Source organism: Lysobacter sp. Soil_C_15, from assembly GCF_057657315.1.
The window spans coordinates 707,772-748,576 of record NZ_JBDGIR010000001.1; the positions used below are offsets into that span (position 1 = coordinate 707,772).

44 protein-coding genes (1 of these 44 only partly in view) are annotated in these 40,805 nt (G+C 71.0%); 27 read left to right on the forward strand and 17 right to left on the reverse strand.

Annotated features, from left to right (window positions below; translation table 11 throughout):
- Both AC3A57_RS02970 and AC3A57_RS02975 read right to left on the reverse strand, forming a co-directional pair.
- Positions 1 to 145, reverse strand: partial view of a dipeptide ABC transporter ATP-binding protein gene (locus AC3A57_RS02970; RefSeq protein WP_487577501.1) — the 5' end (the start) only. Its footprint begins 1,412 nt before the window's first position; only the first 145 of its 1,557 coding nucleotides appear in the window; the start codon lies at positions 143 to 145; the stop codon falls past the left edge of the window.
- Positions 142 to 990, reverse strand: a complete 849-nt coding sequence (locus AC3A57_RS02975) for an ABC transporter permease (protein ID WP_487577502.1) — start codon at positions 988 to 990, stop codon at positions 142 to 144. Before AC3A57_RS02975 ends, AC3A57_RS02970 begins: the two co-directional genes overlap by 4 nt.
- Positions 991 to 1,374: 384 nt before the next feature.
- Between AC3A57_RS02975 and AC3A57_RS02980 the strand changes: the two genes are divergently transcribed.
- The 9 genes from AC3A57_RS02980 to AC3A57_RS03020 all read left to right on the forward strand — a co-directional run bounded on the left by AC3A57_RS02980 (position 1,375) and on the right by AC3A57_RS03020 (position 9,988).
- Positions 1,375 to 1,854: an RrF2 family transcriptional regulator gene (locus AC3A57_RS02980; RefSeq protein ID WP_487577503.1), complete on the forward strand. Its 480-nt coding sequence runs from the start codon at positions 1,375 to 1,377 to the stop codon at positions 1,852 to 1,854.
- Positions 1,851 to 2,087, forward strand: a complete 237-nt coding sequence (locus AC3A57_RS02985) for a hypothetical protein (RefSeq protein ID WP_487577504.1) — start codon at positions 1,851 to 1,853, stop codon at positions 2,085 to 2,087. The genes AC3A57_RS02980 and AC3A57_RS02985 overlap by 4 nt, the downstream gene beginning before the upstream one ends.
- A gap of 169 nt (positions 2,088 to 2,256) precedes the next feature.
- Positions 2,257 to 3,729 carry an OprO/OprP family phosphate-selective porin gene (locus tag AC3A57_RS02990; protein ID WP_487577505.1) on the forward strand — a complete coding sequence of 491 codons (1,473 nt, stop codon included), beginning with the start codon at positions 2,257 to 2,259 and terminating at the stop codon, positions 3,727 to 3,729.
- Positions 3,730 to 3,758: 29 nt separating this feature from the next.
- Positions 3,759 to 4,790 carry a sulfate ABC transporter substrate-binding protein gene (locus tag AC3A57_RS02995; RefSeq protein ID WP_487577506.1) on the forward strand — a complete coding sequence of 344 codons (1,032 nt, stop codon included), beginning with the start codon at positions 3,759 to 3,761 and terminating at the stop codon, positions 4,788 to 4,790.
- Positions 4,791 to 5,266: 476 nt separating this feature from the next.
- Positions 5,267 to 6,133 (forward strand): sulfate ABC transporter permease subunit CysT, encoded by an 867-nt coding sequence (gene cysT / locus AC3A57_RS03000; RefSeq protein WP_487577507.1) that lies wholly within the window; start codon positions 5,267 to 5,269, stop codon positions 6,131 to 6,133.
- Positions 6,126 to 6,986, forward strand: coding sequence for a sulfate ABC transporter permease subunit CysW (gene cysW / locus AC3A57_RS03005; protein WP_221670458.1), 861 nt, complete (start codon positions 6,126 to 6,128; stop codon positions 6,984 to 6,986). The genes cysT and cysW overlap by 8 nt, the downstream gene beginning before the upstream one ends.
- Positions 6,987 to 7,004: 18 nt before the next feature.
- A complete protein-coding gene (locus tag AC3A57_RS03010) occupies positions 7,005 to 8,048 on the forward strand; it encodes a sulfate/molybdate ABC transporter ATP-binding protein (protein WP_487577508.1) in 1,044 nt (347 codons plus the stop codon).
- Between the two features lie 138 nt (positions 8,049 to 8,186).
- On the forward strand, positions 8,187 to 9,179 hold the full coding sequence (gene hemB, locus AC3A57_RS03015; RefSeq protein ID WP_487577509.1) for a porphobilinogen synthase: 993 nt from the start codon (positions 8,187 to 8,189) through the stop codon (positions 9,177 to 9,179).
- Positions 9,180 to 9,235: 56 nt separating this feature from the next.
- Positions 9,236 to 9,988, forward strand: a complete 753-nt coding sequence (locus tag AC3A57_RS03020; RefSeq protein WP_487577510.1) for a hypothetical protein — start codon at positions 9,236 to 9,238, stop codon at positions 9,986 to 9,988.
- A gap of 49 nt (positions 9,989 to 10,037) precedes the next feature.
- On the opposite strand, the gene AC3A57_RS03025 is transcribed toward AC3A57_RS03020, so the two are convergent.
- On the reverse strand, positions 10,038 to 10,355 hold the full coding sequence (locus tag AC3A57_RS03025) for a hypothetical protein (protein WP_487577511.1): 318 nt from the start codon (positions 10,353 to 10,355) through the stop codon (positions 10,038 to 10,040).
- 438 nt (positions 10,356 to 10,793) lie between these two features.
- On the reverse strand, positions 10,794 to 11,696 hold the full coding sequence (locus AC3A57_RS03030) for a TolB-like protein (protein ID WP_487577512.1): 903 nt from the start codon (positions 11,694 to 11,696) through the stop codon (positions 10,794 to 10,796).
- A 49-nt stretch (positions 11,697 to 11,745) separates the two neighbouring features.
- On the opposite strand from AC3A57_RS03030, the gene aroE reads away from it, so the two are divergent.
- Genes aroE through AC3A57_RS03045 form a run of 3 tightly spaced genes read left to right on the forward strand, consistent with a single transcriptional unit; the run spans position 11,746 to position 13,268 of the window.
- Entirely contained in the window at positions 11,746 to 12,615 is an 870-nt protein-coding gene (gene aroE / locus AC3A57_RS03035; protein ID WP_221670464.1) for a shikimate dehydrogenase, read from the forward strand.
- Positions 12,616 to 12,619: 4 nt separating this feature from the next.
- Entirely contained in the window at positions 12,620 to 12,976 is a 357-nt protein-coding gene (locus tag AC3A57_RS03040; RefSeq protein ID WP_487577513.1) for a DUF952 domain-containing protein, read from the forward strand.
- A 28-nt stretch (positions 12,977 to 13,004) separates the two neighbouring features.
- Positions 13,005 to 13,268 carry a YkgJ family cysteine cluster protein gene (locus tag AC3A57_RS03045; protein ID WP_487577514.1) on the forward strand — a complete coding sequence of 88 codons (264 nt, stop codon included), beginning with the start codon at positions 13,005 to 13,007 and terminating at the stop codon, positions 13,266 to 13,268.
- Positions 13,269 to 13,531: 263 nt separating this feature from the next.
- Here AC3A57_RS03045 and AC3A57_RS03050 read toward each other — a convergent pair whose 3' ends face one another.
- The 8 genes from AC3A57_RS03050 to AC3A57_RS03085 all read right to left on the reverse strand — a co-directional run bounded on the left by AC3A57_RS03050 (position 13,532) and on the right by AC3A57_RS03085 (position 21,598).
- Positions 13,532 to 14,830 (reverse strand): DUF58 domain-containing protein, encoded by a 1,299-nt coding sequence (locus tag AC3A57_RS03050; RefSeq protein WP_487577713.1) that lies wholly within the window; start codon positions 14,828 to 14,830, stop codon positions 13,532 to 13,534.
- Between the two features lie 83 nt (positions 14,831 to 14,913).
- Positions 14,914 to 15,903 (reverse strand): AAA family ATPase, encoded by a 990-nt coding sequence (locus AC3A57_RS03055; protein WP_221670467.1) that lies wholly within the window; start codon positions 15,901 to 15,903, stop codon positions 14,914 to 14,916.
- The gene (locus AC3A57_RS03060; protein ID WP_487577515.1) at positions 15,900 to 17,123 is read right to left on the reverse strand and encodes a DUF4350 domain-containing protein; all 1,224 of its coding nucleotides are present in this window, start codon (positions 17,121 to 17,123) and stop codon (positions 15,900 to 15,902) included. The genes AC3A57_RS03055 and AC3A57_RS03060 overlap by 4 nt, the downstream gene beginning before the upstream one ends.
- Positions 17,120 to 18,802, reverse strand: coding sequence for a DUF4129 domain-containing protein (locus AC3A57_RS03065; protein ID WP_487577516.1), 1,683 nt, complete (start codon positions 18,800 to 18,802; stop codon positions 17,120 to 17,122). Before AC3A57_RS03065 ends, AC3A57_RS03060 begins: the two co-directional genes overlap by 4 nt.
- Entirely contained in the window at positions 18,799 to 19,812 is a 1,014-nt protein-coding gene (locus AC3A57_RS03070) for a stage II sporulation protein M (protein ID WP_487577517.1), read from the reverse strand. The genes AC3A57_RS03065 and AC3A57_RS03070 overlap by 4 nt, the downstream gene beginning before the upstream one ends.
- Entirely contained in the window at positions 19,809 to 20,492 is a 684-nt protein-coding gene (locus AC3A57_RS03075; protein ID WP_487577518.1) for an RDD family protein, read from the reverse strand. The genes AC3A57_RS03070 and AC3A57_RS03075 overlap by 4 nt, the downstream gene beginning before the upstream one ends.
- On the reverse strand, positions 20,492 to 20,989 hold the full coding sequence (locus tag AC3A57_RS03080) for an RDD family protein (RefSeq protein ID WP_487577519.1): 498 nt from the start codon (positions 20,987 to 20,989) through the stop codon (positions 20,492 to 20,494). The genes AC3A57_RS03075 and AC3A57_RS03080 overlap by 1 nt, the downstream gene beginning before the upstream one ends.
- 66 nt (positions 20,990 to 21,055) lie before the next feature.
- Entirely contained in the window at positions 21,056 to 21,598 is a 543-nt protein-coding gene (locus AC3A57_RS03085) for a gamma carbonic anhydrase family protein (RefSeq protein ID WP_487577520.1), read from the reverse strand.
- 163 nt (positions 21,599 to 21,761) lie between these two features.
- On the opposite strand from AC3A57_RS03085, the gene AC3A57_RS03090 reads away from it, so the two are divergent.
- The 4 genes from AC3A57_RS03090 (at position 21,762) to xth (ending at position 26,649) form a co-directional block, all read left to right on the forward strand.
- A complete protein-coding gene (locus AC3A57_RS03090) occupies positions 21,762 to 23,021 on the forward strand; it encodes a hypothetical protein (RefSeq protein ID WP_487577521.1) in 1,260 nt (419 codons plus the stop codon).
- 94 nt (positions 23,022 to 23,115) lie between these two features.
- Positions 23,116 to 24,543 carry a coniferyl aldehyde dehydrogenase gene (locus AC3A57_RS03095; RefSeq protein WP_487577522.1) on the forward strand — a complete coding sequence of 476 codons (1,428 nt, stop codon included), beginning with the start codon at positions 23,116 to 23,118 and terminating at the stop codon, positions 24,541 to 24,543.
- An 82-nt stretch (positions 24,544 to 24,625) separates the two neighbouring features.
- On the forward strand, positions 24,626 to 25,864 hold the full coding sequence (locus tag AC3A57_RS03100) for a hypothetical protein (RefSeq protein WP_487577523.1): 1,239 nt from the start codon (positions 24,626 to 24,628) through the stop codon (positions 25,862 to 25,864).
- 17 nt (positions 25,865 to 25,881) lie between these two features.
- Positions 25,882 to 26,649 (forward strand): exodeoxyribonuclease III, encoded by a 768-nt coding sequence (xth, locus tag AC3A57_RS03105; protein ID WP_487577524.1) that lies wholly within the window; start codon positions 25,882 to 25,884, stop codon positions 26,647 to 26,649.
- A 180-nt stretch (positions 26,650 to 26,829) separates the two neighbouring features.
- Here the strand turns inward: xth and AC3A57_RS03110 are convergent, their stop codons facing one another.
- Entirely contained in the window at positions 26,830 to 27,105 is a 276-nt protein-coding gene (locus AC3A57_RS03110) for a GlsB/YeaQ/YmgE family stress response membrane protein (protein ID WP_064746020.1), read from the reverse strand.
- Between the two features lie 452 nt (positions 27,106 to 27,557).
- Entirely contained in the window at positions 27,558 to 28,946 is a 1,389-nt protein-coding gene (locus tag AC3A57_RS03115; RefSeq protein WP_487577525.1) for an AMP-binding protein, read from the reverse strand.
- Positions 28,947 to 29,114: 168 nt separating this feature from the next.
- On the opposite strand from AC3A57_RS03115, the gene AC3A57_RS03120 reads away from it, so the two are divergent.
- The 11 genes from AC3A57_RS03120 to rpmG all read left to right on the forward strand — a co-directional run bounded on the left by AC3A57_RS03120 (position 29,115) and on the right by rpmG (position 36,737).
- Positions 29,115 to 29,711, forward strand: coding sequence for a 4'-phosphopantetheinyl transferase family protein (locus AC3A57_RS03120; RefSeq protein ID WP_487577526.1), 597 nt, complete (start codon positions 29,115 to 29,117; stop codon positions 29,709 to 29,711).
- A 51-nt stretch (positions 29,712 to 29,762) separates the two neighbouring features.
- Positions 29,763 to 30,461 (forward strand): 16S rRNA (guanine(527)-N(7))-methyltransferase RsmG, encoded by a 699-nt coding sequence (rsmG, locus tag AC3A57_RS03125; RefSeq protein WP_487577527.1) that lies wholly within the window; start codon positions 29,763 to 29,765, stop codon positions 30,459 to 30,461.
- Between the two features lie 216 nt (positions 30,462 to 30,677).
- Complete coding sequence (locus AC3A57_RS03130; RefSeq protein WP_487577528.1) at positions 30,678 to 31,496, forward strand: ParA family protein; 819 nt, start codon at positions 30,678 to 30,680, stop codon at positions 31,494 to 31,496.
- Positions 31,493 to 32,407 (forward strand): ParB/RepB/Spo0J family partition protein, encoded by a 915-nt coding sequence (locus AC3A57_RS03135; RefSeq protein ID WP_487577529.1) that lies wholly within the window; start codon positions 31,493 to 31,495, stop codon positions 32,405 to 32,407. The genes AC3A57_RS03130 and AC3A57_RS03135 overlap by 4 nt, the downstream gene beginning before the upstream one ends.
- Positions 32,408 to 32,631: 224 nt before the next feature.
- A complete protein-coding gene (locus tag AC3A57_RS03140) occupies positions 32,632 to 32,868 on the forward strand; it encodes a hypothetical protein (RefSeq protein ID WP_487577530.1) in 237 nt (78 codons plus the stop codon).
- 176 nt (positions 32,869 to 33,044) lie between these two features.
- Positions 33,045 to 33,479 (forward strand): hypothetical protein, encoded by a 435-nt coding sequence (locus AC3A57_RS03145; RefSeq protein ID WP_487577531.1) that lies wholly within the window; start codon positions 33,045 to 33,047, stop codon positions 33,477 to 33,479.
- Positions 33,480 to 33,612: 133 nt separating this feature from the next.
- Positions 33,613 to 34,578, forward strand: coding sequence for an NAD-dependent epimerase/dehydratase family protein (locus AC3A57_RS03150; protein ID WP_487577532.1), 966 nt, complete (start codon positions 33,613 to 33,615; stop codon positions 34,576 to 34,578).
- A gap of 192 nt (positions 34,579 to 34,770) precedes the next feature.
- Complete coding sequence (locus tag AC3A57_RS03155; protein WP_487577533.1) at positions 34,771 to 35,511, forward strand: glycosyltransferase family 2 protein; 741 nt, start codon at positions 34,771 to 34,773, stop codon at positions 35,509 to 35,511.
- A gap of 10 nt (positions 35,512 to 35,521) precedes the next feature.
- Positions 35,522 to 35,857 (forward strand): lipid-A-disaccharide synthase N-terminal domain-containing protein, encoded by a 336-nt coding sequence (locus tag AC3A57_RS03160; RefSeq protein WP_064746011.1) that lies wholly within the window; start codon positions 35,522 to 35,524, stop codon positions 35,855 to 35,857.
- 465 nt (positions 35,858 to 36,322) lie between these two features.
- Positions 36,323 to 36,559, forward strand: a complete 237-nt coding sequence (gene rpmB / locus AC3A57_RS03165) for a 50S ribosomal protein L28 (RefSeq protein ID WP_064746010.1) — start codon at positions 36,323 to 36,325, stop codon at positions 36,557 to 36,559.
- A 13-nt stretch (positions 36,560 to 36,572) separates the two neighbouring features.
- Complete coding sequence (gene rpmG / locus AC3A57_RS03170) at positions 36,573 to 36,737, forward strand: 50S ribosomal protein L33 (protein WP_064746009.1); 165 nt, start codon at positions 36,573 to 36,575, stop codon at positions 36,735 to 36,737.
- A 483-nt stretch (positions 36,738 to 37,220) separates the two neighbouring features.
- Here the strand turns inward: rpmG and AC3A57_RS03175 are convergent, their stop codons facing one another.
- From AC3A57_RS03175 to AC3A57_RS03185, 3 genes are all read right to left on the reverse strand, one after another.
- On the reverse strand, positions 37,221 to 38,456 hold the full coding sequence (locus AC3A57_RS03175) for a trypsin-like serine peptidase (protein WP_487577534.1): 1,236 nt from the start codon (positions 38,454 to 38,456) through the stop codon (positions 37,221 to 37,223).
- 27 nt (positions 38,457 to 38,483) lie between these two features.
- On the reverse strand, positions 38,484 to 38,768 hold the full coding sequence (locus AC3A57_RS03180; RefSeq protein ID WP_487577535.1) for a hypothetical protein: 285 nt from the start codon (positions 38,766 to 38,768) through the stop codon (positions 38,484 to 38,486).
- 106 nt (positions 38,769 to 38,874) lie between these two features.
- Positions 38,875 to 40,119: a trypsin-like serine peptidase gene (locus tag AC3A57_RS03185; protein WP_487577536.1), complete on the reverse strand. Its 1,245-nt coding sequence runs from the start codon at positions 40,117 to 40,119 to the stop codon at positions 38,875 to 38,877.
- Positions 40,120 to 40,805 lie beyond the last annotated feature (686 nt).

Sequence of the window (40,805 nt, forward strand, 5' to 3'; positions counted from 1 at the left end):
TCAGGCTCTTGCCGCTGCCGCTTTCGCCGACCACGCCCAGGCACTGGCCCGCGTGCAGCTCCAGGTCGATCGGGCCGAGCAGCCGCCGCGCGCCATCGTTCGCGGCGACGTTCAAGCCCTGCAGCGATACCCGCGGCGGACTCATGCCGCGGCCTGTTCGCTGCGCGGCGCGCTGCGCTTGACGTCGAGCCAGTCGCGCAGGCCGTCGCCGAGAAACTGGAACGCGGCCAGGGTGGCGACCAGGAAGCCGGCCGGGAACAGCAGGGTCCACGGCGCGCTGTCCAGCTCCTGCACGCCTTCGGCGAGCAGGCCGCCCCAGCTCGATGACGGCTCGTCGATCGACAGGCCGAGGAAGCCGAGAAAACTTTCGACCAGGATCGCCTGCGGCAGGATCAGGCCGAGGTAGACCAGGGCCAGCGGCAACAGGTTCGGAATCACGTGCCAGCGCAGGCGCTGGCCGAAGCCGGCCCCGGCCGCCTGCGCGGCGAGCACGAACGGCGCTTCGCGCAGGCGCGCCGCCTCGGCGCGCATCACCCGCGCCAGGTCGATCCAGACATAGCCGCCGATCGCGACCAGCAGCAGCCACAGCGAGCGCTCGAACAGGGTCAGCAGCAGGATCACCACCAGCAGGAAGGGCAAGGCCGAGAACACGTCGAGCACGCGCAGCATCGCCCGCTCGGTGCGCCCGCCGGCCAGTCCGGCGACCGCGCCGTAGCTCAGTCCGATCGCCAGCGCGACCACGCTGGCCAGCAGGCCGATGCCGAGCGACAAGCGGCCTCCGGCCAGGGTGCGCGCGAACACATCGCGGCCGATCGCATCGGTGCCGAACCAATGCCCGGCCGTGCCCGGGGGCGCCGACAGGGCGTCCCAGTCGGGCAGGATCGGCCCATAACGGCTCAGCGCCGGCGCCAGCCAACAGGCGGCGGCGAGCACGGCGAGAACCGACAGACAGGTGCGGGCGAGCGGCGGCAGCGAGGCGAGGGAACGCATTGGCGCTCATCCTAGCGGCTTGGACCGCACAGGGGTTCGCGCGATGCACGCAGCCCGTCCCGATCCCGCGGTCGATGTCGTTGCCGGCAGTTGGAGCGAGGGCAAAGGCCAATCCCCCCGCCCCCTTATTCAAAGGCGGGAAAGCAACCGCAGCTGCGAAGATCTGAAGAAGTCGTGTTAGCGGGGGGGGGGGCTCCTCGCGCCACCGCGCAACACTTCCCCCCTTTGGGGGGACCAGGGGGATTTGCTTCGGCTGTGGCTTCGGCTATGGCTTGGCCTTGGCCTAGCCCCCGCCCCACATACCGCCCCGTCATAAGCAGATGAGGCAAAACCTTTTCCCTCCGCCCCCGGGCCCGGCCACATTTCCTACATGGTGACTGGGAAATGCTGACGATGAAGGCCAAGTACGCCCTGCGCGCGATGTGCGCCTTGGCGCGCGCGCAGAGCCGGCCCTGCGCGGGTCGCGCCGAGGTGCCGCGCCTGCAGGCCCGGACCATCGCCCAGCACAGCGGCGCGCCGGGCAAGTTCCTGGAGTCGATCCTGGTCGACCTGCGCGAGGCCGGCTTCATCGACAGCCGGCGCGGGCAGAAGGGCGGGCACACCCTGGCCCGGCCGGCCGAGCAGATCATGGTCGGCGACCTGATCCGCGCCATCGACGGCCCGCTGGCCCCGGTGCTGTGCGCCAGCGTCAGCGCTTACCGGCCCTGCGCCGATTGCCGCGACCCCGACGGCTGCACTCTGCGCGCGTTGATGCGCGAGGCGCGCGACGCGATTTCCGGCGTGCTCGATCGGCGCAGCCTGGCCGAATTCGCTCGCGCCTCGTCGACGCCGACCCTGCTGACCGTGGAAGGAGAGGCGCGATGAGCCGCAGCGCGACGGGAACCGGCAAACGCGCGGCCGCGCGTGGCGCGCCCAGCTCGTGCGGCGGCGAGCCGGAGATCAACATCGTCAACCTCAGCGACACCGAATTCGCCTTGCTGCAGGCCCTGCGCGGGCTCGATGAGGGCCGGATCGAAGTGCGGGTCAGCCAGGCGCGGATCGTCGAGATCGTCCGCAGCCAGCGCCTGCCGGTGGCCGCCGCCGAATCCTGGGGCTGAGCGCCGCCGCTGATGCGCCGGGCCGGCCGCGGGGGCCGCCGATCCGCCCGCACCGCCGGTCGTCGCGCACGCCCCGGCGCGATCGCCACTGGCTGCGTTTTCCGCTTCACACGCTGCGTCCGCGCCACCCGGATCGCCTCACCGTTCCATCCGTTCGTAGGAGCACATCATGCAAACCCGGGTTCGATCTGCGCATGCGGCGCGCGCCGCGACTGTCTGGCTCGGCGCCGCGATCGCCTGCGCCCTGGCGCTGCCGGCCGCCGCGCAAACCCGACCGACCGCCGGCGAACTCACCGTGGAAGCGCTGGCCGAGCGCTTGCGCGCGCTGGAGCAGCGCCTCGGCGGCGGCGGCGCGGTCGCCGGCGCGTCCGCCGACAGCGGCAGTCTGGCCGAACTCGACCAGCGCCTGCGGATCATCGAACGCAAACTGGAACTGCAGGCCGAGGAAGCGACGGCCAAGGCGGCGAACACGCCGAGCGTGTCGCTGAGCGCGAGCAAGGGCCTGGCGATCAAATCGCCGCCGCCCGGCGATGTCGAAGTCAAGCTCAAGGCGCTGGTCCAGGCGGACGGCCGCTTCTTCATCGGCGACGAACGCCTGCCGCAGAACGACACCTTCCTGTTCCGCCGCATCCAGCCGACCCTGGAAGGGACCTGGGGCCCGCTGGTCGGCTTCCGGCTGACCCCGGAATTCGCCGGCGACAGCGCGACCATCAACGACGCCTATCTGGACCTGAAGTTCGATCCGCGCGCGACCCTGCGGATCGGCAAGTTCAAGAGCCCGGTCGGCCTGGAACGGCTGCAGTCCAGCGGCTCCAACGCCCTGATCGAGCTCGGCCTGGCTTCGGAGCTGACCCCGAACCGCGATCTCGGCGTGCAACTGCAGGGCGAGTTCGCCGGCGCCACCGTGTCCTACGCGCTGGGCGTGTTCAACGGCGCGGTCGACGGCCGCGACAGTCCGACGGTCAATCCCGACAACGAATTCGAGCTGGCCGGGCGGGTGTTCCTGGAGCCGTGGAAGAACGACGGCGGCGCGCTGTCGGGGCTGGGCATCGGCCTGGCCGGCAGCCGCGGCGACAAACGCGGCAGCGGCAACAACGCACTGCCGCGCTACCGCACGCCGGGCCAGGTGCAGTTCTTCAACTACCGCAGCGCGGTGCTGGCCGACGGCGCGCACAGCCGCTGGTCGCCGCAGGCCTGGTACTACCGCAACGCGTTCGGCGTGATCGGCGAATACGTCGCCTCCAGCCAGGAAGTGCGCAACGGCGCCTTCGCCGGCGAACTCGACCACCGCGCCTGGCAGGTCACCGCCGGCTACGTGCTGACCGGCGAGGACGCCGGCTACAAGGGCGTGGCCAGGCCTAACCAACCCTTTACGGTCGGTGGCGCAGGCTGGGGCGCATTCGAGCTGGTCGCGCGCTACGGCCGCCTGGAGATCGACGAGGCCGCGTTCCCGCGTTACGCCGACCGCAACGCGGTGGCCGCCGCCGCGCGCTCCTGGGGCCTGGGACTGAACTGGTACCTCACCGGCAACCTCAAGCTGGTCGCCAACTACACCCAGACCGCGTTCGACGGCGGCGCCGCCGCGGGCCGCGACCGCGAAGACGAAAAAGCCTTCTTCACCCGCGCCCAACTCGCTTTCTGACCTTCCGCCACTTCGCACAGGATTGAACCATGAAGACTCTCCATCGACCGGCCCTGTTCCGCGCGGGCCTGTTCCGCGCGGCCCTGCTCGGCCTGGCGCTGGCCGCCGGCAGCGCCGCGGCCAAGGACGCCGAGCTGCTCAACGTCTCCTACGACCCGACCCGCGAGTTCTACGCCGAGGTCAACCAGGTGTTCGCCGCGCAGTGGAAGCAGAAGACCGGCGAAACCCTCAACCTGCGCGCCTCGCACGGCGGCTCGGGCAAGCAGGCGCGCGCGGTGGTCGACGGCCTGGAAGCCGATGTGGTGACCCTGGCCCTGGCCGGCGACATCGACACCATCGCCAACGCCAAGCAGCTTCCGGCCAATTGGCAGAGCCGCCTGCCGCACCAGAGTTCGCCCTACACCTCGACCATCGTGTTCCTGGTGCGCAAGGGCAACCCGAAGGGGATCAAGGACTGGGGCGACCTGGTCAAGCCCGGGGTGGCGGTGATCACGCCCAACCCCAAGACCTCCGGCGGCGCGCGCTGGAACTACCTGGCCGCCTGGGCCTGGGCCTCGACCCAGTACCGCGACGGCGACAAGGTGGTCGACTACCTGAGCCGCTTGTTCAAGAACGTGCCGGTGCTCGACACCGGCGCGCGCGGCTCGACCACCACCTTCGTCGACCGCAAGATCGGCGACGTGCTGCTGGCCTGGGAAAACGAAGCCCTGCTGACCCTGCAGGAACCGGCCAGCCGCGACAAGTTCGAGATCGTCGTGCCGAGCCTGAGCATCAAGGCCGAGCCGCCGGTGGCCTGGGTCGACAAGAACGTCGACAAGCACGGCACGCGCAAGCAGGCCGAGGCCTACCTGCGTTTCCTCTACACCCCCGAGGGCCAGCGCCTGGCGGCCAAGCACGGTTATCGCCCGGCCGAGCCGGACAAGGTCCCGGCCGCGGAGCTGGCCAAGTTCCCGGCGGTCAAGCAGGTCACCATCGACAACGCCTTCGGCGGCTGGAAGAAAGCCCAGGCCGCGCATTTCTCCGACGGCGGCTTCTTCGACAAGATCTACCTGCCGAAGTGACGGCCGCGCGGTTTCGGCTTTTCCGTTCCCGCCTTTTGAAAAAGGTGAGAGCGTGCGCTCGCGAACCGCAGGTTCGCGCACGATCGAACGCCGTCCGGCCAGGCCTGCTGGCCGGACGGGCAGGGGGATTTGCTCTTGCCCTTCCCCAAGCGCCAGAAAAGCAAATCCCCCGCGCTGCAGCCAAGTTTGGACTTCGTACCGACGTCGGGCGCAGGCCCGCTTTTCCAAAGCGGGCCACGGAACCAGGCCCGGTCCACAGCCGCTGGCGACGACCGCCCTCCGGCGCGAGGTTGAGCCGCCCGGCCGCCCCGTCCGCCGGTGCCGTTCACCGCCAACGAACCCGCCACCGATCATCGTGGCCCGACCCGATATCGCCATCGCGCACTAGCTAACAACCAACGCGCATTTCCCCTGGACCGCAAACCCACGATAGCGTCACCCCCCTTCGTCCCTCCGCCACCGCCGCCCACCGCCACATGAGCGAGCACGCGTTGACCCTGCCGGCCTCCGCCTCCCGATGGCGCAGGCCGCTCCCCGGTTTCGGCCTCGGCCTGGGCCTCGGCCTGGCCTGGCTCGGGCTGGTGGTGCTGTTGCCGCTGGCCGCGCTGGTGCTGCGTTCCGGCGGCCTCGGCCTGGCCGGCTGGCTGCGCGCGATCTCCGACCCGCGCGTGGTCGCCTCGCTCAAGGTCAGCTTCGGCACCGCCTTCGCCGCCGCCCTGGTCGCGCTGGTGTTCGGCGCGGTGGTGGCCTGGGTGCTGGTGCGCTACCGCTTCCCGGGCCGGCGCCTGCTCGACGCCCTGGTCGACCTGCCCTTCGCCCTGCCGACCGCGGTCGCCGGCATCACCCTGGCGGCGATCTACGGCCAGAACGGCTGGGTCGGCGCCTGGCTGCAGCCGTTCGGCGTCCAACTGGTCAACAACCTCACCGGCATCGTCATCGCCCTGATCTTCATCGGCCTGCCGTTCGCGGTGCGCACCGTGCAGCCGGTGCTGGAGACCCTGGGCCGCGAGCAGGAGGAAGCCGCCGCCTCGCTCGGCGCCTCGCGCCTGACCACCCTGCGCCGGGTGATCCTGCCCGAGCTGCTGCCGGCCCTGCTGACCGGTTTCTCGCTCGCCTTCGCCCGCGGCCTGGGCGAGTTCGGCTCGGTGATCTTCATCGCCGGCAACCTGCCGATGAAGACCGAGATCGCGCCGCTGCTGATCACCATCCGCCTGGAAGAGGAAGGCGGGGTGACCGCGGCGATCGTGTTGGCGACCTTGCTGCTGCTGATGTCGTTCGTGTGCCTGGTGGCGATCAACGCCGGCGCGCGCTGGCTGTCGCACGGAGGCCGCCAGGATGGCTGAGGCGCGCGACCAGTTGCAGGAACCGGCCTGGGTGCGCTGGGCGCTGATCGGCGCCGCGGTGGCGATCATGCTGCTGGTGGTGGTGCTGCCGTTGCTGATGCTGCTGGGCACCGCGTTCGGCAGCGGCCTGGACGTGTGGCTGGCCGCGGTGCGCGATCCGCACACCTTGTCGGCGCTGCGCCTGACCCTGATCACCACCGCCATAGTCGTGCCGGTCAACGCGGTCTGCGGCGTGTTCATGGCCTGGGCCCTGACCCGCTTCGAGTTCCGCGGCAAGCGCACCCTGCTGGCCCTGATCGACCTGCCGTTCGCGGTCTCGCCGGTGGTCGCCGGCCTGTGCCTGGTGCTGTTGTTCAGCCCGACCCACGGTTTTTTCGCCGACCTGCTCAACCGCTACGACCTGAAGATCCTGTTCGCCACCCCGGGCATCGTCCTGGCGACCTTGTTCGTGACCTTCCCGTTCGTGGTCCGCGAGCTGATCCCGTTGATGGAACAGCAGGGCAGCGACGAGGAGCTGGCGGCGCGCTCGCTCGGCGCCAACGCCTGGAGCATGTTCTTCCGCGTCACCCTGCCCAACATCAAATGGGGCCTGCTGTACGGCGTGCTGTTGTGCAGCGCGCGGGCGATGGGCGAGTTCGGCGCGGTCACGGTGGTGTCGGGCAACGTCATGGGCAGCACCAACACCCTCTCCCTGCACGTCGAGGTGCTGTACAAGCAGCTCGGCGGCGAGGGCGCCGCGGCGTTCGCGGTCGCCTCCCTGCTCGCCGGCCTGGCCCTGGTCACCCTGGTGGTCAAGATCTGGCTCGAAGCGCGCCACGGCGACGCGCTCGCGCGTTCGCACCGCCGGCACTGATTACCGAGCACCCCATCCATGGATCTGCATCTCCACGCCATCGCCAAGCGCTACGCCAACGTCGCCGCCCTCGACGCGGTCGACCTGCAGGTCGCGTCCGGCGAACTGGTCGCCCTGCTCGGCCCGTCCGGTTCGGGCAAGACCACCCTGCTGCGGGTCATCGCCGGCCTGCTGCAGCCCGACTCGGGCCGGCTGCTGTTCGGCGAACAGGACGCGACCCGGCTGAGCCTGCGCGAACGCAACGTCGGCTTCGTGTTCCAGCACTACGCGCTGTTCAAGCACATGACCGTGGCCGAGAACATCGCCTTCGGCCTGCGCAGCCGGCCGCGCGCGCGGCGCCCGGACAAGGCGACGATCGGCAAGCGCGTGCAGGAGCTGCTCGGCCTGATCCAGTTGCCCGAGCTCGGCGCGCGCTATCCCGAACAACTGTCCGGCGGGCAGAAGCAGCGCGTCGCCCTGGCCCGCGCGCTGGCGATCGACCCGACCGTGCTGCTGCTCGACGAGCCGTTCGGCGCGCTCGACGCCAAGGTCCGGGTCGAACTGCGCCGCTGGCTGCGCCGCCTGCACGACCAGACCGGGCAGACCACCTTGTTCGTCACCCACGACCAGGAAGAAGCGCTGGAACTGGCAGACCGCGTGGTCGTGCTCAAGGACGGCCGGATCGAGCAGATCGGTACCCCGGACGAGATCTACAGCGCGCCGGCCTCGGCCTACGTGTTCGACTTCATCGGCCGCGCCAACGTGATCGAGGGCCAGACCGAGGGCGGCGAGCTGTCGGTCAACGGCCACGCCCTGCGCCTGCCGGTCGACAGCCACAGCCGCAGCCGGGCCAGGCTGTACGCGCGCCCGCACGACATGGCCCTGGTCGACGGCGACGACGGCCTGCCGGCGCGGGTGGTCTCGGCGCACCGGCTGGCCGAGCGGATCACCCTGGAACTGGCGATCGAGGGCCAGCACCGCCCGCTGGAGCTGGACCTGGCCGCGACCCCGGATGCGGTGACGCCGGCGCCCGGCAGCACCGTGCACGTGCGACCGCTGCGGTACCGGGTGTATTCCGACTGACGCCGGGCGCAGTTCTAAGCGACAGGAACGGCGTACCCTTACGGGCAGCTTGCCCGTCTTGCCCGGAACACAGCATCCCCGCCCGCCGCGACCCGCGGTCGCAGGCCGCCGCCGGGCACGGGAGTAGACTAGGCGCCCATGAGCTACCCCTACTCGCGCCCGCGGCGGATGCGCCGCGATGAATTCTCGCGCCGGCTGATGCGCGAGACCGTCCTCACCGCCGACGACCTGATCTATCCGGTGTTCGTGCACGAACTCGATGGCCGCGCGCCGGTCGGCTCGATGCCCGGCATCGAGCGGTTGTCGATCGACGAACTGCTGCGCGTCGCCGAACGCGCCAGCGAGCTGCGCGTGCCGGCGCTGGCGCTGTTCCCGGTGACCGCGCCGGAGGCCAAGTCGCTGACCGCCGAAGCCGCCTGGCAGGAGGACGGCCTGTGCCAGCGCGCGGTGCGCGCGCTCAAGCAGCGCTTTCCGGAACTGGGCGTGATCACCGACGTCGCCCTCGACCCCTACACCAGCCACGGCCAGGACGGCCTGGTCGACGACAGCGGCTACGTTCTCAACGACGAAACCGTCGAAGCCCTGGTCAAGCAGGCGCTGTCGCACGCCGCCGCCGGCGCCGACGTGGTCGCCCCCAGCGACATGATGGACGGCCGCATCGGCCGCATCCGCGAGGCGCTGGAGCAGCGCGGCCACATCCACACCCGCATCCTCGCCTACAGCGCCAAGTACGCCTCCAGCTTCTACGGCCCGTTCCGCGACGCGGTCGGCTCGGCCGGCGCGCTCGGCAAGGGCAACAAGTACACCTACCAGATGGACCCGGCCAACAGCGACGAGGCCATGCGCGAGATCGCCCTGGACCTGGACGAAGGCGCCGACATGATCATGGTCAAGCCCGGCCTGCCCTACCTGGACATCGTGCGCCGGGCCAAGGACGAGTTCGGCGCGCCGACCTTCGTCTACCAGGTCAGCGGCGAGTACGCGATGCTGCGCGCGGCGATCGGCAACGGCTGGCTGGACGAGCGCGGCTGCGTGCTGGAGTCGCTGACCTCGATCAAGCGCGCCGGCGCCGACGGGGTGCTGACCTATTTCGCATTGGATGCGGCGCAATGGATGCGCGAGGAGCGCTGATCGCACGCAGTCCGGCGCGCGTCCACGTTCTGTTGGCGCGCGCCGCGAACACCGCGATGGTGCTGCGCCGCGGGCCGAGCAAGCGGGTCTGTGCGCTCGGCTGGAATCGCGACGACGACCGCATCGCGGTAGGCCAGTGGCTCAAGGGCCGCATCTACGAACGCCGCTGCGACCTCTCGCCGGACGGCCGCCACCTGTTCTACTTCGCCTCGAACCAGGGCCGCCGGCCCTCGTCGTGGAGCGCGGTGTCGCGCGCGCCGTACTTGAAGGCATTGGACTTCTTCCCCAAAGGCGATACCTATCAGGGCGGCGGACTGTTTCTCGACCGGGACGAATACTGGTTGAACGGCAGCCATTGCGTCGAACGCACCGACTCCGGATTGCGCCATCGCAGCGAACCGCCCTCGCCGGAGCGCTACGGCAGCGAGTGCACCGGCGTGTACTACCTGCGCCTGCAACGCGACGGCTGGGCGCTGAAGCATGCCGACCCGACTTCGGGTTCGACCCTGACCAGGTTCGAGAAGTCCGCCGGCGGCCACTGGCTGCTGCGCAAGATCGCCTGCGCCGGCCTGATCGAACGCCCCGGCCGCGGCCATTACCACGACCGCCACGCCCTCTACGACCGCCGCAGCGAGCGCCTGATCGACCTGCCGGACTGGGAATGGGCCGAGTTCGACCGCGGCGAACTGCTGTGGGTCGAGCGTGGCTGCTTGTTCCGCGGCGGCATCGATGCCGGCGGCGCGCTCTCGCAACAGTTGGTGTACGACTTCAATCCGCTGCAGTGGCAAAACCTGGAAGCGCCGTACTGATCGCATCGGCGAACTGCGGAGCCGCGCACGGCGGCTCCGCAGCGGTGGATCAATACGGATAGAACGTGCAGGCTTCCGTCACCTGGACGTTGAGCTGGCTGGCGTAGCCGCCGAGCTGGGTATCGCACTCGCTCTGGCTCAGCGTGGTGATATGCACATAGGTCCACGAATAGACCACCGAGCCGGTCGGGCCATCGACCCGATGCGGTTTCAGCCAGCGCACCGTCGCCTTCCATTCGCCGAAGCGGGCCGGATCGGACGGCACCGGCGTCGCGCCGCCGGAACTGGCGGCGAGCGACGGCAGCGCGGCGGCCGACAACACGAACGCGAACAGCAGTCCCCCCAACTTACCTTTCGTGACGTTCATGAAAAATCCTTTTCATAGGCCACACAGCGTGGCCGGCGCAGGATAGCCACGCGACGGCGCGCGGCCGCTCGGCCGCAAGCCTGTTCCGATGGGCGGCGCTTCGACCGGTATCGGCGGAACCGCCTGCGCCGCCGGTCCGCGACCGAAGGCTGGCCGGTTTTTTAGGCGCTTGCGTACCAGCGGCGATCGCGGGCTTGTGAGCGTAGAAAATCCCATGGACGCCGCTCCGGTCCCGACGGCAGCGGTCCGCTTTGTGTAGGAGCGGCGTGAGCCGCGACCACCGAAGCGGTGCGATGCCACGTCTCTCGCCGTAGCCAAGAACCCGGCACATCGGAGCAGGACGCCACATGGCCGGACTTCGGCGGCGACGCTTGCGTGCATCGCTTCGGTGGTCGCGGCTCACGCCGCTCCTACAAAGGCATTAGCGCAGTCCGCGCCTCAGGCCCCGACGCAACCGTCCCGGCCGGTGACCGCCGGCGCCTTCATCCGGTAGATGTCCTGCTTGCCGGCCTTGGGCGCTTTGGCGGTGCCGTTGAGCAGCAACTCGCCGGGCTTGTTCCAGTCGATCACCGGGCCGTAGGTGTAGGCCCCGGCGGCATTGAACGACAGCGCCAGCGGCATCTCGTCGGCGTAGCGCGCGCCGTCGCACTGGGCCAGGTACAGGCGCACGTCGCCGTCGCCATCGACGTCGTTGGAACGCGCGAACACGATCGCGCGGCCGTCGCCGAGCCAGGTCGCGTCGAATTCGTCGGCGGCGGTGTTGAGACCCGGCGCCGGCTTCGGATCGGCGAAGGCGCGGCCGTTCCAACTGGCGATCCACAAGTCCTGACCGCCGGCGCCGCCGCGGCCGTCGCTGGCGAACAGCAGGTGGCGGCCGTCGCGGCTCGGCGCCGGCGCCCATTCGCGGCCGGCGGTGTTGACCCCGGCGCCGAGGTTTTCGGCCGGGCCGTAGCCGTCGGCGCGCACTGCGGCGCGGTACAGGTCCTCGGCCCCCTGACCGCCGGGACGGTCGGAGAAGAAATACAGCCAGCGGCCGTCGCCGCTGAACATCGGGTCGTAGTCCTTGTGCGGGCCGTTCAGGGCCAGCGGCTGCGGGTTCTGCCAGCGGCCGTCGATCAGCTCGGCCTGCCACAGATCGCGTCCGCCCGGGCCGCCCGGGCGATCGCTGCCCCAGACGATGCGCCGCCCGTCGGGACTCACCGTGGCTCGCACCTCGCTGTCGGAGGTGGACACCACGCCCATGCCTTCTATGCCGAATTCGGCCAAACCGGCCTGCGCCGGGACGCCCAGTACACAGGCGAGGAGTAGACTGGAGCCGAACCGGACCCTGGCGTGCCGCATCGTGCGTCTCCCAACAGGAAAGGTCTCCAGTCTAGAACGAGGCGCGTCCATGTCGATCGATTCCAGTTCGTCCAGTCCCGTCCTGCGTTACGCGGTCTTCGGCCATCCGGTCGCCCATTCGCTGTCGCCGCGCATCCACGCCGCGTTCGCGCGCCAGTTCGGCATCGCCCTGGAGTACCGCGCGATCGACGCCGCACCGGAGCAGTTCGACGTGGCCCTGGCCGAGTTCGCCGCCGAAGGCGGCCTCGGCGCCAACATCACCCTGCCGCTGAAGACGCGCGCGGCCAGCATCTGCAGCCACCTGAGCGAGCGCGCCCAGCGCGCCGGCGCGGTCAACACGCTGATCCGCAGCGCCACCGGCTGGGAAGGCGACAACACCGACGGCGTCGGCCTGGTGCGCGACCTGACCGACCGCCACGGCCTGGACCTGCGCGCGCGCCGCACCTTGCTGATCGGCGCCGGCGGCGCCGCGCGCGGCGTCGCTCCGTCCCTGCTCGACGCCGGCATCGGCGATCTGTACATCGTCAACCGCACCGGCGAGCGCGCCGACGCGCTGGCCGACTCGCTCGGCATGCCGGGCCGGGTGCACCCGCGCTACCTCGCCGACGTCGGCACGCTCGGCAACTTCGATCTGATCGTCAACGCCACTTCGGCCGCGCGCGAAGACGGCATGCCTTCGCTGCCGATGAGCCTGGCCACGCCGCGCACCGCGGCGGTCGACCTGAGCTATGGCGAGGCGGCGATTCCGTTCCTGGCCTGGGCCAAGGTCGCCGGCGCGCACGACCGCGTCGACGGCCTGGGCATGCTGGTCGAGCAGGCCGCCGAGAGCTTCGAGCGCTGGCATCGCAAGCGTCCGGACACCGACCCGGTGTACGCGATGCTGCGCGAGCGCGACGACGCGCTGGTCACGGCGGACTGAGCCCATGGCGAACGCCGGTTCCGACTGCGCGCCTGCGTTCGCCGGGCCCGCGCCCGCCATCGTCTATCACTTCGCCGCGCCGGCCGACTGGACCGCGGCGCAGGCCAGCGGCGAGTACGCGCCCGAGGGCCTGGCGCGCGAAGGCTTCCTGCACTGCGCGACCCAGGCGCAGCTGCCGGGCGTGATCGAGCGCCACCAGCGCGGCCGCGGCGCGCTGGTGCGGCTGAGCCTGGATGCGGCCGCACTGGGCGCGGCGCTGCGCTACGACTGGAGCGCGCGCAGCGGCGATCACTATCCGCACGTCTACGGACCGATCCCGCTGCATGCGGTGCGCGTGGCCGAGCCGTTCGAAGCGCCGTGAGCGGCGCCGGCCTCCGACGCGAACCGGCATGAGCGAGGCCTGTCGCGACCGCTGCGGCGCCTGCTGCATCGCGCCTTCGATCAACTCGCCGATCCCGGGCATGCCGCACGGCAAACCGGCCGGCATCCCCTGCGTTCAGCTCGACGACGAACTGCGCTGCCGCTTGTTCGGCCAACCGGAGCGCCCGGCGTTCTGCGGCTCGCTGCAGCCGAGCCGCGAGATGTGCGGGCAGGACCGCGCGCAGGCGATGCAGTGGCTGGGGTGGCTGGAGGAGCAGACTCGGCCGGGGTGAGCTTTGGGCTGAGCGACGGTGGGCAAAGCAAGAGCAAATCCCCCTATCCCCCTGGGGATCGGCAGGCGGGGTGCGCGGCCGGCGCTGCTGCGAAAGGCGCCATCGGATGCCCCCTCTACCTCGTTATCGCGGCTCGACGGCACGCGCTTTTGCCGTTGCGCCCTTTGGCAAAGGCGGCGAACGAGCGCGCAGCGGGCGTGGCGGATTTGCTGTTGCTGTTGCTGTTGCTGTTGCTGCCTCTGCCGCCGCCGCAAAGCGACGCCTCAAAGCAAGCCGTCGCGTTTGACCGCCAGATACTTCTCGACCAGCGACGCCGCCAGCTGGTCGCAGCTCACGTCCAGCACCATCACCCCGTGGTTGCGCAGCGCCTCGTGCGCGGCGGAGCGGTGTTCCAGGTACTGCGCGGCCGCGCCGGCGCGGATCGCGCCGGACAGGTCGACGACGTCTTCGGCTAGCGCCTGGTCCAACGAGCCTTCGCGCAGGCTGGCCACGCAGACCAGATGGCGGCCGCGCAACATGCGTACCGCGGCGAGCAGATCGTCCATGTCCTCGTCGCGCAGGTTGGTCACCAGCATCACCAGCGAACGCCGGCGCTGGCGCAACGACAGCTCGGTCGCCGCGGCCAGGAAGTCGGTCGCCACCGCCTGCGGCTGCAGCGCATAGCTGGCGCGCAGCAGGTTGTCGATCGCGCCGACCCCGCGCTGCGGCGGCACCCAGCGGCTTTCGCCGCCGCTGGCGAGCAGGCCGACGCCGTCGCCCTGGCGCAGGGCCAGGTAGGCCACCACCAGCGCCGCATCCAGCACGTGGTCGAAATGCGACAGCGCGCCGTCGCGCGCCATCAGCCGGCGGCCGGTGTCGAGCACCAGCACCAGCTGCTGGTTGCGTTCGTCCTGGTACTCGCGCGAGATCAACCGCCGCGCGCGCGCGGTGGCCTTCCAGTCGATCTGGCGCAGGCTGTCGCCGACCCGGTACTCGCGCATCTGATGGAAGTCGGTGCCCTCGCCGCGACGCCGCTTGACGTGCGCGCCGACCAGGCGCGAGGCCTGTTCGGCGCTGAACATCGCGAACTTGGCCAGCGGAGCGAAGTTGGGAAACACGCGCACGCGCTGGACCTCGCCGCCCAGCCGCGACTGCCACCACAACCCCCACGGCGAATGCAGCCGCAGCTGCACGCCGTCGAACTGGAAGTCGCCGCGGCGGTCGGGACGAAGCTGATACTCGAAGCTAGCGCTTTCGCCGCGGCGCAACTCGACCCGGCGCGGCAGATCGCGCATGGCCCACTCGCCCGGATGCAGGTCGAACAAGTCCAGGCGTTGGCGCCGCAAAGTCTCCACGGTCAGGGTGACCGGACGTTCGACGCCGATCGCCCAGGTGTCGTGCATCTGCCGCGCCACTTGCGGCGTCGGCGCGCCGCGCAGGCGCAGGCCGTCGACCAGCAGCAGCGCCGACAGCGCCGCGCCGCTCAGCCACCACGCCGCAGCCGGCGCCCAGCCCGCGCTCGCGGCCAGGCCCAGCAACGACCAGGCCAGCGCCAGCGCGCCGACCCGCGGCGCCGGCCGCAGCCAGCTGCGCCGCGGCAGCGCGCGCTCGCGCGGCACCGGCGGTGCGGCGGCGTGGGCCGGCAGCGGCGGCGGAACGGCACGGCTCATTGCCGCGGCGCTTCGACCTTGGCCAACAGCGCGTGCAGCACGTCGTCGGGCGACTGGCCCTCGATCTGCAGCTCCGGCGCCAACGCGATGCGATGGCGCAGCGCCGGCTTGGCGATCTCGCGCACGTCGTCGGGAGTGACGAAGTCGCGCCCGGACAGCACCGCCTGCGCGCGCGCGGCGCGGACCAGGGCCAGGCTGCCGCGCGGACCCGCGCCGAGGGCGATGCCGGCCCAGTCGCGGGTGGTGCCGACGATGCGCACCACGTAGTCGATCACCGCCTCGTCGACCCGCACCTGGGCGGTGCCTTGCTGCATCGCCACGATCTCTTCCGGGCCGAGCACGCGCCGCACCTGCGACAGATCGAAGTCGGAGGCGGCGCGGCCGAGGCTGACCGCGCTGACCATGCGCTTCTCGTCGGCGCGGCTGGGATAGCCGATCAGGATCTTGAGCAGGAAGCGGTCGAGCTGCGCTTCCGGCAACGGGTAGGTGCCTTCCTGTTCGACCGGGTTCTGGGTCGCCAGGGTCAGGAACGGCGGCGGCAGTTCGAAGCTGTGGCCTTCGATGGTGACCTGCTGTTCCTGCATCGCCTCCAGCAGCGCCGACTGGGTCTTGGCCGGGGCGCGGTTGATTTCGTCGGCCAGCAGCAGGTTGGTGAACACCGGGCCGCGGCGGATGTTGAAGCTCTCGGTCTTGGGGTCGTAGACCGCATGTCCGCTGATGTCGCTGGGCATCAGGTCGGGGGTGAACTGGATCCGCGCGTAGCCGCAGTCCAGCGCCTTGGACAGGGCGCGTACGACCAGGGTCTTGCCCAGACCGGGCACGCCCTCGAGCAGGGCGTGGCCGCCGGCGAGCAGGGCGATCAGGATCTGATCGAGCACCTCGGCCTGGCCGATGAAGGCCTTGCCGACTTCCTCGCGCACGTCGGCGGCGCGTTGCGCCAGCGCGGCGCCGGTGATCGGGACGAGCGGAGCGGCGTCGAGGTTCATAAGCGGTTTCTCATGCGGATCAAAGTGGCGATACGGGCGCGGAACGCGGCGTGTTCGCGCGCCAGCGGCGGAGTCAGCGCGTCGCGGATCTCTTCGGCGGACAACGCCGGCGCGCTTTTGAAGCGTTCGGCCAGCAGCGCCACGCGCGGCTCGCCGTCGAGTCCGGCGGCGTAGGGGTCGCGCCGGCGCAGGCGGGCCAGGAAGGCGCGGCGCGCGGCCTCGTACAGGCGCGGGCCGTAGCCGTAACGATAGACGTGCTCGCCGCTGGCGACGATGTGCTCGAGCAAAGAGCGCCGCTCCAGGGCCGGCGCCGGCCGCAACGGGCCGAAGCGCTGCATGCGCAACCACAGCCAGCCCAGCAGCCACAGCAGCAACGGCAGCCAGGCCATCCAGCTGCGCTCGATCAGGGTCTTCCACAGCGAGGGCACTTCCGCCGCGTAGATCAGGTGCACGGTGCCGGCGCGGTAGTTCGGCGCCAGCAGCTGGCGGGCCAGGGCGGCGTTGGCGGGCTGGGCGATCTTGTCGTCGGAGAAGCGCAGGCCGCGCAACAAGGGATTGCCCGAACCGGTGTCGTTGGACAGGAAGTCCAGGTCCGAGACCACGTCGACATGGCCCTGGCCATGGGCGAAACGGGCGTAGACGTAGGCGCTGTCCTCGTCGCCCCAGGCGCGCTCGGGCGCGCTGTCGCTGTTGTAGAAATAGAACCGGCGTCCGCCGCAGAACTGGCCCTGCGCATCCAGGCCGCGCTCGTAGAGGCCGACGCAGCCGTTGCGCAGTTCGTCCTCGTCGGCGGCGTCGTCGCGGTCGAGCAGGGTGACGCCGAGCTCGGTCAGCACCGGCACCGGCGACTCGCCGAGCTGCTCGTGCAGCGGCGGCGTGCGCACGATCAGATGGCCGCCGCGCTCGGCCCAGGCCAACAGCGCCTTGGCGTCGTCGCCGCCGAGCGTGCGCGGGTCGCGGAAGATCAACACGGTGTCGCGCGGCTGCAGCGGGTGCAGGCTCAACGCCAGGCGTTGGCGGGCCTGGACCCGGACCTGGTCGCGCTGCAGCGCCAGCTTGAGCACGTACAAGGGATTGCTCGCGGCCTCGCCGCTGCGCGGCGCATCGACATCTTCCTCGACCCGGGTGTAGCCGTCGCGCCACACCGCCACGCCGACCGCGATCGCGACCGCCAGCGCGATCGCGACCAGGGCAGCGACTGCCGCCTGCGCGCGGCTCATGCGGCCCACCCGAAACGTCGGCCGAGCAAGCCGACCAACTCGTCGAACTCTTCGTCGCCCGGCAGCACGTCGGCATAGGCCGCGTACTGCCAGGTGCGCACGGCGCGGGCGAAGGCCTCGCGGTCGTCGGCCAGGGCCAGCTTGCGCGAAGCGCGCAGGCACTGCGCCTCGGTCGCGCCCGGCACCAGCACCACGTCGGCGCGCTGCGCCATCGATTCGACCGCAGCGCGGTACATCAGCGCCAAAGCGTCGCGGGCCCGGCCGGCGCGCCACAGCCGGCGGATCGCGGTCGGGATGTCGTCGGGCAAGGGCTCGGGCTCGGCGGCCGCGCCGACCCGCAGCTCGCCGGGCGCGGGCTCGTCTTCCTCGCCGCCGCGGAACCAGCCCAGCCAGCGCGAGGCGCTCCACAGCAGGGCGATCGCGATCGCCGCGACCACGCCCCATAGCAGCCATTGCACCACCGCGGCGAGGTTGCCGCCGAGCCCGTCGAACATCTCCAGACTGGACGGCTTGCGCTGCTTTTCCTGGTCCTTGCGCTCGGCCTTGGGCTTCCACACCGTCTGTTTGCGCTTGGGCGACACGCTCGGGTCCTGCATCGCCTTGGCCACCGCTTCGCGCAAGCCGCGGTCGTCCTGGCGATCCTCGCCGAACACCTCGCCCAGGGTCGAAGGCAGGCGCCGGGTCTTGCGGCTGTCGTCGACATAATCGCGGATCGGCGCGTACTGCGGCGCATCTTCGCCGGCGGGCTCTTGGTCGCCGGCGGATTCCGCATCGGTCGCTTCTTCGTTGGCCGGCTCCGCTGCGGCTTCGCCCGCGGCCGGCGCCGACACCTCGGCGCCGGCCGGCGCCACGCCGTCCTGGGCGGCCGCATCGGGGGAAAAACCGATCATCGCGCACAGCACCAGCAGCACCGGCGCCGCGGCCGCAGCCAGGCGCGCGCGCAGGCGGCGGAACACGATCTCGATGTCCCAGCCCTCGATCTCGGTACGGCGGTTGAGGTACAGGCCGAATCCGGCGCCGACGTAGAACGGCTCGATCAGCGAGGTCGCCAGCCAGGCCACGCCGTTGAGGGTGGCGTCGAACCATTGCGGCTGCGCCGCGACCGCTTCGAGCAGGGCCTTGAAGGTGTCGGGCAGATAGTCGAACGGCACGAACATCAGCGCGCCGAGCAGCGTGCCGAGCAGGATCACGATCTCGAAATGGACGCAGGTCAGGGTCAGCAACGCGCCGACCCCGTACACCGGCGCGCCGAGCGCGCCGCGGCGCTGGCGCGCTTCGCTGCCGCTGCCGCCTTCGAGCAGGTCGACCGGCAGGTACAGCGAACGCGCCGGGCCGAGCCGGCGCCAGGTCAGGTACGGCAGCCACCAGCGTCCGCCCCAGCGCAGCGCCGCGCGCACGGTCCGGCGCGCGTCGGGGGTTTCGCCGAACACCGCCCGCGACAGCACGAACAGCGGGATGCGGTCGAACCAGGGCTTGAGCCACCACATCAGCAGGCCGGCCAGCCACAACAGGTCGAAGGCCCAGCCCAGCGCGTTGAGCGCGATCAGCAGCGGCAGCGAGGTCAGCAGCCACGGCTTCCAGATCGCCCCGGCATGGCGGCGGACCAGGGCCATGCCGAGCTCGGCGGCCTCCCAGGCGCTGCGCGGGCGCAGCGCGACGGTGAGCGCTTCCAGCCTCATGCGGCGTCTTCGTCGTCGCGGTAGGCGGCGTTGCGGCCGCCGCGCCACAGCCACAGTCCGACCAGCAGCCACAGCGCGGCGCCGACCGTGTACTTGACCGGCGCCGGCACGCTGGCGATCGACGACCAGAACGCCTCGACGAAGGCCGCGAACACCAGCATCGCGAACACGCCGATGCATATCTTGGCGCCGCGGCGGCCGCCGTGGATCAGCGAATCGATCCGCCGCCGCTGGCCGGGCGCGATCAGGCTCAGCCCCAGGCGCAGGCCGGCGCCGCCGGCGATCACTATCGCGGTCAGTTCCGGCGCCGAGTGGCCGGCGACGAAGCGCCAGAACGGGTCGCCGTGGCCGACCGCCTGCAGGTGCCCGGCCACGCCGCCGATCATGACCCCGTTGAAGATCAGCACGAACACCGTGCCCAGCCCGGCCAGCAGGCCGCTGGCGAAGGTCTGGAAGCCGATCCCGACGTTGTTGCCGATGTAGTGCGAAAACATCTGCAGATCGTCTTCGTTGGTCCGGCCCAGGTCGGTCTTGCTCGACGGGTCGTACATCTGCTCGAAGCGCGCCAACGCCTGCACGTCGAACAGACCGGCCGCGAGGTCGGGCTTGAGCTGGATGGCGACGAAGATGCTCAGCAGCGGCAGCACGAACAGCAGGGCCGCGGCCAGCATGCAATGGCGCTCGGCGCGGACCAGGCGCGGAAAGCCGGCCAGCAGGAACTCGGCCGCGCGCCGCCAGTGCACCGGCTTGGTCCGGTACAGCACGCTATGGCCGCGCTGCATCAGCTGCTGCAGGCGGTCGGTGACCACCGCGCTGTAGCCGCGCCGGCGCGCCAGCGCCAGTTGCTGGCACAGCCGCCGGTGGCGTTCGGGCAATTGCTCGTCGCTCAGCCCGCTCCACTCGCGGCGATGGCGGCGGGCGTGGCGGGCGCTGCCGGCGCGATGCTCCAGCCAGCGCTCGAATTCGCGCCATTCGTTCTCGTGGCGGGCGACGAAGTGTTCCTGTCTCATCGCCGCCCCAACAGCCAGTTGGCGATCGCGTAGACGCGGTCGACCGCGGCGTCGCCGCGGCTGCGGGTCAGCGGCTCGACCAGTTCGGCCAGTTCGATCTGCCGCGCCAGGGTCAGGCGCGGCGCGCGTTCGGCGAACGCGACCAAGGCCGCCTGTTCGTGCGGAAGCAGCGGCGCCGGCGGCGCCAGCGGCGCGACCACCAGCGCCGCGGTCTGCGGCGTATGCCGCGGCGCGTGCACCACCAGGGTGCCGGCGACCATGTCGCCGAGCCGGCGGCCCCAGGGATCGAACAGGCAGGCGACCAGGCCGACGGCGTAGCCGACCGGCAGCGCGTCCACCACCCGCAGCAGATTGCGGGTGAACGAGGCCATCCAGCCGACCGGCGCGCCGTCGGCGGCGACCACGCGCAGGCCCAGCGCCCACTTGCCCGGCGTGCGGCCCTGCATCAGCACCTCGAACAGCACCTGGTAGAACCAGGTCATCACGAACACCGCCAACGCCAGCACGGCATAGCCAGCTTCGCCGAACAGCCCGACCAGGGCGCGGAATAGGGCGGCGTAGATGACCGCGCGCGCGGCCAGGTCGATCAGCCAGGCCAGCGCGCGCGGCACCGGCCCGGCGGCGCGCAGGTGCAGCGCCACGCCTTCGGGCGTCACCACCTGGCGGTAGGTGTCGAGCATCAGGCGTCGATCACCTTGGTGTCGGCGAGCAGGTCGTGCAGGCAGCGGCTTTCGTCGCCGAAGATCCACAGCGCGTTGGCCAGGCTGAACAGCGCGCCCAGGCAGGGCACCGATTCGATCAGGCCCATCACGATCATGCGCAGGCCGAGGATCCGGCCCAGCGAGGCCGGACTGCCGTCCAGACGGACGATCTTGATCTTCAGCCAACGCTTGCCCAGGGTCTGCCCGCTCTGCGCCAGCAGCACCAGGTTGTAGGCGAACAGGGCCAGGGCGAACAGCAGGCCCAGGCTCATGATCCCCATCTGCAGCGGCGAGGGCCGCTCGCTGTTGGGGTCGATCGCCACCGCGACGAACAGCGGCGCCATGCACAGCAAGTACAGGCCGCCGTCGATCAGGCGCGCGAGCAGGCGCATGCCGCGATCGGCGCGCACACTGTGGTCTTGGTCCTGCGCCGGCGACACCGACGGTGCGGCGTACGGATTCTGCGGTTCTTCCATGTGGTCCCGACTCCTGCGTCGCGCCTTTTCCCCTGGCGCGACTGTAAACGCCGCCTGATTCCGTGGCTAGCCCGAGAGCATGCCCAGGTAACGGTCCTTGAGGCGCACATAATGCTGCGCGCTGTAACGCAACTGTTCGATTTCGCGCTCGCTGAGCTTGCGCACGCAGCGCGCCGGATTGCCCAGCCACAGCTCGCCTTCGCCGACCGTCTTGCCCGGCGCGATCACCGCGCCGGCGCCGACGAAGCCGAAGCGCGACACGCGCGCGCCGTCGAGGATCTTGGCGCCCATGCCGATCAGGGCGAACTCCTCGATGGTGCAGGCGTGGACGATCGCGGCGTGGCCGATGGTGACGTCGTTGCCGATCACGGTCGGCAGCCCGCCCGGGCGGGTGAACGGCCCTTCGTGGGTGACGTGGACGATGGTGCCGTCCTGGACGTTGGTGCGGGCGCCGATCGAGATCGAGTTGACGTCGCCGCGCACCACGCAGCCGGGCCAGATCGACACGTCGTCGCCCAGGTCGACCGCGCCGATCACGGTCGCGGCGGGGTCGACATAGACGCGCTCGCCGAGGTTGGGGAAAGCGTCGAGGTAGGGGCGCAGGCTCATGCCGCCATTGTAGTCCCCGGCGCGCCCGCCGGCTTGTTCGGATGCGGTCCCTGCGCTCGCCTTGTGCAGTCGCTCCGGCCACCCCGGCCCGCGGCAGGATGCCGCATCCCGGCCGCCGGCGGCGGGCTTAGCATCGGCTCACGCAATGCCGCCGAGAACCGACATGGATGCCGCCACCGCCCCGACCGACGCATCGCGGTCGCGCGCCGATGCGTGGCGCGGAGGTTTCTGGTTCGCCCTGCCCCTGCTGCTGAACCTGGCGGTCGGCCTGCGCGGCTGGTGGATCCAGGGCAGCTACGAGCAACCGTTGGCCGGCATCCTGTGGCTGGCGGTGCAAGGGCTGGCGCTCGTTGCCGTGCTGCCGTTCGCCCTGATCGCCGCCTGCCTGACCCGCCGCTGGGCCTCGACCCTGGGAGCGGCGTTCGCCGGATCGGCGGCCGCCGCCGGGCTGGCGCTGGTCCTGGCCTGGGCCGGCGCCGCCGCCAAGGACGCGCGCTGGGAAGATCGCCGCGAGCGCCAGAGCCGGGAATACCTGCTCGTCGCCGACGCCGTGCGGCGCGGCGATCGAGCCGCGCTCGCCCAGGCTTACGCCGGCCTGCGCACGATGCGCGCGCCGGCCATGCTGTGCCGGCTCGCCAGCCAGGCCGCCGACGAGCCGCCGCTGCGCTCGGTGCGCGCCGGCCAGGATTTCCAAATTTCGACTGCGCAAGTGATGTTCGCCGCCGATGTCCTGGTCGCCGCTCCGGCGCCGCGCGAGCAACGCCAGACCGCCCTGGTCGGCCTGCTCGCCGCGCTGATCCAGCGCGACGCCTTCGACCGCTTCCCGCACTGGCTGCGGCTGTGGCGCGCCACCCTCGCCGATCCGGCCTCGACCCGCATCGAATGGTCGCGGCCGCGCGATCTGGGCGAGGATTTTCCGCAAGGCAGCCTATGCGCAGGTTCGCCGCCGCGAATGCCGCCGATCGGCCTGGACCGCTGGGGCTACCGGCCCCTGCCGGCGCTGCGCGACGCCGGCTTCCGGCTCGACGATGCGCAGTTGCGCGAACACCTGCGCGCGGTCGGCTCGGCCGACCTGCTCGCCGACCTGCTCGCCGCGGCCGAGCATCCGCGCCCGCTCGCCGACGACGGCGTGTGGCCGGCCGGGCCGCTGCTGACGCAACTGGCCGGGGAAAGCTTCCCGCAGCGCCTGGACGACTCCGGCGAAGCCACGCTCGGCCTGGCGCAGGCGCTGATCGCCGCCGGCGCGCGGCCGGGCGCGCCGGGACAGGACGCCTGCGCCGCGCTCGAACGCGGCGTAGCCTTTCATCGCCGCGAGCAGGCGCATCCTCTGCCCGGCTCCACCCCGGATCGGCCGCAGCGCCAGGCCGACCTGCAGCGGCTGCGCGGCCTGTTGTGTCCGTCCTCGACACCGCCGGCGGGCTGAGCGCGCGCTTCGTCCGCAAACGCCCCCCAGCCTGTCCTCGGCCGCCCCACCGCGGTCACGCTCCGGCGCCGCCGACGCGACTACACTGCCGCGTATGGACATCCCCGCCGACACGCCCATCGCCGACCTGGCCGCGACCCGCGAACGCCTGCGCACCGCCTGGCAGGCGCGCAAGCCGGACTACGCCCAGCGCCGCGCCGACCTGATCCGCCTGCGCGACGCCTTCCGCGCCCGCAGCGCGGAGATGGACGCGGCGATCCGCGCCGACTTCGGCCATCGCTCCAGCCACGAGAACCTGCTCTCGGAAGCGATGATCGTGCTGGCCGAGATCGACCATGCCCTGGCCCGCCTGCGCCGCTGGATGAAGCCGCGCCGGGCCGCGGTCGGCTGGCGCTTCTGGCCGGCGCGGGCCGAAATCCGCCCCGAACCGGTCGGCGTGGTCGGCATCCTGTCGCCGTGGAATTACCCGGTGAACCTGGCCCTGGTGCCGCTGGCCTCGGCGATCGCCGCCGGCAACCACGTCTATCTGAAACCGTCCGAGCACACCCCGCGCACCTCGCTGTTCCTGCGCGACCTGCTGGCCGACGTGTTCCCCGACGACCGGGTCGCGGTCGCGCTCGGCGGCGCCGAGCTCGGCGCGGCGTTCTCGGCCCTGCCCTTCGACCATCTGCTGTTCACCGGCTCGACCGCGGTCGGACGCAAGGTCATGGCCGCGGCGGCGCCGAACCTGACCCCGGTGACGCTGGAGCTGGGCGGCAAGGCCCCGGCGCTGGTCTGCCCGGACTACCCGATCGAGCGCGCCGCCGCGCGCATCGCCAGCGGCAAGTGGTTCAACGCCGGCCAGACCTGCATCGGCGTGGACTACGTACTGGTCGACGCGGCGCGCCGCGACGAACTGGTCCAGGCGCTGCTGGCGCAGTTGCGCGCCCGCTACGGCGACCTGCGCGCCAGCCGCGACTACACCCGGATCATCAACGCCAGCCAGTACGCGCGGCTGGCGTCCTACCTCGACGACGCGCGCCAGCGCGGGCTGCAGGTGATCGAGCCTTTCGCCGATCCGGCGGCGCAGGCGCAGCGCCAGGCCGAGCGGCTGTTCCCGCCGGCGCTGGTGATCGAACCCGACCCGCAGGCGCAGGTGATGCAGCACGAGATCTTCGGCCCGATCCTGCCGGTGATCTCCTACCGCAGCCTGGACGAGGCGATCGCGCGGATCAACGCGCTCGACCGGCCGCTGGCGCTGTATCCGTTCGGCCACGACCGCGCCCAGATCGACCAGATCCTGGCCCAGACCCTGGCCGGCGGCGTCACCGTCAACGACACCCTGCTGCATTTCGGCGCCCACGACCTGCCGTTCGGCGGCATCGGCCCGAGCGGCATCGGCGCCATCCACGGCCGCAACGGCTTCGACACCTTCAGCAAGCTGCTGCCGGTGTTCCACCAGCGCCGGCTCGCCGCCAGCGACCTGCTCAAGCCGCCGTACCGCGGCAAGATCGACGCGATGATCCGCTGGCTGGCGAAGTAGCGGACACGGCGGGCGCACCGCTTGTGCCGGCGATGCGATGATGATCGGCGCATCGCATCGCCCATCGAGAAGGAACTCGTCCATGACCGACGCCGCCCCCACGCCGGACGCCGCGCCTTCCGCGCGACGCTTCGGCCTGATCGCCTTCGCGGCCTGGCCGGCGATCGTCGCGGTCTGGATGAGCTGGCTGGCCTATCGCCTGCACCGCTCCGACGTCAGCTGGTGGCTGGCCTACGAGGGCAGCTGGGTCGCGATCGGCGCGCTCGCGCTCGCTCCGCTGCCGCTGCTGGTCTGGGCCGGACGCGGCCGACGCCTGGGCCCGGCCCTGCTCGGCTTGGCCCTGGGCGGCATCGCCGCGCTGGCCCTGGCCCTGCTCGGCCGCCAGGCGATCGTCGACCTGCGCGAACGCGATTTCCAGGCCAAGCAGGCGCGGCTGGAGGCGTTCGCGGCGACCGTACGCGGCGGCGACCCGGCCCGCATCCGCGCCGGCCTGGCCGCGCTGCCCGAACAGCCGACGCCTGCGCAGGCGCTGTGCGCGCTCAGCGGCGGCCCGAGCTATCGCTACGTGCGCTGGCTGTGGTTCGACGAACAGGCCTACGGACCGCGCCAGGACGGCGCGGAGCTGTTGACCGCCGCCGCGGCCGTGGTCGCCGGAGCGGCCACGCGCGAAGCCAAGCAAAGCGCGTTGCGGGTGGTGCTGCGCGCGCTGGCCGAGCACGAAACCGACGGCGCGCACTTCGCGCGCTGGGCGCAGTTGTGGCGCACGACCTTGCCGGCGCCGGCGGCCGCGGCTCCGCTGCTGTTAGAAGACGACGGCGACCCGGAGGGCTGCCGGATCGGCGACCCGGCCGAGCAGGTGTTGCGGCAGTGGCGGGGGCCGGGCCTGCAGGCCTGGCTCGACGCCGGCTTCGGCTTCGGCCCCGGGCAATCGCCGGCCGCCCTGCGCGCGGTGGAATCCAGGCAGCAACTCGCGCGCCTGCTCGACGCCGCGCCGGCGATCGCCGTGCAACTGCGCGAAGATCCGGTGCTGGGCGCGCGGGCGCTGTCGGCGCAGGCCGACGGCCTGTCCAAACGCCTCGACGCGGCATCGCGGCCGGCGGCGCTGGCCGAGACCGTCGAAGCGCTGCGCGCCGCCGGCGCCGACCCGGTGGGCGCCGGCAGCGCCTGGACCGCCTGCGACCGCTTCCTCGACGACGAACGCAACAGCGAATCGGACGCGACCGGGACCGCCGAGCGCAACGCCGCGGCCGAGCGCATCCGCGCCGCGCTGTGCCCGGCCGGCAAGACGGCAGCGACCGCGGCCGACAGCCGCGCGCGCTGAGCGCTACACTGCGCGGCATGAAAATCGTCAGCTGGAACGTCAACTCGCTCAACGTGCGCCTGCCGCACCTGCAACAGTGGCTGGCCGGGTTCGCGCCGGACATCGTCGCGCTGCAGGAAACCAAGCTCGAAGACAACCGCTTCCCCGACACCGTCCTGGCCGAAGCCGGCTACCGCAGCGTGTTCGCCGGGCAGAAGACCTACAACGGCGTGGCCATCCTTTCGCGCGAAACCGCGCAGGACGTGCAGGTCGGCATTCCCGGTTTCGAGGACGAGCAGAAGCGGGTCATCGCCGCCACCGTCGGCGGCCTGCGCATCGTCAACCTGTACGTGGTCAACGGCCAGGACGTGGGCACCGAGAAGTACGCCTACAAGCTGCGCTGGCTCGATGCCGTGCACGCCTGGCTGGAACAGGAACTGGTGCGCCATCCCGACACCATCGTGCTCGGCGACTTCAACATCGCCCCGGAAGCGCGCGACACCCACGACCCGGTGCTGTGGAACGACGACCACATCCTGACCTCGACCGCCGAACGCGACGCGCTGCGCCGCCTGCTAGCGCTCGGCCTGCACGACGGCTACCGCCTGCACAACCAGGACGAAGGCCAGTTCTCGTGGTGGGACTACCGCCAGGCCGGCTTCCGCCGCAACCTCGGCCTGCGCATCGACCTCAACCTGGTCTCCGAGTCCCTGCGCGCCCGCTGCGTCGCCTCCGGCATCGACCGCGAACCGCGCACCTGGGACCGGCCCAGCGACCATGCGCCGGCGTGGGTGGCTCTGGGTTGAAGCCGGGACTCGGGACTCGGGACTCGGGACTCGGGACTCGGGACTCGGGACTCGGGAAAAAGCCTAAGACTCTCGCCTCGTAGCGCAACCGCTTTGATCGAGTCCCGAGTCCCCAGTCCCGAGTCCCGCCGCAACAAAAAAGCCCGGCCGAAGCCGCTTTTTTTTTGTTGCGGCAACGCGTCAGCGTACGCGACCGCGGCGGAACAGATTGACGATGGCCAGCAGCACCACCGCGCCGACCAGCGACAGCAGCAGGCCGCTGAGGCTGAAAGCGCCGCTGTTGATGGTGCCCGAACCGATGCCGAGCACGCCGCCCAGCCAACCGCCGAGGAACGCGCCGACGATGCCGACGATGATGTTGAGGAAAATTCCCTGCTGACCGTCGGTCCTCATGATCATGCTGGCGATCCAGCCGATGACACCGCCTACGACCAGCCAAATGATGATACCGAGCATGTGCGTTCTCCTAGCGATTCACGGGTGATGCGCGAGGCGGCGGCAGGGCCGCCGTCGTCCCTTTCATCGGGGACGATCGCAGTCTGAATCGCGCACCGTGACGGCTGCGTCAGAGCGATATCAGTGTCGCGTGAAGCACAATGCCCCGTAAAAACAGCGCGTTTTCGCGTCGTGAAGGCTGCCGCACGAGCGTGCGCGAAGGCGGGGCAAACGGTCGGTTTCGGCCGACATGCGGACGGATTTCCACCGGCCGCTCAGCGCGTGTGAAAACCGCGTTTTCCAGCCGCGACCGCGCGCTTCGGCGGCGACGCCGGCGAGCGGAACCGGCCGACGCGAAAACGCGCCGGCCGTGTCCTCGCCATCGCCGTCAGCACCGCCCGGTGCGGTCGAAGCCCTTGTTCGGAGCCGACCCGGCGCTCGCGCGCTGCGCGCACGGCCGAGAGGCGATGCGGTCAACCGTCCGCGTGCAGCATCGCGACCAGCGCGTGGCGCGGCAGCTTGCCGGTCTCGTTGCGCGGCAGCGCCGCGACCCGGCGCAGCGGACGCGGCAGGAACACCGGATCGATGCTCTGCCGCAGCGCGTGCAGGATCGCCGCCTCGTCCAGTTCGGGCGCGACCGCCAGCGCGGCGATGCGGCGCACGCCGAACGCGTCGGCGGTGTCGAGCTGGAACACCACCCCGTCGCGCACGCCGTCGATCGCCAGCAGCTTGCGGGTCAGATCGCCGAGCGAGGCGCGCTTGCCGGCGATCTCCAGCAAGTCCGCGCTGCGGCCGCGCAACTCGAAGCGGCCGTCGGCGTCGACTTCCATCAGATCGGCCAGCACCACCGGCTCGGGCAGATGCGGCGCATGCACCGCAGTGCCGTCGGGCTGCGGGCACACGCGCACGCCGGGCAGCGGCGTCCATGCGGTTTCGCGCGCGGTGCGGCGGCGCGCGAACACGCAGGTCTCGGTGGAGCCGAACACCTCGCGCACTTCGCAGCGGTACCGCGTTTCGGCGGCGGCGGCCAGTTCCTGCGACAACGGCGCGGTGGCCGAGACGATGCCGGCCAGCGCCGGCAACTCGACTCCGGATTCGACCAGCGCGCGCAGATGCACCGGCGTGGTCACCAGCAACGGCGGCGTCGGCGCGTCGGCCAGCGCGCGGGCGACGTCGTCGGGAAAGAACGGCCGGCCGGCGTGCACCGCGACCGGGCCGAGCAGCGGCAGCAACACCGACATTTCCATGCCGTACATGTGTTGCGGCGGCACGGTCGCGACCAGGCAGGTGATGCCGTCCGCGCGCAGCAGGTCGTGCAGCGCGGCGAGGTTCTGCGCGGTGCTGGTGCGGAACGCGTCCCAGCTCTTGGGGTTGGGCTTGGGCTGGCCGGTGCTGCCGGAAGTGAAACCGATCGCCAGCAAGGCCGAGACGTCGGCTTCGAGCGGTCGCTCGGATTCGGCCCGCGCCAGCGCATCCGGAAGGCGCAGGTAGCGCGGCGGCAACGGGTCCAGGGCGAGGTCGCCGATGCAATAGCTGTCGGGATAGCGGCCGAGCACGTCGTCGACCACCGCCGGCGCTCGCGAGGACGGCAGCAGATTGGTCTGGCCGCGCAGCGCCACCGCGCACAGCGCGACCAGGAAACGGTAACGGTCCTCGCACAGGTTCACCGCGTGGCACGCCGCCGGCAAGCTCGCGGCCAGGGCGCGCACTTCGGCCTGGAAGCGGGCGCGGTCGATCGCGCCGTCGCGGCCGAAGGCGAGCGCGGCGGCCGGATCGCCGGCGACGAAGGCGAAGCGCGCGCGCTCGCGCGGCGCGCCGTCCTGGCCGGACGCAACGAGACTGGAATCGACGACCGCTGACATCCTGATGTGGCTTCCCGCGGCCGCCGAGGCCGCTTCATGCTGCAACTTGCCCGGACCCGCCTGATCCTGCGCTGACGGCGCGCCTTGCGCGCCGCGCCGGCCGGCCGAGTCCGTTCCCCGCATTTAGCTTACGCTGACCGGCCCGGCCGACGCCAAAGCACGTTGTTCATGTCCGTTCCTACCCCCGCCGACGTCCATGCCGAAGCCGGTCCGCATGCGGTGCGCTGGACCTGGCTGGCGCATCGCCACGGCCATCCGGCCGAGCCCGAGGCGCGGGCCTGGCTGGCCGGGCAACTGGGCGACCCGGGGCTGTCGCTGAACCGGGACGAACGCCAGCGACCGCACCTGAATCCGCCCCATCAGGGCTACGACTGCAACTGGAGCCACAGCGGCGAGCGCCTGCTGGTGGCGCTGGCGCGGCAGGCGCGGATCGGCGTCGACCTGGAGCGGCTGCACCGCCGGCCGCGCGCGCTGGAGGTCGCGGCGCGCTTCTTCAGCCAGACCGAAGCCGGCTGGCTGCGCGGCCATCGCGACCTCGACCGCGCCTTCCTGCGCCTGTGGTGCGCCAAGGAGGCGGTGCTCAAGGCGCACGGCCACGGCCTGTCGTTCGGGCTGGAGAAGCTGCGTTTCGAGGACGGCGCCGACGGACTGCGCCTGGTCGAATGCGACCCGGCGCTGGGCCTGCCGCAGGACTGGACCCTGCGCGAGATCGAGCCTGCCCCGGGCTACCTGGGCGCGCTGGCCTGGCGCCCGCGTCCGGCCTGAACCCCGGCGCGGGTTTCCGTCCGCCGCCGGGCATCGGCGATACTGTCGCCGATGACGACCCCCACCCCTCTGCCGTCCGGGCTGCGCAGCGAGCTCGAAGCCGGCCTGTCCGCGCTCGGCCTGGATCCGGCCCTGTCCGCGCCGCTGCTCGACTACTTGGCCCTGCTGGCGCGCTGGAACCGCACCTACAACCTGACCGCGGTCCGCGATCCGCAGGACATGGTCGCCAAGCACCTGCTCGATTCGCTGGCCATGCACGCCTACGTCGACCCGCTGGCGCGCCGCGGCGGCGCCCTGGCCGACCTCGGCACCGGCCCGGGCCTGCCCGGCATCCCGCTGTCCATCGTCAAGCCCGGCCTGCGCGTGACCCTGGTCGAAAGCAACGGCAAGAAAGCCCGGTTCATGCGCGAAGCCTTGCGCCAGCTGGGGCTGAAGGACGCGCGCGTGGCCGAGTCGCGGATCGAGGCCTTCGCCGAGCCCGGCGGCTACGACGCGATCACCGCCCGCGCCCTGGCGACCCTGCCGCTGATCCTCGAACTGGGCGGGCACCTGCTCAAGCCCGGCGGGGTGTTGCTGGCGATGAAGGGCGTGCGCCCGGACGAGGAAATCGCCGCCCTGCCGCCGGCCTGGGAGGTCCGCGCGGTCGAGCCGATGCGGGTGCCCGGCCTGGAGGCCGAGCGGCACATGGTGGTGATCGGCCGGCGGGACTCGGGACTTGGGACTCGGGACTCGCCGATCGCGGCGGGTTAGCCCGCCGTTAAGCCGGCCTGCCCGGTCGCGGCGCCGCCGCTTGGTTCGAGTCCCGAGTCCCGAGTCCCGAGTCCCGAGTCCCGAGTCCCGAATCCCGCTCCTCCCAAGCCCCAGTCCCGAGTCCCCACGCAAGACTGGGGCATAATGCCCAGTCCGGCCGGCGCCGAGCGCCGGCCGTCTCCCGTCATCACACCGAATCAGCAGGGGACGAGCCGCATGGCCCGCATCATCGCCGTCGCCAATCAGAAAGGCGGGGTCGGCAAGACCACCACCGCGGTCAACCTGGCCGCCGCGCTGGCGCGCGCGCCCAAGCGCGTGCTGCTGGTCGACCTGGACCCGCAGGGCAACGCGACCATGGGCAGCGGCATCGACAAGCGCCAGCTCGAGGACTCGGTCTGCGACGTCCTGCTCGGCGAAGCCGAAGTCGGCAGCGCGATCGTGCGCGCCCCGGAAGACTTCGACCTGCTGCCCGGCAACATCGACCTGACCGCGGCCGAGATCCGCCTGATGGCCGAGGACGAGCGCGAGCAGCGGCTCAAGCGCGCGCTGGCGCCGCTGGCCGACCGCTACGACTTCATCATCGTCGACTGCCCGCCGGCGCTGTCCTTGCTGACCTTGAACGCGCTGACCGCGGCCGATTCGATCATCGTGCCGATGCAGTGCGAGTACTACGCCCTGGAAGGCCTGAGCGCGCTGGTCGACACGATCGAGGCGCTGAAGGCGCGGCTGAACCCTTCACTGGAAATCGAAGGCGTGTTGCGCACCATGTTCGACGTGCGCAACAACCTCGCCAACGCGGTCTCGGCCGAACTGATCAACCACTTCGGCGACCGGGTGTTCCGCACCATCGTGCCGCGCAACGTACGCCTGGCCGAAGCGCCCAGCCACGGCCAGAGCATCGTCGGCTACGACAAGGCCAGCCGCGGCGGCATCGCCTACATGGGCCTGGCCGGCGAAGTGCTGCGCCGCCAGCGCGAACGCGAGCAGGCCGCCAAGGCCGCCGCGCGCGCCGCCATCGCGGAGACCGCTGCATGAGTTCGACCAAGAAGCGCGGCCTCGGCCGCGGCCTGGAAGCCCTGCTCGGCCCGAAGGCCGCCGCCGAAGCCCCGACCCTGGTCGAGGCCCAGCCCGGCGACCTGCTGCGCCACCTGCCGGTGGATTCGCTGAGCGCCGGCAAGTACCAGCCGCGCAAGCACTGGGACGAAGACAAGCTGGCCGAGCTGGCCGAGTCGATCAAGGCCCAGGGCGTGATCCAGCCCATCGTCGTGCGCGAGATCGGCGAACGCGGCGGCCGCACCTACGAAATCATCGCCGGCGAACGCCGTTGGCGCGCCTCGCGCCTGGCCGGGCTGAGCGAGATCCCGGTGGTGATCCGCGAAGTAGACGACCGCACCGTGGTCGCGATGGCGCTGATCGAGAACATCCAGCGCGAAGACCTCAACCCGCTGGAAGAAGCCCAGGCGCTGACCCGCCTGATCGACGAGTTCGACCTGACCCACGCCCAGGCCGCCGAGGCCGTGGGCCGCTCGCGCGCGGCGGTGTCCAACCTGCTGCGCCTGCTCGAGCTGCCGTCGGAGATCCGGGTGCTGGTCGAGACCCGCGCCCTGGAGATGGGCCACGCCCGCGCCCTGCTGACCCTGGCCCCGCAGGCGGCGATCGCCCTGGCCCGCCAGGCCGCCGAAGCCGGCTGGTCGGTGCGCGACGTCGAGCACCGGGTACAGCAGCTCGCCGCCGGCAAGATCCCCACCGGCGGCAAGCCCAAGCCGGCCAAGGCCAAGCCGCAGGCCGACATCCTGACCCTGGAGCGCGAACTGTCGGAATCGCTCAACGCCAAGGTCAACGTGCTCCACGGCCGCGGCGGCAAGGGCCGCCTGGTGATCCACTACGCCGACCTGGACTCGCTGGAAGGCGTGCTGGAAAAGCTGCGCGGCAAGGTCGAGGCCTGAACCCGTACCGCTACCGGGTCAGCCTGCGACTGCGGCATCCCGACGCCGACCTGGTCCCCTGGACCGAAGGTCTCGAGCTCGATCCAGCCATCTGTCGGCACAGCCGCGCCGGCGATCTTCGCGCGACCCCGAACGGCCGGGCCCTGCCCGGGACCTACCGCGAATCGAGCTGGAGCGCCGACCTCACGGCGGGGCCGCAGCCCCGCGACTCGCGGCGGCAGCCCTTGGAAGCGTTCCTGGCCGGGTGGCTGCAACGGCTGTCGTTGCGTGGCGAGGCCTTGCAGGCCTTGCGCGGGGACGGCGGCCGCGCCGGGTTCTTCATCGGCTTGTTCTGCGACGCCGATTGCGGCCTGGAACTGCAGCCCGACCTGCTGGCCGCGGCGGCTCGGCTCGGGATCGGCCTGGACCTGGCTCTCTATCCTGGCCACCCGCACGAAGACCGCGCAGCCGGCGTCGACTGAGCCCGGCCCTGCGCCCGGGTCCCGGCCGCTTTTCTTGTGACTCCGACGCCGGAACCGGCGCCGTTATCCACTAAACTGGCGCCTCCGCAATCGCCGCCCGCCCAGCCGGATCTCCCTTCGGCCGGGCCTTGGGCGTCGCCGCTGCGACCGAACCCGACACCGAGAAGGAGATGCACATGAAATGGATGGCCGCCGCCGCACTGATGCTGGCACCGGTCCTGGCCTGGGCGCAGTCGAACGGGACCTGCCCCGAGCTCAACGATCCAAGCCTGAAATGGGGCCAGCGCCAGGGCGCCAACTACACCATCTGCTACCTCGAGCTGCCGTCCAGCCTCGGCACCGGCACCGGCCTGGGCGTGTACCTGGGCCAGCGCAGCTTCAAGCCGGCCAAGAAGGCGCGCGCCGAGAAGGGCACGGTCGGCACCCAGGCGGTGATCTGGCACAAGAAGGCGACCGTCGGCAACGCGCGCCCCTACTCGCGCGAGACCGTGATCTCCCTGCCGGGCGACAAGCCCAAGAGCAAGGTCAAGGTCTATGTCTGGATCGACGCCGCCAGCCAGGAACAGCTGGACGAGGCCTTCGGCCTGGCCAAGCAGATCTCGGCGCAATAACCCGCCTGCCGCATTGCGGCAACCGGCAGTGAACCAGGCTTCAGGCGCCCGCGGCCAAGCTGCCGCGGGTGCCGCGATACGACCGCGTCCGGCGCCGCCTGCCCCCGTCCCTCCCCACTCCGCCGCAGCTTCCATGACCATCCTCGTCACCGGCGCAGCCGGCTTCATCGGCGCCAACGTCTGTCGCGCCCTGCGCGCCCAGGGCCGCGCCGTCGTCGGCCTGGACAACTACAACGACTATTACGACCCCCAGCTCAAGCGCGACCGCGTCGCCGCGCTGTGCCCGCAGGTCGACATCCGCAGCCTCGACCTGGGCGACCGCGACGGCCTGGCCGCGCTGTTCGACCAGGTCCGCCCGGAACGGGTGATCCACCTCGCCGCCCAGGCCGGGGTGCGCTATTCGCTGAGCAACCCGCACGCCTACGTCGACAGCAACCTGGTCGGCTTCGTCAACCTGCTCGAGCTGTGCCGGCACCGCGGCGTGCAGCACCTGGTCTATGCCAGCTCGTCCTCGGTGTACGGCGACTCGGCGGTGCCGCCGTTCTCGGAAGACCAGCGCATCGACAAGCCGCGCTCGCTGTACGCGGCGACCAAGGCCGCCAACGAGTTGATGGCCTACACCTACGCCCAGCTCTACGGCCTGCGCGCCACCGGCCTGCGCTTCTTCACCGTCTACGGCCCTTGGGGCCGGCCGGACATGGCGCCTTTGCTGTTCTCGCGCGCGGTCCTGGCCGGACGCCCGATCGAGGTGTTCAACCACGGCAAGATGCGCCGCGACTTCACCTTCATCGACGACATCGTCGCCGGCGTGCTCGGCGCGCTCGACCACCCGCCGGCCGAGGCCCCGCCGCACCGGGTGTTCAACCTCGGCAACCACACCCCGGTCGAGCTGGAGCGCTTCATCGGCGTGATCGAGGCCGCGGCCGGCAAGCCGGCGCAGAAGGTCTACAAGCCGATGCAGCCCGGCGACATGGTCGAGACCATGGCCGACACCGCCCGCGCCCAGGCCGCGTTCGGTTTCGAACCGGCGACGTCGATCGAACGCGGCCTGCCGCTTGTGGTCGAATGGTGCCGGACTTATTTCGGCGAGAATGCCTGATCCAGCGGCCCGGCCTGCTGCGCGGAAGGATCCGCCGGCCGGACCGCCTCACGGCGCGGCAACGTACCGCGCCAGTACGATTCGCCCCTCTCTCGCGGGAGCGGGCGGCCCATAAGAAAGGCCCGCGGCGGCCGCGGTTTCCGTTGCAACAGACGGCCCCGGCCCCGAGCGCCCAACGCGAGTTTCCGAGCCATGACCCAATCGCCCCAGCTGTCCGTCGTCGTCCCGGTGTTCAACGAGCAGGACAACGTCGCGCCGTTGATCCAGGAGATCACCACCGCCCTGCGCGGCCGCGCGCCTTCCGATGGCGGCGATTTCGAGATCGTCTACGTCGACGACCACTCCCGCGACGGCACCCTGGCCGCCTTGCAGGCGCTGAAGGCCGGCGTGCCCGAGCTGCGCGTGCTGCACCACGTGACCCAGAGCGGGCAGAGCACCGCGGTGCGCACCGGGGTCAAGGCCGCGCGCGGCGCCTGGATCGCGACCCTCGACGGCGACGGCCAGAACGACCCGGCCGACATCCCCAAGCTGCTGGCCAAGCGCGCCGAGTCGGCGCCGGAGGTCAAGCTGTTCGCCGGCTGGCGGGTCAACCGCCAGGACTCGGGCAGCAAGCGCTGGGCTTCGAAGTGGGCCAACGCGATCCGCCGCCGGATGCTGCGCGACGACACCCCCGACACCGGCTGCGGGATCAAGCTGTTCGAGCGCGCGGCCTTCCTCGAGCTGCCCTACTTCGACCACATGCACCGCTACCTGCCGGCGCTGATGCAGCGCGCCGGCTGGAAGACCCTGAGCGTGCCGGTCAACCATCGCGCGCGCGGCGCCGGCGTGTCCAAGTACAACAACCTCAACCGCGCCCTGGTCGGCATCGCCGACCTGCGCGGGGTGGCCTGGCTGATCCGCCGCGGCAAGGTCACCGCGGTGGTCGAACGCTGAAGGCGCCGCCATGGACTTCATGAACTCGCCGATCGAGTGGCTGGCCTGGACCGGCCTGCACATGTCGCCGTGGAAGCTGATCGGCCTGGTCGGCGCGCTGATGTTCGGCGGCCGCTGGCTGGTCCAGTTCGTCGCCAGCAAGCGCATGGGCAAACCGGTGATCCCGCGCCTGTTCTGGTACATGAGCCTGGTCGGCAGCGCGATGACCCTGAGCTACTTCCTGTTCTCGCAGAAGCAGGACTCGGTCGGGGTGATCCAGAACCTGTTCCCGGCCTTCACCGCCGCCTACAGCCTGTACCTGGACATCAAGCACCGCGGCTGGCACCGCGACAAGGCCAGCCACTGAGGCTTCGGCCACTCGCGCGGCCGTCCCTGCAGGAGCGGGGTGAGCCGCGACCGCCCGCTAGCGGGCTGAGGCCACCGCTCCGGCCCCGACGACCGGATGCAGCAGCCCGTGGACGATCCGGGCTTCGGAGCCCGCGCGGTCGATCACCGCTGCGGCGGTCGCGGCTCACGCCGCTCCTACAGGGGGCCAAGCGCGTCGTTCTCAGAAATCGGCGAGAATTCGGACTGTTTCTTTGCTCTACCCAGCCAAGTGCTTGTCCGGGCATGGATTTGCCGGCATAATGCGCGGCTCGCTGCATCCGGCCCGTTCCCAGGAACGGCCGGGCGGTCCCGGAAACGCGATTCCGGGCCGCCGCGTGCAGCGCGGATTCCTGCCCGAATCGCGTGGCGCAAGCATCTGTCGATGCCGGTGCCGGGGCCGCCGCCTCCCTGGCTAAGGGAAGCAACCAACCTTTTGAGGTGCGCAATGTCCCGCGTATGCCAAGTAACGGGCAAGCGAACGACGACCGGCAACAACGTCTCGCATGCCATGAACAAGACCCGCCGCCGCTTCCTCCCCAACCTGCACGAGCGCCGCTTCTGGGTCGCCAGTGAGAACCGTTGGGTGAAGCTGCGCGTTTCCGCCAATGCCCTGCGCACCATCGACAAGAACGGCATCGACGCCGTCCTCGCCGAGCTCCGCGCTCGCGGCGAAAAGATCTGAGGAGGACTGAACCATGGCTTCCAAGCGCGACAAGATCCGCCTGATCTCGACGGCAAACACCGGTCACTTCTACACGACCGACAAGAACAAGAAGAACACCCCGAACAAGATGGAGGTCAAGAAGTACGACCCCGTCGTTCGCAAGCACGTGATCTACAAGGAAGGCAAGATCAAGTGATGCAATGGCGCGTTCGCGCTTAGCGCGTACGCCTTCGCCATCGCATCGTCCCCGCGAAAGCGGGGGTCCGGAGCCTTCGGAAAGAACCCGCCCTGCTGGCGGGTTTTTTCTTTTGGGGACTCGGGACTCGGGACTCGGGACTCGGGACTCGGGACTCGGGATCGATGATCGTGGCTTCAGGGCCAGGTCGGGACAACGCCCGCGGCGCCCGCACTTGCCTCAACGACGATGGGCGGTTCGACGACGCCCTCCAAGCCGTCATGCCCGCGCAGGCGGGCATCCAGAGACCTCAGCGCCATGCCCGGATAAAAACCCTGGATCCCCGCCTTCGCGGGGACGGCATGGGCCGGGCTGGCGCGGTCGTGGATCGACCTTGGCGATTCTCTCCAAGCCGAGCCGGCCGATGCCGGCTTCGACAATTTCGGCGCCCCGTCCCCGACGCCGCGAGGCCGCGCGATCCGCGGTCTCGCGACGGGCCCCGGATCAAGGCACGACGTTGCCGAAGAACGACTTCACCTGCGGCCAGATCAGCTGCATCTTGACCCCGCGGTTGGGCGCCTGCAGGTTGCAGCTGCCGCCGAAGTGGTGCAGCGCCACGGCCTTGTGCGAAGAGCGCGCCAGCACCGGCGAACCGGAATTGCCGCCCTCGGTGTCGCAGTAGTAGCCGGCATCGGTATCGGTGCCGTAGCCGTCCGCATCGGCATCGATGATCTTGCAACGGCCACCGCCGTCGCGATCGCTGACCACCGACAACTCCTTCATGCGCGTGGCCGGATGGCCGCTGATGTACATCTCTTCGCCGACCACCGGCTTGCGCACGTCCAGGCTGAGATAGCCGAAGCCGGAGATGGCGGCGGCGTTCTTCACCGTGAGCAGGGTGTAGTCCAGGGTCTGGTCGGTCTTGAGCATCTGGTCGCCGGCGACCTTGGTGACCGTGCCGCTGGCGGTGCCCGCGCAGGTGGTGGCCTGGTAGTTGAACCAGTACTCGGACGCGGCCACGTCGGCGGCGCTGTCGAGGCAGTGGTTGTTGGTGAAGACCCGATTGCCTGCGCCGACGCGCCAGGCCGTGCACCATTTGGTGCCGTTGAGCAGGATCAGCGCCACCGGCTTGGAGCGCGCGACCGCGGTCGCATCGGTGCCGGCGTAGCAGGCCACCGGACGGCTGTCCTTGACCCCGCAGATCGACTTCGACGAAGCGTCGCCGCCGAGCAGGCCGGCCTCGCCCAACTCGCCCATCAGCGGCTGCGGAAAGCCCTCGTCGTAACGGCTGACGCGCACGCCGTGGTGCGGCGCCCACGGCTCGGTCGGCGTTCCGACCAGGCGCAGCACCGCCGTGCTGCCGGCGACCGACATCGCGCCGAAACGGGTCTTGCCGTCTTCGCCCAGCGTCGCATCGACGGTGTGCCGGCCAAGGTCGCTTTGGCTATAGCGGTACACCTCGCGGCGTTGCGGGTCGGACACTTCCAGGGTCACGCCGGCGGGCAGGGCGAAGTGCTCGAAATGCACCTTGATGTAGGCCGCGTCCGCGGTGCGGATCTGCACCGGCTTGGACCACGCCGACTTCGACAAGCCCGCTTGCGGCCCCAGGCTGAGGGCGATAGCGCGGGTTTCGCCGGCGCGCAGCGGCGCCGGGCGCTCGGCGGCGAAGGCCGATGCGGTGGACAGGCAGGCGCTCACGAGCAGGCCGAGCGCGCAGGCCGGAAGGTTTGCGATGGACATCTCGTCTCCTTGATCACGATCCGGCGCTCACCGCGCGACGTCGATCGCCGCGCAGGCGCCGGGCACGAGCTTGCACAGCGACGGCGCCGCACAGGCGCGTCGAGCGCGGCCGAATCCGCGCATAAACGTGAACCGCATCGGATTCGAACGGCCGATATCCGGAACTTGAACGCAGCGCGCATCGCAGGTGTGCGCATCGACTGAACGCGCGACGCCGTCGCGAAGCGAGCCGACCGAGACCCGCGCCGCGATGCGCGCGGGCCAGGTTGATGAGCGAGCGCGCCGGTCGCAGCCGCGGCGGCGCAATCGCACTGGGCTGCTCGCTGCCGCTGCCGACACCGCTGCCGCCGACAGCAATACGCGCGGCCGCGGCGCCGGCATCGGCACCGCAGCCGCACGTTGGTTCAGGCGCTTCGGGCTACGGAATCACGCCGCCGAAATAGGTCGACACCTGCGGCCAGATCAGCGAGATCTTGGCGCCGGAGTTGAAGCAGCCGCCGAAGTGGTGCAACGCCAACACCTTGCCGCTGGAACGCGCGATCACCGGCGAGCCCGAACTGCCGCCTTCGGTGTCGCAGTAATAACCCACGTCGCTGTTGGGCGCGTTGCCGGTGACGCTGGGCGCGTCGACCCGGCACTTGCCGCTGCTGTTCTGGGTGTCGGCGATGCTGAGCTCCTTCATCCGTCCGCCCGGGTGGCCGGCGATGAAGATGCCTTCGTTGGCCACCGCCGCGCGCGGGTCCAGGCCGAGGTAGCCGAAGCTGGAGATGTTGGCGAAGTTCTTCACCGTGAACAGCGTGTAGTCCAGGGTGGTGTTGGTCTTCAGCATCTGGTCGCCGGCGACCTTGGTCACCGTGGCCTGGGCGCCGGTGCAGGTGCTGCGCTGGTAGTTGAACCAGAACTCGGCGCCGGCTACGCCGGCGGCGGTGCTGATGCAGTGGTTGTTGGTGAACATGCGGTTCTGCGCGCCCACCCGCCAGGCGGTGCACAGGCTGCCGCCGCTCATCACCGCGCGCGCCACCGGCTTGGAGCGGGCGTAGGCGAACGGGTCGCTACTGACGTAGCAGGCCGCGGCCTGCTTGTTGTCGGTGCCGCAGATCGACTTGCCGCCGACGTCGGTGCCGAGCAGGCCTTCGTTCTGCAGTTCCGGCAGCATGTCTTCCGGATAGCCTTCCAGATAGCGCGAAACCTTGATCCCGTGATCGGCGCGCCACGGCTCGCGCGCGGCGCCGACCAGGCGCAGCACCGCGACCGGGCCGGAGATCGACATCGCCGAGAAGCGGGTCTTGCCGTCTTCGCCGAGCTCGGCGGCGACGGTGTGGCCATCGCGGCGGTCGGCGCTGTAGCGGTACACCTCGCGCCCGTCCGGGCTGGCCACTTCCAGGGTGACGCCGGCCGGCAGCGAGAAGTGTTCGAAATGCACCTTGATGAAGGATGCATCGGGGGTGCGGATCTCCACCGCCTTGGCGCCGGCGTCGACGCCGGCACGGCCGACGCGGCCGGGCTGCGCGCCCAATTGCAGATCGACGGCGCGCACGTCGGCGATCTTGATCGGCGCAGGCGCGGTCTGCGCCGCGGCCGGCAACGCCAGCCCGAGGGCGGCGGCGAGCAGGGCGGGGGCGAGCAAGCGGGAAACCGGCTGGTTCGGCAGTCCGTGGTTCATTCGCGAATCCTCCTGTGGCGTGGTGGCGCGAAGGCAACGTGGAAGCGTGCGGGCGCGCGTCGTCGCGCCGCACCGGGACGGTCGGCGGACGAGCGTGGCGGTTGCTGCGCCGTGGGTGATCGGATGGCGCACGGTCCGGGTCGGCCGTGCGCGGGCGACCTTGGCAAATGCGGGCACGGCAAACCGTGACCGCGGTAGGCTCCGCGGCGCGCGAGCGCGGACGCATCGCGGAACCTTGATAGCCGGCTCAACCCGACTGTGGCGCGGGTAAGCGGCGTTCAGCGCGCCGGGCGCGGCCGACCCCACGATGCGGCAGGACAGCAATGCGCAAGCCGGTGGCAGTGCGGCGCGGACGCGGAGCGCAGCGCCGCACCGAGGCATGGCGCTGAAGTCTGTGGATGCCCGCCTGCGCGGGCATGACGGCTTGGGGGGGACTCGCCAACACCATCCACGACCGCGGCGGAACTCACCTACCGTCATCCCCGCGAAAGCGGGGATCCAGGGCTTCGTCGAGGCATGACGCTGAAGTCTGTGGATGCCCGCCTGCGCGGGCATGACGGCTTGGGGGGACTCGCCAACACCCTCCACGACCGCGGCGGAACTCGCCTGCCGTCATCCCCGCGAAAGCGGGGATCCAGGGCTTCGTCGAGGCATGACGCTGAAGTCTGTGGATGCCCGCCTGCGCG

Bases quoted from the DNA above. Each gene is read 5' to 3' on its own strand.
- cysT (WP_487577507.1), top strand. From the start codon at position 5,267: ATGAGCGAGCACGCGTTGACCCTGCCGGCCTCCGCCTCCCGATGGCGC.
- AC3A57_RS03120 (WP_487577526.1), top strand. From the start codon at position 29,115: ATGTCCGTTCCTACCCCCGCCGACGTCCATGCCGAAGCCGGTCCGCAT.
- xth (WP_487577524.1), top strand. From the start codon at position 25,882: ATGAAAATCGTCAGCTGGAACGTCAACTCGCTCAACGTGCGCCTGCCG.
- AC3A57_RS02985 (WP_487577504.1), top strand. From the start codon at position 1,851: ATGAGCCGCAGCGCGACGGGAACCGGCAAACGCGCGGCCGCGCGTGGC.
- AC3A57_RS03130 (WP_487577528.1), top strand. From the start codon at position 30,678: ATGGCCCGCATCATCGCCGTCGCCAATCAGAAAGGCGGGGTCGGCAAG.
- AC3A57_RS03155 (WP_487577533.1), top strand. From the start codon at position 34,771: ATGACCCAATCGCCCCAGCTGTCCGTCGTCGTCCCGGTGTTCAACGAG.
- AC3A57_RS03160 (WP_064746011.1), top strand. From the start codon at position 35,522: ATGGACTTCATGAACTCGCCGATCGAGTGGCTGGCCTGGACCGGCCTG.
- AC3A57_RS03080 (WP_487577519.1), bottom strand. From the start codon at position 20,989: ATGGAAGAACCGCAGAATCCGTACGCCGCACCGTCGGTGTCGCCGGCG.
- AC3A57_RS02975 (WP_487577502.1), bottom strand. From the start codon at position 990: ATGCGTTCCCTCGCCTCGCTGCCGCCGCTCGCCCGCACCTGTCTGTCG.
- AC3A57_RS02980 (WP_487577503.1), top strand. From the start codon at position 1,375: ATGCTGACGATGAAGGCCAAGTACGCCCTGCGCGCGATGTGCGCCTTG.
- AC3A57_RS03185 (WP_487577536.1), bottom strand. From the start codon at position 40,119: ATGAACCACGGACTGCCGAACCAGCCGGTTTCCCGCTTGCTCGCCCCC.
- AC3A57_RS03060 (WP_487577515.1), bottom strand. From the start codon at position 17,123: ATGAGCCGCGCGCAGGCGGCAGTCGCTGCCCTGGTCGCGATCGCGCTG.
- cysW (WP_221670458.1), top strand. From the start codon at position 6,126: ATGGCTGAGGCGCGCGACCAGTTGCAGGAACCGGCCTGGGTGCGCTGG.
- AC3A57_RS03070 (WP_487577517.1), bottom strand. From the start codon at position 19,812: ATGAGACAGGAACACTTCGTCGCCCGCCACGAGAACGAATGGCGCGAA.
- AC3A57_RS03075 (WP_487577518.1), bottom strand. From the start codon at position 20,492: ATGCTCGACACCTACCGCCAGGTGGTGACGCCCGAAGGCGTGGCGCTG.
- AC3A57_RS02990 (WP_487577505.1), top strand. From the start codon at position 2,257: ATGCAAACCCGGGTTCGATCTGCGCATGCGGCGCGCGCCGCGACTGTC.
- AC3A57_RS03020 (WP_487577510.1), top strand. From the start codon at position 9,236: ATGGTGCTGCGCCGCGGGCCGAGCAAGCGGGTCTGTGCGCTCGGCTGG.
- hemB (WP_487577509.1), top strand. From the start codon at position 8,187: ATGAGCTACCCCTACTCGCGCCCGCGGCGGATGCGCCGCGATGAATTC.
- AC3A57_RS03045 (WP_487577514.1), top strand. From the start codon at position 13,005: ATGAGCGAGGCCTGTCGCGACCGCTGCGGCGCCTGCTGCATCGCGCCT.
- AC3A57_RS03135 (WP_487577529.1), top strand. From the start codon at position 31,493: ATGAGTTCGACCAAGAAGCGCGGCCTCGGCCGCGGCCTGGAAGCCCTG.
- AC3A57_RS03145 (WP_487577531.1), top strand. From the start codon at position 33,045: ATGAAATGGATGGCCGCCGCCGCACTGATGCTGGCACCGGTCCTGGCC.
- AC3A57_RS03100 (WP_487577523.1), top strand. From the start codon at position 24,626: ATGACCGACGCCGCCCCCACGCCGGACGCCGCGCCTTCCGCGCGACGC.
- AC3A57_RS03095 (WP_487577522.1), top strand. From the start codon at position 23,116: ATGGACATCCCCGCCGACACGCCCATCGCCGACCTGGCCGCGACCCGC.
- rsmG (WP_487577527.1), top strand. From the start codon at position 29,763: ATGACGACCCCCACCCCTCTGCCGTCCGGGCTGCGCAGCGAGCTCGAA.
- AC3A57_RS03150 (WP_487577532.1), top strand. From the start codon at position 33,613: ATGACCATCCTCGTCACCGGCGCAGCCGGCTTCATCGGCGCCAACGTC.
- AC3A57_RS03055 (WP_221670467.1), bottom strand. From the start codon at position 15,903: ATGAACCTCGACGCCGCTCCGCTCGTCCCGATCACCGGCGCCGCGCTG.
- AC3A57_RS02995 (WP_487577506.1), top strand. From the start codon at position 3,759: ATGAAGACTCTCCATCGACCGGCCCTGTTCCGCGCGGGCCTGTTCCGC.
- aroE (WP_221670464.1), top strand. From the start codon at position 11,746: ATGTCGATCGATTCCAGTTCGTCCAGTCCCGTCCTGCGTTACGCGGTC.
- AC3A57_RS03025 (WP_487577511.1), bottom strand. From the start codon at position 10,355: ATGAACGTCACGAAAGGTAAGTTGGGGGGACTGCTGTTCGCGTTCGTG.
- AC3A57_RS03065 (WP_487577516.1), bottom strand. From the start codon at position 18,802: ATGAGGCTGGAAGCGCTCACCGTCGCGCTGCGCCCGCGCAGCGCCTGG.
- rpmG (WP_064746009.1), top strand. From the start codon at position 36,573: ATGGCTTCCAAGCGCGACAAGATCCGCCTGATCTCGACGGCAAACACC.
- AC3A57_RS03175 (WP_487577534.1), bottom strand. From the start codon at position 38,456: ATGTCCATCGCAAACCTTCCGGCCTGCGCGCTCGGCCTGCTCGTGAGC.
- AC3A57_RS03085 (WP_487577520.1), bottom strand. From the start codon at position 21,598: ATGAGCCTGCGCCCCTACCTCGACGCTTTCCCCAACCTCGGCGAGCGC.
- AC3A57_RS03115 (WP_487577525.1), bottom strand. From the start codon at position 28,946: ATGTCAGCGGTCGTCGATTCCAGTCTCGTTGCGTCCGGCCAGGACGGC.
- AC3A57_RS03010 (WP_487577508.1), top strand. From the start codon at position 7,005: ATGGATCTGCATCTCCACGCCATCGCCAAGCGCTACGCCAACGTCGCC.
- AC3A57_RS03090 (WP_487577521.1), top strand. From the start codon at position 21,762: ATGGATGCCGCCACCGCCCCGACCGACGCATCGCGGTCGCGCGCCGAT.
- AC3A57_RS03110 (WP_064746020.1), bottom strand. From the start codon at position 27,105: ATGCTCGGTATCATCATTTGGCTGGTCGTAGGCGGTGTCATCGGCTGG.
- AC3A57_RS03040 (WP_487577513.1), top strand. From the start codon at position 12,620: ATGGCGAACGCCGGTTCCGACTGCGCGCCTGCGTTCGCCGGGCCCGCG.
- AC3A57_RS03030 (WP_487577512.1), bottom strand. From the start codon at position 11,696: ATGCGGCACGCCAGGGTCCGGTTCGGCTCCAGTCTACTCCTCGCCTGT.
- rpmB (WP_064746010.1), top strand. From the start codon at position 36,323: ATGTCCCGCGTATGCCAAGTAACGGGCAAGCGAACGACGACCGGCAAC.